Raw genomic sequence first — 56,479 nt, forward strand, 5'->3', positions numbered from 1 at the left:
AAGCGGGGGTGACCACCTTCGACGCCTCGCTCGGTGGCCTCGGCGGATGCCCTTACTCGCCGGGCGCGACCGGCAACATCGTCACCGAGGATCTTGTCTGGATGCTGGAAGCCATGGGGATCTCCACGGGCATCGACCTGGACCGCCTCATGGAGGCGCGCCGCATCATGGAAGACGGTCTCCCCGGGCAGGAAACCTACGGCTACCTCGCGGAGGTCGGGACCGAGAAGGGCTTCCGCTACGCTGGCGGCCCGATCGCACCGGAGGGCACCGGACGCAGACAGCAGCCCCAGCCGGGAGCAACAGCATGAACGCCCCCTCGCCGCTGCCGCTGGAGGGCATACGCGTTGTCGAGTTCTCCCACATGGTCATGGGTCCGACCTGCGGCCTCGTGCTCGCCGACCTCGGGGCGGAGGTCATCAAGGTCGAGCCGCACGGGAAGGGCGATCGGACGCGCTACCTGACCAACTCGGGGACCGGCTTCTTCGCGGCCTTCAACCGCAACAAGAAGAGCGTGCAACTCGACCCCGCTGATCCCGCGGATGCCGAGGCCCTGCACCGGCTGATCGACACCGCCGATGTCCTGATCGAGAACTTCCGCCCTGGCGGGCTGGCGGCGAAGGGCTTCGGCTACGAGGCGCTGCGCGCCCGCAACCCACGCCTGATCTACTGTTCGCTCAAAGGCTTCCTGAACGGTCCCTACGGAAACCGCACGGCCCTGGACGAGGTCGTACAGATGATGAGCGGCCTCGCCGTCATGACCGGGCCACCGGGGCGACCGCTTCGCGCCGGGGCGCCGGTGAACGACATGATGGGCGGCATGTTCGGCGCCATCGCGGTGATGGCGGCCCTGCGCCAACGCGACGTGACGGGGGAGGGGCAGGCGGTGCAGTCGGGCCTCTTCGAGAACGCCGCCTTCCTGGTTTCCACGCACATGCTGCAGGAGGCGATCACCGGCGTCGCGCCCCCGTCCATGGCCGCGGGCAAGCGCGCCTGGGGCGTCTACGACGTGTTCCACACCGGCGACGGGCAGGACCTGTTCATCGGCGTCGTCACTGATCGCCAGTGGGAGATCTTCGCCGAAGCCCTGGGCGATCCGGCGCTGCGCGACGAGAGATGGAGCACCAACACTCTGCGTGCCGGTGGCCGAGACGTGCTGATCCCACTGGTGCAGCGGATCGTCGGCGCCCGTCCCGCGGCGGAGCTGGAAGCGCTGTGCGAGAAGGCGGGGCTGCCTTTCGCCCGCATCAACCGACCCGGTGCCCTGTACGACGACCCGCACCTGGCGGCGGGCGGGATGCTGCCGCTCACGCTGCCAGACGGACGGGCCAGCGGCGTGCCTGCGCTGCCGATGCAGTTCGGCGCGCACCGGCTGGGCGTGCGGCACGACCTTCCCGCACCCGGCGAGCACACGGCGGAAATCCTCGGCAGCCTGCCCGATAACCGTTAGCGGTGCGGGCGCGCGTCTGCCGCGCGTCCGGCGGCAGGGAATGATCCCGTACGCCCGCAACGAAAAAGGGGCGGCTCCGAAGAGCCGCCCCCGTTCCGCAGTCTCCTGATCCGGTTGGATCAGAAGTCCATGTCACCCATGCCGCCCATGCCGCCGCCCGGGCCACCGGCCGGAGCCGAAGCCTTGGCGGGCTTCTCGGCGATCATCGCCTCGGTGGTGATCAGCAGCGCCGCGACCGAGGCCGCGTCCTGCAGCGCCGTGCGCACGACCTTGGTCGGGTCCACGATGCCGGCGGCGATCAGCGACTTGTACTCGCCGGTCTGCGCGTCGTAGCCGTAGTCGTAGGTGTCGTTGCGCAGCGTGTCGCCGGCAACCACCGCACCGTCCTGGCCGGCGTTCTCGGCGATCTGGCGCAGCGGCACCTGGATGGCGCGACGCACGATCTCCACGCCGACGCGCTGGTCGTCGTTGACCACCTGCACGTTGTTCAGCTTCAGCGAGGCGCGGGCCAGGGCAACACCGCCGCCCGGCACGATGCCTTCCTCGACCGCGGCGCGGGTCGCGTGCAACGCGTCGTCGACGCGGTCCTTGCGCTCCTTCACCTCGACCTCGGTGGAACCACCGACGCGGATCACGGCGACGCCACCGGCCAGCTTCGCGAGACGCTCCTGCAGCTTCTCACGGTCGTAGTCCGAGGTGGTCTCCTCGATCTGCGCCTTGATCTGCTCCACGCGGCCCTGGATGTCGGTCTTCTCACCGGCACCGTCGACGATCGTGGTGTTCTCCTTCTCGATCCGCACGGTCTTGGCGCGGCCGAGCATGTCGAGCGTCACGTTCTCGAGCTTGATGCCCAGGTCCTCGGACACGACCTGGCCACCGGTCAGGATCGCGATGTCCTCGAGCATCGCCTTGCGACGGTCACCGAAGCCCGGCGCCTTCACGGCGGCGATCTTCAGGCCACCACGCAGCTTGTTGACGACCAGGGTGGCCAGAGCCTCGCCCTCGACGTCCTCGGCCACGATGATCAGCGGACGGCCGGACTGCACGACGCTCTCGAGCAGCGGCAGCATCGGCTGAAGCTGCGACAGCTTCTTCTCGTGGATCAGGATGTAGGGGTTGTCGAGCTCGGCAACCATCTTCTCCGCGTTCGTGATGAAGTACGGGGAAACGTAGCCGCGGTCGAACTGCATGCCCTCGACGACGTCGAGCTCGGTCTGGACGCCCTTGGCTTCCTCGACCGTGATCACGCCCTCGTTGCCGACCTTCTCCATGGCCTGCGCGATCATCTCGCCGATCTCGGTCTCGCCGTTGGCGGACAGAGCACCGACCTGCGCGACCTCGGCGGAGGTGGAGATCTTCTTGGTGTTGGCCTTCAGGTCCTCGATGACCACGGCGACGGCCTTGTCGATGCCGCGCTTCAGGTCCATCGGGTTCAGGCCGGCGGCCACCGACTTCGCACCCTCGCGGATGATGGCCTGGGCCAGCACGGTCGCGGTGGTGGTGCCGTCACCGGCCAGGTCGTTGGTCTTCGAGGCCACTTCGCGCACCATCTGGGCGCCCATGTTCTCGAACTTGTCGGCCAGCTCGATTTCCTTGGCGACCGACACACCGTCCTTGGTGATGCGGGGCGCGCCGAAGGACTTGTCGATCACGACATTGCGGCCCTTGGGGCCCAGCGTGACCTTCACGGCGTCGGCGAGAATGTCCACGCCGCGCAGCATGCGCTCACGGGCGGAGGCGCCGAACTTGACGTCCTTAGCAGCCATGTTGCTCTACCTCTTGGTTTGATTTCGGGGAGGGAAGCGAAAAGCGCGGTGGCTGTTAGCCGACGACGCCCATGATGTCGGATTCCTTCATGATCAGAAGGTCCTCACCGTTCAGCTTCACCTCGGTGCCCGACCACTTGCCGAACAGGATGCGATCGCCGGCCTTGACGTCGAGCGGGGTGATCTCACCCTTCTCGCTGCGGGTGCCGGTGCCGACGGCCACGATCTCGCCCTCCTGGGGCTTCTCCTTGGCAGAGTCGGGGATGATGATGCCGCCCGCGGTCTTCTCATCGGCCGTCACGCGACGGACCAGAACGCGGTCATGCAGGGGGCGGAAGTTCATGGAACGCTCCTGAGCCTCACTCAACTTGAGATCCCAGGGCTCGAGGCCACACCCGGCGCAGCGGGTGTTAGCACTCGCGCCCAGAGAGTGCCAGCGATCTAGGAGAGGCCTCGGGCGGCGTCAAGCGGGGACTTCCCGACGATTGGACGTCAGCCGGGTGCGGACCGCAGGACGAGGAGGCTGACGATCAGGCTCAGCGTCACCAGGGACAGGCCCGACGCCAGAAGCACCGTGGCGCCGGAACGGTCCATCCCCGTGGCGTAGCGCCGGGCCAGGATAAAGGCGTTGGCACCCGTGGGCGTCGCTGCCGCCGTCACCGCCACCGCCGTGCCAAGGGGGGGTAGCTTCAGCATTATCGCCACGACCCAAACAATCGCCGGCAGAACCAGCAGCTTGATCACGGTGCCTATCACCGCGTTCGGCCAGTCACGGCGTATGTTGAAGCCGGTCAGGCTGGCGCCGAGGCAGAACAGCGCCACGGGCGATACGGCCGAGCCCAGCATGTGCAGCAGGTTGCGCAGCACATCGGGCAGCGGCGGCATGAGCAGCGACCACAATCCCCCCGCGGCAACCGCCAGAACCACCGGGTTGCTCAGCAGCGAGGTCGCGGTTGAGCGGAAAACCTGGAGGAGCGAGGCGTTTCGGTTGATGCCAAACTCGGCGATCACCGTGGCGATCGGCAGCAGCAGGATTGAGTGGAAGGCCAGGATGGCCAGGAGGTTGTGCAGCCCTTCCTGGCCGTAGGCCGCCAGAACCACGGGGATGCCCACCATCGACAGGTTGCCGTAGCTCGCATCCAGCCCGAAGAGGCCGGCCTCCTGCAGCCGCAGCCGCCGCAGCTTCCAACCGACCAACACCGCGAGCAGGTAGACGGGGATACAGGCGGCGAAATAGGCCACCGATACCGCGACCGTCGCCCCCAGGCCCCCCGAACTGGTGGCGCCCTCGAACAGCAGCGCGGGAAGCGCCAGCATGAAGACGAAATCGTTGAGCCCGCGCAGACCGTCGGCGCTGATCCGGTTGAAGCGGCGGGCGAGGTAGCCGATCAGGATCGTCAGGAAGACCGGTCCGACGATTCCGAAGATACCGCTCAAGGCTTGGGCCGGAAGGAAGAGGGCAGGAGGGGCATCACCGGCCCCCAGCCATCAGTTCCGCCACGAACTCCGGCAGCCACGGGTTGCGGGCGCGGCGCGTTCGCTCGGCGGCCAGGATGCCGGAGATGGTGCGCACGGTGGCCTCGAAATCCTCGTTCACCAGGACATGGTCGAAATCGCCCCAGTGCGACAGGTCCTCGCGCGCTGCGGCCATGCGGCGGGCGATCTCCGCCTCACTATCCTGCCCGCGGCTGCGCAGCCGCCGCTCCAACTCGGGCAGGCTGGGGGGCAGCAGGAAGACGCCGACCACGTCGCCGGGCAGTGCGGCGCGGATCAGCCGATGGCCCTGCCAGTCCACGTCGAACAGCACGTCACGGCCCGCGGCGAGGGAGGCCAGCACCGGCGCGCGAGGCGTGCCGTAGCGGCGGCCATAAACGGCAGCGCTTTCCAGCATCTCGCCGGCGCGCTCCATCGCCTCGAACTCCTCGGGACTGCGGAAATGGTAGTGAACGCCTTCCACCTCTCCCACGCGCGGAGCCCTGGTGGTGGCGCTGACCGACAGAGCCATCGAGTCCTCCTGCGCCAGCAACGCCCGCGACACGCTGGTCTTGCCGGCGCCCGAAGGCGCCACGAGCACGAGGCAGAGACCCCGCCGCGACGGCGATCGGATGGTGGCTTCACTCGACATTGGCAGACTGCTCCCGCAGGCGTTCCACGGCGCCCTTCAGCTCCAGCGAAAGGTGGGTCAGTTCCAGCGAGGACGACTTGGCGCCCAGTGTATTGGCCTCGCGGCCGAACTCCTGCGCCAGGAACTCCAGTCGGCGCCCGATCGGCTTCGCCTCATCCAGCAGCGTCAGCGCCGCCGAAACATGGGCGCGCAGCCGGTCGATTTCTTCCCGCACGTCGGCCCGCCCGGCCAGCAGCGCGACCTCGGCCGCCAGACGATCTTCCGGAATTCGCCGCTGATCCCCCAACAGACCGTTCAGGGTGGCCTCCATCCTCGCGCGCACGAGTTCCGGCTGCCGCGCGGCCTCGGAGGCGGCCCGCTCCGTGAGGGTGCCGATCTCGTCCAGCAGGGTGCGCAGGATTTGCTCGAGCTTCGTGCCCTCGGACCGCCGTGCGGCCAGGAGTTCCGCCAGCGCCTCGTCGAAGGCCAGAAGCACGACGTCGCGCCGGGCGGCCTCCTCCACGGGGTCCGCTTCCTGCACCTCGGCCTGAAGAACACCGGGAAGCGCCAGGATGGAGGCCGCTGTCGGCGGCGATGCGCCGGGGATGCGGGCTGAAAGGTCGAGGACCAGGCGCAGGGCCTGTTCCAGCGCCTCGGGATCGGGAACCAGGCGCGGCCGCCGGTCCTCGCGCTTGACGGTCAAGCCGGCGCCGATGTTTCCGCGAAAAAACTGTTGGCCGGCACGGTCCCGCAGCGCCGCGTCGAGGCTTTCGAGACCCGGTGGCAGCTTGAGTCGCAGATCCAATCCGCGACCGTTCACGCTGCGCAGTTCCCAGGTGAACCGGCTGCCGTCGGCGAAGACTCCGTCGACGCGCGAGAACCCGGTCATGGATGAGATCGGCATGCGCGGTGCATGGCGCGACGCAGCGCCGTGCGCAAGGGCTCTGCGCGCCCTCAACCCCGCCCGAGCCGCCTCAGCGGGGCTGGAGCCGCGCCCTCCAGCGTTGGACGTTGCGATTGTGCTCGTCCAGGGTGCGGGCGAAGCTGTGACCGCCCTCGCCATTGGCGACGAAGTACAGGTCGTCGGTCTGCGCCGGGTGCAGCACCGCCTGGATGGCATCGCGTCCCGGTGCTGCGATCGGGCCCGGTGGCAGGCCGCGATTGCGGTAGGTATTGAACGGATGGTCCCGCTCGAGGTCCGCTCGTGTCAGCGCGCGGTCGAGGGCTTTCCCGTTGTTCGAGGCATAGGCCACTGTCGGATCGGATTGCAGCGGCATGCCGAGGCGGAGCCTGCCGATAAACACGCCGGCCACGTGCGCCCGCTCGTCCGGGCGTCCGGTCTCACGCTCCACGATGCTGGCCAGCACCAGGGCATCGCGCGGCGTCGTGAAGGGAAGCCCGTCCTGGCGCTTGTCCCAGGCCTCGGCCAGGAACTGCCGCAGGGCGCGCGTGCCGCGCTGCACCACGGAGGCGCGCGTGTCTCCCCACTCGTAGGCGTAGGTGTCGGGGAGTATCTGTGCTTCCTCCAGCACCGGCGCATCACCGGTCAGACCTGGGGCAGCCTGCAGCAGGGCGGTGATCTGCTCAGCGCTCAACCCTTCCGGAATGGTCAGGAGGCGCTGGACCGGCTTCGCGGTGCGCAGGACATCAAGGGTGGCGGCGACAGAGGCATGGGCGGGGAACTGGTATTCCCCGGCCCGTAGGGGGCCTTGCCGGCGCGTCAGCCAGGCCGCGGCCGCGAAACCTGTGTCATTGACGGAGGTGACGCCCTGCTCACGCAGGCGCTCCGCAATGTCCTGGGTGGAAGAGCGGGGCGGTATCACCACGGCCTTCGACACATCGAGCGGACCAGCCGCCTGATAGGTCCGCCAAGCCCAGTAGGCCCCGCCGCCCGAGAGCAGGAGGAGGGCCAGAAGCGCCAGCAGGAAGAAGCGGAGGCGGCGCGTCATGGGGCGGTTCGGCAGGGTGCCGGTGGGCCGGCACCCCGTCGGTCAGGGGCCGCGGCCGAACAGGATCGAGGCGTTGGTGCCACCGAAGCCGAAGGAGTTCGACAGCACCACGTTCACCCGACGCTCCTGCGCCGTGAGGGGAACCCGGTCGATCCTGCTTTCGCGCGAGGGCTCCTCAAGGTTGAGGGTCGGCGGCACCACGCCGTCGCGAATGGCCAGCAGCGAGAAGATCGTCTCGACCGCACCCGCCGCGCCGAGCAGGTGGCCGATGGCCGACTTGGTGGAGGACATGGCCACGCCGGGCGCATCGTCGCCCCAGAGACGCTCGACCGCCTCGAGCTCTAGGTCGTCGCCCATCGGCGTCGAGGTGCCGTGGGCGTTGATGTACTGGATGTCGGAGGGGGCGAGGCCGGCGGAGCGCAGGCAGGCCTTCATGGCCCGGTAAGCGCCGTCGTGCCCTTCGGCCGGGGCGGTGATGTGGTGGGCATCGCCCGACATGCCGTAGCCCAGAACCTCGCCGTAGATCTTGGCGCCGCGGGCCTTGGCGTGCTCGAGCTCCTCCAGCACGACCACGCCGGCACCCTCGCCCATGACAAAGCCATCGCGGTCCTTGTCCCAAGGGCGGGAGCCCTTTTCGGGCGTGTCGTTGAAGCCGGTGGACAGGGCGCGGGCGGAACAGAAGCCGGCCACGCCGATGCCGCAGACCGCGGCCTCGGTGCCGCCGGCCACCATGACGTCGGCATCGCCCAGGGCAATGAGCCGCGCCGCATCGCCCACCGCGTGAACGCCGGTGGCGCAGGCGGTGACGGCGCTGTGGTTCGGGCCCTTGAAGCCGTAGCGGATCGACACGTGGCCGGAGCCGAGGTTGATCAGCGCCGAGGGAATAAAGAAGGGCGACAGGCGCTTGGCCCGGCCAGAGCCCACGAGCTGAGAGGCATCGTAGATCGCGGGAAGGCCGCCGATGCCCGAGCCGATCATCACGCCGGTCGCGCAGCGGTCTTCCTCGGTCGCCGGCACCCACCCGCTATCCTCGACGGCCTCGGCGGCCGCGACGAGCGCGAGATGGATGAAGCGATCCATCTTCTTCTGGTCCTTGACGGGGATCCACTCGTTCAGGTCGAGGCCGCCATCGGCCTTCGTGCCCGCCGGGACCTCGCCGGCGATCCGTGCCGGCAGGTCGGAGGCGTCGAAGGAGCGGATCGCGCGGATGCCGCTCTCTGCCGCCAGGAGGCGGCGCCAAACATGCTCCACGCCGAGGCCGAGAGGGCAGGCAATGCCCATCCCGGTGATAACCACGCGACGCGGCGCCGTGAACTGAGCGAACAAACCGTGCTTCCCCTGGGAACCGTCAGAAAGACCGCCTGATCAGGCGGTCTTGTGCTCCTCGATGTACTTCACGGCGTCGCCAACCGTGGTGATCTTCTCGGCCGCGTCGTCGGGGATCTCGACGCCGAAGGCTTCCTCGAAGGCCATCACCAGCTCAACGGTGTCGAGGCTGTCGGCGCCCAGGTCGTCAATGAAGGAAGCGCCCTCGTTCACCTTGGACTCCTCGACGCCCAGGTGCTCGACGACGATCTTCTTGACCTTGTCGGCGGTCTCGCTCATGCGCGGCTGCTCTCTCTGTCTGCGGCAGGGTCTGCACCCGCCTTGAATCCGGTGCCAGCCGAGGCGTCACGAAGGACATCCTGGGCGGGCGGCGGGCCTTATCACGTAAGTTTCGTCCGGCCTAGGGGAAGAGGCTCGGGGTGGGCATCATCGGGGACATACCGTGTCCGCCGCGCCCCAGCCCCTTACCATCTTACTTCCTTACCGACCGCTGCCTGGCCGGCTCAGATCATCGCCATGCCGCCGTTGACGTGCAGGGTGGCGCCGGTGACCCAGCCCGCCTCATCCGAGGCCAGAAAGGCGACGGCGGCAGCGATATCGGCGCTGGTGCCCATGCGGCCAAGGGGGATGCGCCCCATCAGAGCCGTCTTCTGCGCGTCGTTCAGGGCATCGGTCATGGCCGTCTTCACGAAGCCGGGGGCCACCACGTTCACCGTGATGCCGCGCGGGGCGACCTCCTGGGCCAGGGCCTTGCTCATGCCGATCATGCCGGCCTTGGCGGCGGCGTAGTTGGCCTGGCCGGCATTGCCGGTCACGCCCACGATCGAGGCGATGGAGATGATGCGGCCGGACCGGCGCTTCATCATGCCGCGCAGCGAGGCCCGGGCGAGGCGGAACGGCGCGGTGAGGTCGACCTCGAGCACGTCCGACCAGTCCTTGTCGCCCATGCGCAGGGCGAGGCCGTCGCGCGTCAGGCCGGCGTTGTTGACCAGGATGTCCAGCCCGCCGAGCTCGGTTTCCACGCGCTCCACCAGCTGGGCCGGCGCCTCAGGGTCGGACAGGTCTGCCGGCAGAACCGTGACGCGCTCGCCGAGCTCCTCAGCCAGCGCGGTCAGCTCGCTTTCCCGGCGCCCGCTCAGCGCCACCTCGGCCCCTTGCGCGTGCAGGGCGCGGGCAATGGCGGCGCCGATGCCGCCCGTGGCGCCCGTCACGAGCGCCGATTTGCCATCCAGTCGGAACATTGTGCTCTTCCTCGAATTCTTTGCGGGCTCCGTCGGCGCGCTTTCAGAGCGCCTTCAGGACGGCCTCGATCTCGGCCGGCGTGCCGCAGGCCATGGCGGTGGCGTCGGGTGCGTTGCGCTTCATCAGCCCAGTCAGGACCTTGCCGGCGCCGATCTCCACGAAGCGGTCGCAGCCCATCTCCACCATCGCGGCCACGCTTTCGCGCCAGCGCACCGAGGCCGTGACCTGCTGGACCAGCAGCGTCCGGATCTCCGCCGGGTCGGTGACCTTGGTCGCCGTCACGTTGGCGACCAGCGGCACGGCGGGGGTTGAGACGGTGGCACCTTCCAGCGCCTCGCCCATGGCCTCGGCCGCACTGCGCATCAGCGAGCAGTGGAAGGGGGCAGAAACCGGCAGCAGCAGGGCACGCTTCACGCCGGCAGCCCTGGCGGCCTCCATGGCACGGTTCACGGCACCGAGGTGGCCGGAGATCACGACCTGGCCGCCGCCATTGTCGTTAGCGACCTCGACCACCTCATCGGTCTCGGTCGCAGGGTCATGGGCCGCCGCGGCGCAGAAGCCGCGGGCCTGCTCGGCCTCGACACCCAGCAGCGCCGCCATGGCGCCGACCCCGGCGGGCACGGCGCGCTGCATGGCGTCGCCGCGCAGGCGCAGCAGGTGTGCCGCGGTGGGCAGATCGAAGCTGCCGGCGGCCGCCAGCGCGCTGTATTCGCCCAGGGAGTGACCGGCCACGAGGCTCACGCGGGAGCGCAGCTCGAAACCGCCCTCGGCCTCCAACACCCGCAGCACGGCCAGGGACACGGCCATCAGCGCCGGCTGCGCATTGGCGGTCAGCGTCAGCTCTTCCGCCGGTCCCTCGAACATCAGGCGGGAAAGGTGCTGGCGGAGGGTGTCATCCACCTGCTCGAACACTTCCCGGGCCACCGGAAAGGCGGCGGCCAGATCCTTGCCCATGCCGATGGCCTGACTTCCCTGGCCAGGAAAAACGAAGGCGAGGGCCATGGTGCGGATCTACCTGACTGCTGAAGTGCTGATGAGGCCGGCGGGTTAACGATGCCGGCCCGAGCCTGTCAACGCTGAAGGGCCGGCGCCTCCACCGAAGCGAGCGACGTCGCGCGGCCGGCCACGCTCGGGACCGTATGGGACAGGCGGTTCTCGAACACCACGAAGAACGGTGCCTCGCCGTAGGGTGCCTGGCTGAGCCTCCCCTGCGCATCGGCCGGCAGGCGGCGCATGGTCACCGCGTCCTTGACGTTGCCGCCGATGGCCTGGAGTTCGCCGGGCTTCAGCGCCACCACCACGTCGCAGTGCATGGGCCTGAACTGCCCGGCCTCGCTCAGCCGGTCCGTCCAACTGGTGATCGGGGAACGGGAGCGGTCGGCGCAGATCAGGTCGCCGGCGACCGGGGCATACTCGTCGATCGTGTGCGGAAGAAAGGGAGCTCCCTGAGGGTCAACCGAGTAGCGCGCGAGCAGGCTGTCCACGTAGGTCGCGTGCGAGGCCGAGGACGGAAATTCCGCCTCGCCCAGACCTGCCTGATCCATGACGTAGCTGATGAAGGCCGCCGACCAGAAAGGGTAGGCCCAAAGGGAAATCACGGGCGGTGCCGGCGGCATGCCGCTGTCGGCCAGCGACTCCATCAGGCTGTCATGCAGGGCACGGTGCTGTCGCACCACGGCGGCACCGCCGGGGACCACCTCCCAGTAGGACAGGACGCGCTCGTAGTTGTTGGGATCGGGGATACGCTCCCCATCGAGCGTCGGTGCCCAGCCGGTCACCGTCAGATCGCCCCAGGCATGCCATTCCGTTACGGCTGCGTTCACGATCCTGGCGCGGCCGGGATCCTGAACCGGGGGCGGCTCGGCCACCGGAACCGACGGGGGTGACCCGGCGCAGCCCAGCAGGAAAAGCGGAAGGAGCAGGAAGAATCGGTGCACTTCTTCCACTTACCCGCTGGATTTCCGGTGCGGCAGCGGCTCCCGATCGCGCCTGCCTTCACATGTCGCGGAGATAGTCGATCCCGTTCCTGCCGGGCTCGCAGGGCGATCGGGCGAGGCGGGGATGGAAGTACTGCGGGGCGGAACTTCCATCGCCGCGCGAGGTTCTGGCCTCGTGGGAGCATGGGTGCTCCGTCGGAAAGGGATTGCCGATGTCGCAGCGAAGAGTTCCACGGTGGCTTCTATGGCTCGGCGTTCCGGTCGCGCTGGTGGTGCTCGCAGTGCTGCTGTTTCGCTGGGATTGGCTTATCCCCATCGTGGAAAGCCGGGCCTCGGCGGCGCTGGGCCGGCCGGTCCAGATCGCCCATCTTCAGGTGCACCTGGGTCGGGTGACCGAGGTAACGGCCACGGATGTCCGGGTCGGCAATCCGGACGGCTTTCCTGAGGCGGCCCCACTGGCGCAGGCGCCGCGCGCCACCGTGCAGTTCGATGTCATGGAATACTGGCACAACAAGGCCGTGGTCCTGCCGCTGATCGAGCTGGAACACCCACAGGTTTCTGCCCAGGCTACCGCTGACGGGAAGAACAACTACACTTTCAGCACCGGCAAGCCGGCGGGGGAGGGCGCCCCGGCCGAAAGCAAGAGCGCCATGCCCCGGATCGATGTGTTCCGGATCCTGGACGGCGAAGCCAAGGTGTTGATCCCCCGGCTGAAGGCGGATTTCACCCTGGGCATCGCGACGCGCGACGAAACGACGCCGGAGCCCAGGATCGCGGTAAACGCCAAGGGGACCTATGCCGGGCAGCCGATCACCGGCGAGGCCCTGCTGGGCGGGCTGATCTATTTCCAGGCCCAGGATCGCCCCTGGCCGCTCGACGTGAAGCTCGCGAACGGGCCGACCAACGTGGCGGTAAAGGGAACCATCGCGCATCCGCTGGAACTCCAGGGGGCCGACGTGCAGCTTTTGCTGCGGGGCACGGACATGTCGCTGCTGCAGCCGCTGACAGGCGTTCCCTTTCCGCGGACGCCTAACTTCAGCCTCGGCGGCCGCCTCGATTACGCCGACGGCCGGGCTCGGTTCCGCGATTTCGACGGCAAGGTCGGCAGCAGCGATTTGACCGGCACCATCACGGTCTCCACGGGCGACGACGTTCCCGATGTCACGGCCGACCTGCGTTCGAAGAAGGTGGACCTCGCGGATCTCGGCGGCTTCATCGGTGAAACGCCGGGCAGGACGTCGACGCCCGGTCAGACGGCCCAGCAGCGGCGAGAGGTTGCGAAGGACGAGCAGCGTTCCCGCGTGCTTCCCGATACGCCGATCAGCCTGCCGAAGCTCACGGCCGCCAACGTGCACCTGAAGTACCAGGCGGACAGCATCCTGGGCCGGGACGTGCCCTTCGACGGGATGCGGACCACGATGGACCTCGAGAACGGCGCCATCCGCCTCCACCCGCTCAGCCTTCAGGTCGGCCGCGGGCAGATCAGCGGTGACATCGCGCTGACGCCGCAGGAGAACGACGCCGTGCAGGCGCGCGCGGACGTGCAGTTCCAGCGGGTGGACCTGAGCCGCCTGATGCGTGCCACCGGCTTCCAGGGATCGGGCCTGATCGGGGGGCGTGCGCAGATCAATAGCTCCGGCAAGTCGCTGGCGGACATCCTGGGTCGGGGCAATGGCGCGCTGAGCCTGTCCATGGCCGGCGGTGGGAACCTGAGCGCCCTGCTGGTGGACCTGTCGGGTCTGCGCCTGGGGAACGCGCTCCTGTCCTTCCTGAAGCTGCCGGACCGGACGCAGGTCGAATGCTTCGTAGGGGATTTCTCGCTGCGCAGCGGGCAGCTGGATACCCGCGCCCTTCTCCTGGACACCGAGGATGTCCTGATCACCGGCGACGGCAAGGTCGACCTTGCCCGCGAGCGGATCAACTATCGCATCCGCAGCCAGAGCAAGCATTTCACCATAGGTCAGCTGCCGGCCCCGATCACGATCGGCGGCACTTTCCGCGACCCCGATGTCGGGATCGACGCGACCGAGGCGGCGGCACGGGGTGGCGCGGCGGCGGCCCTGGGAATCCTGGCGGCCCCGCTGGCCATACTGCCGACGATCCAGTTCGGCGTGGGGGATGACAATCGCTGCCAGTCGCTGGTCAGCCGCGGGCAGGGTGGCGCGGGACGGCGCTGAAGCGGACAGTGGGATGTGCGGGCAGCCCGGTGATGAGCCCGGGCTGCCTGATCCGTTCAAGGAGCGTCCGCCGATGAAACCGGACGACCTGACGCAGGGCTGTCGGAGTGCCCTGGGGCGCCTCAGGTGGGGCGCCAACTCCGGTGGTAGGGATGGTTGGTGCGGATGCACTGCGAGCGGAAGAGAGCTTCGGCAAGCAGGGGGCGCACCAGCATGTGGGGCCAGGTCAGGCGCCCGAAGGACAGCCGGAACTGGGCTTCCCGCAGCAGCGCCGGATCGAGACCTTCCGCGCCACCGATCAGGAAGGTCACAGTGCGACCGCTCTCCTCCCAGCGGGCGGTGAGGGCGGCTAGGCCGTCACTGTCCGGTGTTTCCCCGCCCAGGTCCATGGCCACCGTGAGCGCGTCGGCTGGCAAGGCGGCACGTAGGGCCGCTGCTTCCCGCAGGCGCATCTCTCCGGGGCTGCCACTACCCTCCGCCACCTCCTTCAACAGGAGCGGCGGGCGGAGACGAGCGTTGTAGTGCTCAAAGAGGGCGGCCTCCGGACCCTTGCGGGCCCGGCCGACCGCGAGCAGGAGGGACGCGCGCGCGATGGCTCAGTCTTCCGCCTGACCTGCCACGTCGGGCGCCGCACTCTCGGCCAAGGGGCTGTGCGGCCCCCACATCCGCTCAATGGCGTAGGTCAGGCGGGCTTCCGGCTTGAAAAGGTGGATCACCAGATCCCCGGCATCGAGAAGCACCCAGTCCGGGGAGCTTTCCGTCCGGATGCGGCGGATTCCTTCCTTTTCCAGCGCTTCTTCGACATGCGTCGCCATGGCCTGGATCTGCCTGTCAGCAAGACCGGTCGCGATAATCATGCGATCAGCGAAGGAAGAGCGGGTCGAGATGTCCAGGACCACGACGGACTCGGCCTTGTCGTCTTCCAGCGACGCGACGCTGACGCTCACGAGGCGGTCGAGTACGGGCGCCGGAGCCTTGACGCGCTTGGGCGCCCTCGGCTTGGCGGCGGCCTTCGATGCCGCAGGTGCCTTCGCAGGCGCTTCGGTCGTCTCGGCGGGCGCCTTGGCGCGGCTTGCCCTGGGCTTGGCAGGGGCTGCCGCCTCCGCGTCGGCTGGCTTGCGGCGGGTCGACTTTGCTGCGGGCTTCGATGCGGTCACGGGGGCACGGGACATGGCCGGCTTCTCTTCACAGGGCTTGCGTGGCGGTCAACAGGGGAAGGGACGTCACCACGGACGAAGCCTGTTCCTGCCTGCGGTTCTCGGCGTCGCGTATGGCGGTCGAGCTCAGCGCAACTTCGCGCGCCGGGATCAGGGTCCAGCCAGCCTTGCCGCTCGTGGATGGAAGCAAGAGGCGGCGGGGTTTGCGACGGCGGTGCCGTAGCACGGATGCCGCCTTGCCGTGTAGGGATTTTCTGGTCCAGCCCGGTCGGGGAAGAACGGCGAGGGGCGTGTTTGCCGCCAGGCGTCGCCAAGCTCCCCAGCTCGGCAGCTGCCACAGATTGTCCGCTCCGATGATGAAAACGAAGCGCGTGGTTGGGAAGCGCCGCCGGAGCTTGGCCAGGGTTCGCTCGGTCCGACGGTACCCCAGCTTCAGCTCGATATCCGTGGCGATTACGTGGACGCCGTCCGCCATAAGTTGTGCCGAGGCCAAGCGCTCGGGAAAGGGCGCCATGCCGCTCCAAGATTTCAGGGGATTGCCAGGGGAGACGAGCAGCCAGACGGCATCCAGGCCCAGGGCCTTCCTTGCCGCTTCCGCCACCGCCTGGTGACCCGCATGGGCCGGATTGAAGGAGCCACCGAGCAGGCCGATGCGGCGCTGGCGCCGGTCCCCAAATGGACCGGGGGCTGCGATCGACCGTGTCAGATGCGTCCCTTTCCGTTCGTCCAGCCCCCGCCCATCGTCCCGGAGGCCTGTTGGGCAGCAGCTTTAAGGGATGTCCCGGCACTCTGCCAGGGGAGGGCAGTAGCCGCCCCTGGCAGAGCGGATCACGTCAGGTGGGGGTGACCACCAGGTTGTTGGCGGAGATGGTCACCGTCCCGGCGCTGCTCATCGCCACCGGCTGGGACAGAGCCATAAAGGTCAGGGGGTTACCGCCTGAGGCAGCATCGTAGAGCCCGATATGGGTCAGCGTTCCGGCCGAGGCACTGAAGACGAAACGCAGCGCTTCTGCGTTCTTCTGGGCGCCGCTGCCGTTGAAGACCACGCGCTGACGGGCATAACCAGTGCCTGCCGGTTCTCCCGTCACACCCTGCGCCGCCGTGCCACCGGTGCCGAGGGCTGCATAAACGTTGGCAGGCGGCGTCGGCACCCGGCCGCACAGGGTGCGGGCGAGGAGATCGCGGGCGAAGTCGGTGAGATCGCTCATTTCCTTGATCCTTTCCGGTGTTCAGCTGACGACGGAGAGAGATGCCAGATCGGCATCCGTCATACGCAGTGGATGGTGGCGCAGCAGTTGGACCTGCCCGTTCAGCACCTGGGTGCCGCTGGTCGAACCCTGCCCAAGCAGAAGCCGCCCCGGCGTGAAGGTGCCTGTCGAAACGGTCTTTGCCGCCGCACCGGACAGCGCGGCGGAGTAGCCGGTGCTGTCCCAGGAAAAGGCAGCACGGAACGCGGTGTTGGCCGCCACGGTCCCGAGCGACAGCGAGGTCGCCGACCCATTATCCAGCCCGGCGACCAGGGCGCCGCCGGAGCCGCTGCGAAGGGCAAAACGCGGGCTGTCCGTGCCGTTGTCCAGCTGCCACACACCCTGGCTGCCTGTTCCCGTGGCAAGCTGCGGCAGCACGGCCTGCACGACGATCGTGCCGGCCGTACCGAATCCCCCCGAACGGCTCCAGAACGCCTTGTCGAGGTTGCGGACCGACGCCTGAGGAGAGCTGGCGACTGGCAGGATCGGTGCCGTTGGCGTTGCGCCTTTCTCGACCTGCGGTGCGCCGTAGCGGAAGGTGACGTTGATCACGGCACCAGACGAGTAGTTGAGGTAGATCAGTGGTTTCGTCGACGTCATATCCGACTTGTTGAAGGTCGTCGTGTAGACATGCCGGCTGTCGCGCAGCTTGCCAGTGCCGGGCGTGATGCTGGTGGTGAGATAGGTGACGGTGCTCGCCGCGTGTTGGCCGATCTGGAGATTGACGGCGCTGATGCCGCTCAGCGATCCGGCGACGACGGAAAGGTAGCCAGAGGTTGTCCAGACCTCCCCGCTCGCGGCCGTGATGATCCCTGCGACCTCGGGTGCCCAGTTGACAGAGGAACCCGCCTGCGTCGCCGTACCTGAGACCTTCAGGTCTACAAAGGGAATGCCGTCCTCGTAGCCCGTCCCCACGATGGCGATGGCAAGGCCGTGAGCCGTGCCGAGTTTCCAGTTGGTCGGAGCAACCCCCGGCGTGCCTGCCGTGGCTCCCTCGCACCGGGGATTTCTGATGCCGTTGGTCCTGCTTTCCTCGATCAGCAGGCCGTTGAGCTGTCCGAAGCGGGGTAGACCCGCTCCGACGTCGATCAGAGCTCCAGTGGCATCGTAGCCCTCCCCCTGGGTGTCGCGCGTGAAGGAAAGAAGCGTGGACAGGGTTCTACTCGACACGAGTGTCGTCCAGGCAGGAACTGTTGCTGCCTGCCCGACCGCAAGGAAAGCCGGGAATGCACCCAGCATCAGGCGACTCCCGCACCGGACAGGTGGCAAACCTTGGTGGTGCCGTTGTCCGGTGAGTAGACCAGGAGACTGGCGACACCGTTCGCCTTGATCTTCGTGTAACCCTCGGAGTTCAGAGGCGTGCTGCTGCTGAAGTTCGCCAGGCTGATCGGCAGGTCACCTCCGGTGCGGTTCACCACCATGCAGGAGAACCCCGTACCCGTGGCGGCCCAGTCGATCGACAGCGTGGTGCCCGATCCCGCCAGGAGCATGCGGTTGTTGTGGGCGGCGAAGGTCAGGGCCGTCGCGCCGCCGAGCGTCAGTTGTGCGAGGCGGCGCTCGGTTACCTGGCCATCCACGTACTGGCGCGTGGCGGCGTGCATCGCGGCGGTGGGATCGGCGGCGAGAAGAAGAGGGCCGCTCAACGTCACAGTGCCATCCGCCGAGATGCGGAGGCGTTCCACGATGCTCGACCCGCGCCGAACGTCCAGCGTCAGTGCCCCGGCCTCGCTGCCGGAGGTGATGGTGTCGGAGAAAGCCGAGATCCGCGCGTAGATGTTTTCCGCGCTGGCGCTGTTCATGCCGGTGAAGTGGAGATTGGCCAGGCGGTCGCCGGCCGCGGGAGCAACGGAAAGGCGACGGAACTGTACCGACAGCGGCGCGGTGGCGTTGCCGGGAGAGCCCAGGTCAATGCCGCCGTTCGGGTTCGTGCCGGGGTCACCACCAATCGAAAGGTTGCCGCCCGCCCATCCATTGGACAGAAAGTATGCGGCCTGATCCGCCGAGTTCGCGATGTTGATGCGACCACCAGCAGTGGCCGAGCGCCGGCGCACCGTCACGATGCCATCGGCACCGATGTCCATGCGTCTGGTCTGCCCGAGAGCCGCACTCGGAAAGGTGTGGAACTCCAGACTGCCAGCGGAAAGGCGGCCAACGCCACCGCCTTCCCGGGTTCCCAGCATGATCACCCGCTGCATGGCCGCGTCAGATGCGGCAGTCAGGGTGGCAGAGCGCAGATCCGTCCCCAGCAGAGTCAGGTTCGATGCATTGGCACCGATGTAAACAATGTTGGTGGATCCATCCCCGTAAAGATTGCCGCCTACCGTGAGTTCGCAGGCATCCAGCGTGAGCGAACCATTTTGGAGATCGACGGTGCGATTGGAGCCGCCATTCACGCTCACCCCAACGAACTGGTTCGAGTCGTCACCCGTGGTGTCGACGAGGATGGTGGTGCCCTGCGACGACAGGAACCCGCCGACCCACTTCGTCCGGAAGGCGCTGTTGGTGATCTTCACACCGACGGTCAAGGGGTCGGCGACGCTCAGGTGATTGTCGACGGAACAGTTATGGCACTGGATCGCTGCCGCCGCCGTGCCGAAGCTGAACCCGGTATCGTAGCCGTAGGCGAAGCAGTTGATCAGCTCCGCCACGTCCGAGTTCTCGACCTGGAAAGCCGTGCCCGTACGGCGATTGTTCCAGACCCAGAGCGTACCACCGCTCGTGTAGCCAGCGGCGTAGGTAGAGCCCTGAAGGTCCACCACCTTGTCCGAGACGACCGTGGCGGTGAAGCGGCCGTTGGCGGCGCGCAAACCGAGACAGCCGCTCACGTTGATAAGGTCGCCGGTTACCAGGTTGTGGGCGGAACTGGTCGTGAGGCGGATGAGGCCTGAACCATTATTGGCAACGGCGGATACTGCGAAGCTCACCAGGGAGACGTTGCTAAGATTTCCGGTCAGGAACGGCCAGAAGTGAACATTGCGGATATGCGTGATGTCATACGAGTGGTTGATCCGGATCCCATTGCGGTTGTCACCAATCACCTCACGGATCTTCGCGCGCGCGGCGTAGTCGCTCAGGATCGCCAGATCGAAGCCGAGAACGAGGACGTTCTCGACCTTGGCATCCGTTCCCGGTGCGTCGCTTCCACTACCAATGGTAATGGCCGTGCCAGCAAAGGATTGAACGAAGTTGATGCCCTCACGCATCGTCTTGGGCGGCGTAAGACCGGAACGAAGAACGGCCACGTCCTGCAGGCCGGAGTTCCGCGCCAGGCGGATGGTGCTGGCAGGATCGACGATCAGCGCGAACACCACAACGCTGTAGTCGCCCGACACGCGTTGCGCACCGACGGACAGGTTGCCCTGAAGCGTGACGTTCGCCTTGATCTGAAGTTCCGCGCTTTTCACCAGGTACCGCTTGGGGCCCAGGAGAACCGTGCCGCCACCCTGCGCCGCTGCGGCATCGATCGCAGCCTGAATGGCCTTGACATCGTCGGTGGTGCCGTCACCGACGGCGCCGTAGTCCCTGACGTGCAATGGCCGCTCGGCCTGGACGGAGGCGCGGAACTGGCTCATGGTCGCGCGCCGGGTTTCCTGCGTTGCGCCAACCTGAACCAGTGGTGCGAAATCGGTGTCCGACAGCGCTGAAGCGGCCGGAAGATCGCTGATCCTGACATCTGCCATGGTGTTGTTCCTGCGCTTGAGCGTTTGACGAAGGAGTTGCGGTCAGAGCACGAGGCGATTACGGCTCTCGGTCAGAAGCGCGGCGCTGTTCTCGGTCATCACCCCAGGTCTTGAGGTCACCGAGAAGCTTGGCGAAACGTCGAAGAGACTGCTGTCAGCCACGTCCTCTACCCTGAGCGTGTAGCCAGTGCCGATCTTCGGGCTGAGAAGCTGAGCCGTGGCACGCCCGGCAACAACGGAACTGGTGACGGGGCCAGTCACCGTGGCCTGAGCTGAATCCAGGATCGTGAAGCGAACGGATTGGGAATCGCCCGCCACCGTTGCTGCCACCGACAGAGTCGTTCCGGGCAGAATATACAGCGGCAGGGCGTCAAGCCGGAGGCTGCGCACCGCGGTCACGACCGAAGTCGTCACGGCGAACGATGCCGATGCCGTGCACACGAAGTCCAGGCGCGCTGAGCTGCTGTCTAAGATCAGACCGCTGCCCACGGATCCTCCGGATCGCACCGGCAGGAACGCCATGCTGTCGGAGGCGCGGAGGATGATAATATCGCCGGACGACAGGATGTTCGCGGCCGCACTGAAGTAGCCGGGTAAAAGAACTGTGGCTCGGCTGTCGGACGTTTCGTAGTACCAGAGTTGGAAGCCGCCTCCCTCGATCAAAGCGAGCAGGCGTGTTGACTCGAAGGGCATGCAGACTCCTCTGCTGTTCGACTGCCTGCCCTCTCAGAGCGACAGCGTCTCGAGAGAAGGCCCTGTTGTCAGGTCGTCAGTTCCTGTGGCCCCACTGCCAGTCCCCTGGTTCAGGTGAGGGCCGCAGTCGTGGTCACGCCGAAGGAGGCCGCTGCTAGGCGCGAAAAACTCAGCGGAGCAACGGAGGTATCGAGCACGAGGCCGTTTCCGACAACAGCTGTGTCCCGTACAGGAAGAAAGGAAAGTCCATCGGAAGCATGAAGTATGATGACGTCGCCGGCTTTTACGCTGCCGCTGACGGAAGAGAAGTAGTTCAGCGCAAGAACAGCGGCGCGGCTGTCCGTGGTGTTGTAGTTCCACAAGGTGAACTGCCCTTGCCGAACCAGAGGCGTAAAGCTGGCTGAGGTGAAGGCCATCGGGTTCCTCTTCCATACGGATGCGGGTGCACCCGTCCAGGCCTGCCGGAACAGGGCAGGGGGATGGTGGGCGCAAGAAGGGCGTTGATGGGTATCATGTAGCGCAACACCTCCTCCAAAGTCAAGGAATTTATTCCTTTCAGCCAGCCGTAAGGGCTGGAGAAAGTCCCATTTGCCCGTTGCCTGACCGCGTGAACTTGCCCCGGCTGAACCAAGCAACTAGCCTGCCTGCTGCACCGCAAATCAGATTGAAGATGCCATGACGCTCACTGCTGCTCGCCTTGACAGAGTTGCTCCTTCCCAGACCATTGCGGTCACCGCAAAAGCGCGCCAGCTGAAGGCTGCGGGTCGGAACGTCATCAGCCTGAGCGTGGGAGAGCCGGACTTCGAGACGCCTCGCAACGTCAAGGACGCTGCCATCCGCGCCATTGAAGAGGGCGACACCAGGTACACGGATGTTGCCGGTACCCTGGCCTTGCGAAAGGCAGTCGCGGCGAAGTTCAAGCGTGACAACAACCTCGACTACTCTCCGGAGGAGATTGTTGTCTCCACGGGCGGCAAGCAGGTCATCTTCAATGCCCTGCTTGCCACCGTCGATGCGGGCGACGAGGTCATCATCCCGGCGCCATGCTGGGTTTCGTACCCGGACATCGTCGAGTTGGCGGAAGGCAAGCCCGTCATCGTGCCGGCTGGGCAGAACCAGGGCTTCAAGATCACCGCGGCGCAGCTCGAAGCCGCGATCACGCCGCGAACGAAGTGGGTCATCCTCAACAATCCCTGCAATCCGACCGGTGCCGCGTACAGCCGGGAGGAGTTGAAGTCCCTGACCGACGTCCTGATGCGGCACCCTGATGTCTGGGTCTTCACGGACGACATCTACGAGAAGCTGGTATACGGCGGCTTCGAGTTCGCGACGGTGGCCGAGGTCGAGCCCGGCTTGCGCGAGCGGACGCTGACCATGAACGGTTGCTCAAAGGCCTATGCGATGACGGGCTGGCGCATCGGCTTCGCTGGCGCTCCGGTTGGGCTGATCAAGGCCATGGACAAGCTGCAGGGACAGAGCACCTCCAACACCAGCAGCATCTCGCAGGCAGCTGCTGTCGAGGCGTTGATCGGGCCCCAGGACAGCGTCGAGGAAATGCGCCAAGCCTTCGAGCGCCGGCGCGATCTGGTGGTGCGGCTGCTGAACGAAGCTCCCGGTGTCCGGTGCGCCACTCCGGATGGAGCGTTCTACGTTTTTCCGGACATCCACGGCTGCATCGGCAAGGTCACGGCGTCGGGTAAGACGATCGACAGTGACGAGGCCTTCGTGACCGCCTTGCTCGAGGATGAGGGTGTCGCGGCCGTGCACGGAGGGGCCTTCATGTTCCCCGGTCACTTCCGGGTTTCCTACGCAACCTCCGACGACGTGTTGGTGGACGCCTGTAACCGCATCAAGCGCTTCTGCGAGGGACTGCGCTAAGCCTCAGGCCTGGCGACTGCCCCTGGCTGCAACGAGTTGGGATGTGGTATCACATTGCAACCACGTTGCAGCCAGGATCCTTGTTTCGTTATGCCTGCCCTCGCCGAACGTTTGAGAAATGTCCAGGTCGCCGCCTCGGTGGCCATGACGACCAAGGTGCGCGAATTGTCCGCGCAAGGTCACGCCGTGATCAGCCTCACGATCGGTGAGCCCGACTTTGCGACGCCGAGACATGCGGTGGACGCTGCCTACGAGGCAGCACTGGCTGGCCAGACGAAGTACCCGCCGATGGATGGCACGAAGGCCCTCAAGGAGGCCATCCAACGCAAGTTCCTGCGGGACAACAATCTTCGCTACGAACTCAACGAGATCATGGTTGCCAATGGAGGCAAGCAGATCATCACGGACGCCTTCTTCGCGACCTGCGACGTTGGCGACGAGGTGCTGATCCCTTCACCGTACTGGATCAGCTACGCCCAGCAAGCCAGGTTGGCAGGGGCGACGCCCCGCTTCATCGAGTGTTCCCAGAACAATGGCTTCAAGCTGCGTCCCGAGGACCTCGAGGCGGCGATTACACCGCGAACCAAGTGGCTCATCCTGAATTTTCCGAACAATCCGACCGGTGCAGCATGTTCGCGTGCGGAGATGCAGGCACTCGCGGAAGTGCTCCTGCGGCACCCGCACCTGTGGATCATGTCGGACGACATGTACGAGCACCTCGTGTACGATGACTTCGAGTTCTGCACGATCGCTGAAGTCGAGCCCAGGTTGCGAGATCGGGTTCTGACGTTGAACGGCGCGTCCAAGACCTACGCCATGACGGGGTGGCGCATCGGCTACGCAGGTGGGCCATCGGCGTTGATCCGCGCTATGACCAACATTCAAGGCCAACTCACCGGCGGTGTCAGCAGTGTCGGCCAGGCCGCCGCGGCTGCCGCCCTGGACGGCCCTCAGGACCTGATTCGGGAGCGTGCCAGGGCGTACCGGGAGCGACGTGACCTGGCTTTGTCCATCCTGGCGGAGGCTCCGGGACTGCACTGTCACAAGCCGGAAGGGGCGTTCTACCTTTATCCGAACGTCGCTGGCTGTCTTGGTCGCACGTCGCACGGAGGAAGGTTGATCCAGACGGATGCCGATCTCGCCATGGCGCTTCTCGAGGAGAAGCATGTCGGCACGGTGGCGGGGAGCGCCTATGGCGTTAGCCCTTACCTGCGGTTGTCCTACGCGACGGATACGGCAACCCTCACCGAGGCCTGTGGGCGGATCGTCGCCTTCTGCAAGGATCTTAGATGACTTGCCTGATCCGGCCAGGTCGAGACTCTGATGCCCAAAGCTTCATCCGCCTGATTGGCGACTCCTGGTCGGAATATCCCAATTGCATCCTCGACGTGGATGGCGAGAACCCGGAACTCAAAGCCCTCGCGACCTACTTCGCGCATGCCCAGGGAATGCTCTGGGCAGCTGAGGACGAGGGGCAGATCACGGGAATGATTGGCACGAAGCCCACTCAGCATGACGAAGCCTGGGAGATATCCCGTGTCTACGTGCGGCCTGAACGGCGTGGATCGGGCCTGGCCCACAAACTTCTGGATACGGCCGAACGGTTTGCCTCGGAAGCAGGTGCCGCGCGTCTGGTTCTATGGACGGACACCAGGTTTGATGCTGCCCATGCCTTCTATGAGAAGAGAGGCTATGTTCGCTCCGGCTCTATCCGCATCCTCGACGATGCGTCGAAATCTCTGGAATTCAGGTACGCGAAGCCGCTTCGTGACCTGACGGTGGAAATTCTCGACGCCGCCGCAGCAAGCAGTGCGGAACGCCGCCTCATGCAGATCTCCCAAGATGCTCACGACGCCGGGCGGGAGAACACAGGGCATTACGCGCCTGCCGAGCGGACAAAGGAATACTGGCGCAAAGTGTCCTCGGATGCTGCCGTGGGGAAGTGTCTCCTTTTGGCGGCCTGGCTCGATGGTCAGATGATGGGAACTATTCAGATCCGGCTTGCGCAGACCGCCCAGACTCGCCATCGAGCCGAGTTGACGGATCTGCTCATCCATCCGTCCGCTGGCGCACGAGGCTTGGACGTCGCGCTGATCCAGCGCGCAGAACAGGCAGCGCGCGGGATTGGGCGGCAGCTGATCAGCGCCAGGATTCTCGAAGACAGCAAGCTCCAGTCCTTGTTTCTCGGTGGAGATTGGACACTTGGAGGTAGGTTGCCCGACTACGTCCGGGACGGCCCGGGTGAAGGTCGGGCAATCTTGTTTTTCTGGAAGTCGCTTCAGGTAAGCACTGCTCAGTGACCTGTCGGCCAAACCCCGATTGAAGCTTTGTTGTACCTGAAGATGCGGCCAAACTCTGGAGAGCACTCGTGAATGACACGTCAGAACATGCTTTCTCAGAAGGCCGTATCCCGGCGTCCCGCCTTGAGGGGCGGGTCGCGTTCCAATGTGCCGGTACCGACAAGGCGAAGTCCGCCACGAGGAAGCTGATTGCTTCCTACGGGAATGCGGAGTTGGAGAACGCCAAGGTCGTAGTGGCATTGGGTGGGGATGGCTGCATGCTGGAAACACAGCACAGGATCCTCGGCCTTAACATTCCTGTCTACGGTATGAACTGCGGAAGCGTGGGCTTTCTCATGAACGAGTTTCGGGAGGACAATCTCCTAGATCGTTTATCCGTGGCACAGGCGACAACGGTTCACCCGCTGCGTATGCGTGCTCATTCGGCTGACGGCGTGATGCACGACGGGCTGGCTATCAACGAGGTCTCGTTGCTGCGTGAAGCCAGGCAAGCGGCCAAGATACAGATCAGAGTGGACGGGAAAATCAGACTGCCGGAACTGATCTGCGACGGCGTGCTGGTTAGTACGCCCGCCGGAAGTACTGCCTATAACCTTTCTGCCCACGGGCCGATTGTTCCACTCGACTCTCACCTGCTTCCATTAACACCCATCAGCGCTTTCCGGCCCCGGCGATGGCGCGGAGCCCTGCTGCCTGGGAAAGCCGAGGTCGTTTTCGACATTCTGGAAAGAGACAAACGTCCCGTTGCGGCTGTGGCCGACTATACCGAAGTGCGCGACGTGGTGCGTGTCGAAGTACGCGAGGATCGATCGGTTGCACTGACCATGTTGTTCGATCCAGACCATGGACTGAGCGAAAGAATCATCGCGGAACAGTTCACGGCCTGAGAGCGGATGTGGCCGGAGCATCAAAAGCTTAAAAGGAAGATTGTGGTGAAAAAGCTTCCGGGTAATCCTGCGAACAATACAGCCTTGTTCCTCGACTTCGACGGAACGCTGGTAAATATCGCGGAAAAGCCTGAACTCGTCGTCGTGCCGGACGATCTCCTGGCCACGCTCAGCAAATTATCTGCCAAATTGGATGGTGCGCTGGCTATTGTCACCGGACGTGGGTTGGACGTCATCAGATCATTCCTGCCCTTGCCGGGACTGGTGGTCGCGGCAGAGCATGGCGCTCTTCTTGATCCACCAAGTGCAAGTTCTGCAACCCTCCCGGTACCGCCGGCAGAGTGGCGTCGTGCATTTGAGCAGTTTGTGCAGTCTCATCCTGGCGCTCTGGCTGAGCACAAGGTTCACGGGCTTGTTCTTCATTTTCGCTTGGCACCGGATGCCGCGGATGCCGCCAGGTGCCTCGCTGAGGAACTAGTATCCCAGGATCGCGAGAAATTCCGCGTAGTGCCTGCTCACGCCGCCGTCGAGATCAGACCTGTTGGGGCAGATAAAGGGCGGGCGGTGCGTTCCCTGATGCAGCGCGACGTTTTTCGGCGTCGTGTGCCTATTTTCATCGGTGACGACGTTACTGATGAGGATGGAATTTCAGCGTGTCAGGAGTTGAGTGGTACTGGCTATCGCATACCGGAAGATTTCGATGGCAGTCCGGATGAACTTCGCGCTTGGTTGCAACGCTGGGCGGGTGAGGATGTTAGCAGTGCTGTCTAGCGAAGTACTTCTTACGTGCAGCTGCTGATAATTCTCTCTTGTTGCAAGTTGAAGGGGTTTGAACTGTGGGGCGTCTGGTCGTCGTATCCAACCGGGTCGCAATTCCAAGACGCGAGGATTCACCTTCCGCCGGCGGTCTGGCTGTCGCACTCAAGGAGGTGTTCAGCCAGCGCGGGGGGTTGTGGTTCGGCTGGAGCGGTCAGGTCGTAGCGGGCGAAGCCGGTGACGCCAAAACGGTTAAGCGTCACAACGTAGACTACACTGTTTTCGACCTCAACGAAGATGCTTATCGTGGCTACTATGTTGGTCATTCCAACGGCGTTTTGTGGCCTTTGTTTCACTTCCGCCTCGGCTTGCTGACCTACGATCGCAGCCAGGCTGAAGTTTATCGGCAGGTAAATCGTGATTTCGCGCGCAGGCTGATGCCACTTCTGAAGCCGGACGATACCATCTGGGTTCACGACTATCAGCTCATTCCGCTCGGTTCCGAACTGCGCGCGCTTGGGGCGAAGCAACGCATTGGGTATTTCCACCATATTCCATTCCCTCCTTATGCGCTGTTTTCTGCACTTCCTGATGCCGATCAGATCCTGCACGATCTCCTGTCGTACGACCTCGTCGGTGTTCAGTCTCGTCGAGATCTGCAGGGCTTGGTGGATTGCATGAACCAAGGAACCGGAATGCAGGTTCCGGTGGACGAGAAGATCCGCTTCAGGGGACGTGAAACATCGCTTGAGGCACATGCTATAGGCATCGCCACACAAGAGTTTGCCGAGACGGCGGCCAAGGCATCCCGCGGGTCGGAAACCAGGCGGTTGGTTGCAAGCCTGACGGGTCGGGAACTCGTCATTGGCGTAGAGCGCCTGGATTACACGAAGGGTCTTCCTGAACGGCTGAAGGCCTTTGCCGCGTTGCTGTCCGCTTACCCGGAGCATCGTGGGAATGTCACTTATCTGCAGGTGGCGGCAAAATCGCGCGACGACATCGAGAGCTACAGGGATCTGAGGCGGGAGATCGACCGTCTCGCTGGAACAATCAACGGGGATTACGCCGATCCGGATTGGACCCCCGTGCGCTACGTTGCCCGGGCTTTGTCGCGTGACTGCCTCGCGGGATTTTATCGTGTTGCGAGGGTCGGCTTGGTCACACCTCTGCGGGATGGTATGAATTTGGTGGCGAAAGAGTATGTCGCTGCCCAGGATCCGAAGAACCCTGGTGTTCTCGTATTGTCACGCTTCGCCGGTGCTGCGGAAGGCATGCCTGAGGCACTCCAGGTCAATCCACTTGATCCGGAAAGAATGGCAGCGGCCTTGCACACAGCTCTCAACATGCCTTTGGAGGAGCGGCGAGAGCGGCATGGAGCGATGATGCGTCGGCTCGAGGCTAACACCGTTTCGGACTGGGCAAAGAGCTTCCTGCATTCTCTTGAGGGCGAGAAAGCTGATCAATCGTCCGAGCCGCTGGAGCGTATTGCCGCTACTTCTTCGGAGAGTGCCGCTGATGTCAGGTCGGGTTCCCAGCGCGCCAGCGTACGCAAGGCTAAGCCAAGGCGGGCTTTGTAATCGGCCTGAGGTATTTCGATCGCACCAAACTGCCGAAGATGAGCTGTAAGAAACTGTGTGTCGAGCAGTGTAAAGCCACCTCGCCGTAAGCGGACGACGAGGTGAACCAAAGCGACCTTTGACGCTTCGCGTTCTCTCGAGAACATGCTTTCGCCGAAAAATGCGCTTCCTATCCGTACGCCGTACAGACCGCCGACAAGAAGGCCATCGCGATAAACTTCGATGGAATGCGCGTGTCCCAGATAATGGAGGCTGTTGAAGAGCCGCTCCACTTCCGGATTTATCCAGGAATCTTCCCGACCGGGTGCGGGCTCAGCACAGCCTTGTACAACACTGCTAAAGTCCTGGTCGGCTTTGACTTGGAAGCCGGCATTGTTGACCGTTCTGGCCAACCGTCGAGGAAGGTGAAAATGATCCAATGGCAGAATGCCGCGCTGTTCCGGATCGAGCCAGAACAGGCGGCTGGATCTGCGGCCCTCCGCCATTGGGAACAGGCCGGCGGCATAAGCGCGTAAGACGAGCTCGGGAGTGATCACTGCACTGGGCCTGCTCATGGCGCTGCCCTGAACTTGGCTTGCAGGTTGGCACTCACTGCCGTGCGTCGGCAGCGGGCGCTCTTCTCAAGCCTGTATGCCTGAGAAGAGCGCGTTCCGTAAAACAACTTAGTGGCTGTTGCTTTGCTGGGAGACAAACTTCTCCAGCCAGTGAATCGTGTAATCGCCTGACACGAAGTCTGGCGCGTCCATGATCTTCTGGTGCAGCGTGATCGTGGTGTTGATGCCATCCACCACCATCTCGTCCAAGGCCCGTTTTGCTCGAGCGATAGCCTCGGCACGGCTTGAGCCGTAAACGATCAGCTTCGCAACGAGGCTATCGTAGTAAGGCGGCACATTGTAGCCGGCGTAAAGCGCGCTATCCATGCGCACCCCCAGGCCACCAGGTGCATGGTAGGTCGTGACGCGGCCGGGACTGGGCGCGAAGGTGAGGGGGTCCTCCGCGGTAATCCGGCACTCAATGGCGTGCCCCTGAAGTCGGACGTCCTTCTGTTCGTAGCCGAGCGGTTCGCCAGCGGCGATCCGGATCTGCTCACGTACCAGGTCGATGTTGCACACCATCTCCGTCACCGGGTGCTCGACCTGCAGTCGGGTGTTCATCTCGATGAAAGCGAACTGGCCGTCCTGCCAAAGGAACTCCAGGGTTCCGGCATTGCGATAGCCCAGCTTTTTCAGGGCATCTGTGACGGTGTTCCCAAGAGCTGAACGATCCGCCTCCGTCAGCACGGGGCTGCCCGCCTCTTCCACCAGCTTCTGGTGACGGCGTTGCAGGGAGCAATCCCGCTCACCCAGGTGAACGACGTTCCCGTGGTTGTCGGCAATGATCTGCATCTCGATGTGCCGCGGACGGTCGAGATACTTTTCCATGTAAACGGCATCGTCGCCGAACGCGGCCTTGGCTTCCGCGCGTGCGATCCGCCAGGCCTCTTCGAGCTCCTCCGGCCCCCGCGCCACCTTCATGCCACGTCCGCCACCCCCCGCGGCCGCCTTGATGAGGACGGGGTACATGATGGCATTGGCCACCTCCTGGGCTTCCTCGAGGGAAGCCAGGGCGCCGGGCGAGCCCGGAACAAGCGGCACCCCAAGGCGCCGCATGGCGTCCTTGGCCGCGATCTTGTCGCCCATCATCCGGATGTGCTCGGCCGTCGGTCCGATAAAGGTCAGGCCATGCGCCTCCACCATCTCGGCGAAGCGCGCGTTCTCGCTCAGAAAGCCGTAGCCGGGGTGAATGGCCTCAGCACCGGTGATGGTCGCCGCTGCGAGTATGGCCGCGACGTTCAGGTAGCTTTCGCGGGGCGAGGGAGGGCCGATGCAAACGCTCTCATCCGCCAGCCGCACGTGCATGGCGGTCGCATCGGCGGTCGAGTGTACGGCCACCGTGCGGATGCCCATTTCTTGGCAGGCACGGTGAATACGCAGTGCAATCTCGCCGCGGTTGGCAATCAGTATTTTGCGGAACACGCTGTGAACCTTACTCGATAACCATGAGCGGTTCGCCGTATTCCACCGGCATTCCGTTCTCGACGAAGATGCGCGTTACCGTACCCGCCTTGGGCGCCTTGATCTGGTTGAAGGTCTTCATGGCTTCGATCAGCATGACCGTCTGTCCGGCCGAGACCTGCTGACCAAGGGTGACGAAGGCGGGAGCCCCGGGCTCCGGAAGCAGGTAGGCAACGCCCACCATGGGCGAGGTCACGGCACCGGCGTGCTGCTCCTCGGCCGAGTTCGCGGCCGCGGCCGGCTGGGAGAGGATGGTGGACGGGGACGTGGCCGCAGGCGCCGGGGCGGTCGGCGCCGCCACCTGCTGCACGGGCTGCGTCACCACGGTGACCTCGCGCGCGACGCGGATGCGGCTCTCGGCTTCGACGAGCTCGATCTCTGTCAGGTCGCTCTGGCGGAGGATCTCCGCGAGAGCTCGGATGGCTGTGGGGTCAAAGGAGAGGCCGCTCATACGTCATCGTCCATATCGTTCGAGGCAGTTCCGAGCAGCTCGGCCAGGGCCTGCAACCCAAGGGCATAGCCCTGGGAGCCGAGGCCGGAGATCACGCCTGTTGCTGCCCGTGAAATGTAGGAATGGTGCCGGAAGGCTTCCCGCCGGTGAACGTTGGTGAGGTGAACTTCCACCGTGGGCAAGCTGACCGCCAGCAACGCGTCCATGAGGGCAATGGAGGTGAACGAATAGCTCGCCGGATTGATCAGGATGCCTGAAGCGCGTCCCCGGCATTCCTGCACCCAGGAGATCAGCTCTCCCTCGATGTTGGACTGTCGGAAATCGATCGCCAGCCCCAGCCTCTCGGCGGTTTCGGCACACAGCATCTCAACGTCGTCGAGCGTGTCGACGCCGTAGAGATGAGGTTCGCGAAGCCCCAGGAGGTTGAGGTTGGGGCCGTTCAGAACGGCAATCAGCGGCGGGGGCAAGGACGTGCACCTCTTTAATCGGGCGGGGCTAGCAGGCAACGGGTGGAAGGGCAAGTTTTGCCGGATCAACCTGCCAGGCAGGGATTGAGACACTCTCGGTAAAGCAGGGTTGGACGCCGGGGAGGGCGCTTGCAGGGCACGGGACATCAAGCCACATGGCTATTTATGTCTGAAGCCAGCGAAGCCTTTCAGATCAGCGTAAACGGGGAAGGGCGCTCCGTCGAAGCAGGCCTCAGCCTCCAGCAACTGCTGGAGCAGCTGGGCTTGGATGTCCGCAAGGTCGCGGTGGAACGGAACGAGGAAATCGTGCCCCGCTCAACCTACGGTGCGGTCAAATTGCTCCAGGGAGACGCCCTGGAGATCGTTCATTTCATCGGAGGCGGGTGAGTGGCTCTGGGCAAAGACAGCTTGGCGGTGCCGGGTGACGAGTGGGAGGTGGCAGGGCGCCGCTTCCGCTCTCGCCTGATCGTGGGAACTGGACGCTACAAGTCCCTTGAGGAAACGGCTGCCGCGATCGAGGCGTCTGGCGCCGAGATCGTTACGGTGGCCGTGCGACGGGTTAATCTTTCCGATCCCGGAGCGCCGATGCTTCAGGATTTCGTGCCGCCGTCTCGTTATACTTACCTGCCGAACACCGCTGGCTGTCACACGGCGCGCGACGCCGTGCGGACATTGCGCCTCGCGCGGGAGGCCGGTGGCTGGAACCTGGTGAAGCTGGAGGTCCTCGGCCCACCGCCCTTCCTGTACCCCGATATGGCGGCGACCTTCGAGGCCGCGGAAGCACTGATCGCGGATGGCTTCGAGGTCATGGTGTACTGCGCCGATGACCCCGTGGCTGCCAAGAAGCTGGAGGAGATGGGCTGCGTCGCCATCATGCCGCTCGGCGCACCCATTGGCTCGGGGATGGGGATCACAAATCCCTACATGATCGGTGCCATCAAGCGGCAGGCGAAGGTGCCGGTGCTCGTGGACGCGGGCATCGGGACGGCATCGGAGGCCGCCGTGGCCATGGAGCTCGGCTGCGATGCTGTCCTGCTGAACAGCGCGATCGCCCATGCCGCGGACCCGGTCCGCATGGCCACCGCGATGCGTTTCGCGGTTCAGGCCGGGCGGGAAGCCTTCCTGGCGGGGCGGATGCAGCGCAACTACGCGGCTGATCCTTCGTCGCCGCTGTCGGGTACGATCCGCTAGTTTCCCTGCCATCACGGTTTCATGCGAAGGGCCGGAAGATTGCCGGTCCTTTCCAAACGCGACAGGAAAATCGGACCAGCTCTCCAAGCTTCTTAACTGCTGATTCCGGCGATAGGGCGGGCAGGGCGGAAAAATCTTGGTTTGCGCAAGGATCAGCCCTTGTGCCCCGATCGCAAGCATCATATCTGCCCGTCGCAACGCAGTACGCACGTGCCTCTGGCCCTCGGTGGTTACGCAACGACGTCAAGCGTCCTGGCAACCTCTGGTCGCTGGTTCGTTCGACCGTTCGTCAACACTGACAGGGCCCCACCGGATGGTGGCCCTGCCGCATTTTCGGAGGGTGGCGTCATGACCCCGAAGATTGACCAATTTCTGCGCTCCGAGGCGCCGGCGACTCCCTGCCTCGTGCTCGACGTCGACCGCGTCGAGGAAAACTTCCGGCGCCTGCAGGTCGCGATGCCGCTCGCTCGTATCTACTATGCCGTGAAGGCTAATCCGGCGGAGCCTGTTCTGAGCCGGCTGGTGGGCCTGGGCTCGTCGTTCGATGCCGCCTCCTTCGAGGAGGTCGAGGCCTGCCTCGCAGCTGGCGCCGCGCCGGAGCACATCTCGTACGGTAACACGATCAAGAAGGAGGCTGCCATCAAGGCCGCCTTTGATCGTGGCGTTCGGATGTTCGCCTTCGACTCCGAGGGCGAACTCCGGAAGCTCGCGCGGTCGGCGCCTGGCTCCCGCGTGTACTGCCGTATCCTCGTTGGCAATGATGGGGCGGAATGGCCGCTCAGCCGGAAGTTCGGCTGTGAGCTCGACATGGCGCGCGACCTGATGATCCTGGCGGCGGAACTCGGCCTCGACCCGTTCGGCTTGTCGTTTCACGTCGGATCGCAGCAGATCAAGACCACGGCTTACGAGGCGGCGATCGCCAAGGCGGCCATGCTGTTTACCGATCTGCGCGACGCCGGTGTTCAGGTTCGGATGATCAACCTGGGTGGTGGCTATCCGGTTCGCTACCGGTCCGAGGTTCCTGAGATCGATGCCTTCGGCGCGGCGATCATGGGCGCCATGACCGAGCACTTCGGCAATGCCTTGCCCGACATCGTCATCGAGCCCGGTCGCTTCATCGTGGGCGATGCGGGCGTCGTTTCGGCCGAGGTGGTCTTGGTGTCTCGCAAGGGCGAGGATGATCCCGTGCGTTGGGTCTACCTCGACATCGGCCGTTTCGGTGGGCTCGCGGAAACGGAAGGGGAAGCCATCAAGTACACCTTCCGCACGCCTCACGATGGGAGTGAGGAAGGACCCGTGACGATCGCCGGTCCGACCTGCGACAGCACCGACACGCTGTATGAGAAGTCGAACTACCGGCTGCCACTCCAGGTTGAGTCTGGCGATCGCATCGAGATCATGTCGACCGGTGCCTACGTGACGACCTATGCAAGCCAGCGCTTCAATGGCTTCGCTCCTTTGGCGGAGCACTACATCTAACCTCTGCGGGAGGTTGAGTACGGAACAGAGGCCCGGCACCTGTTGCCGGGCCTTTGGCTTTTCTGATCCCGGGAAAACGAGATAGGCTGGGATCATGGACGAGATAGATCGCAACATCCTCATTGCCGTTCAGAAGGATGGTGCGGCGGGCCTGGCAGAGCTGGCGAAGGTCGCTGGCCTGTCTGTTTCGGCAACGGCGGAACGCATCAAGCGTCTCGAGGAACGCAACACCATCCGCGGCTGGCGTGCCGATCTCGATCCGGAGGCGATCGGCTGCCCCCTGCTTGGCTTCGTTTTCGTGCGGACCTCGTCGGATGGGAGAGCCGCGTTCGAAGGGCTGATGCGAGGCCTGGAACCCGTTCTCGAGTGCCACAGCATCACTGGCTCATGGACTTTCCTTCTTAAGATCCGTGCCGAGAGCCTGCAGGCTCTCGAGACCTTCATTTCGGACGTTCTGGCGAGATTTGATGGCGTGGCGCGCGCCAAGCTCCTGATTGCCACCTCATCTGCGAAGGAAACATCCATACTGCCTATTTCTGAGGCAGACGAGGAATAAAACTCCTCCGATGGTCGATGACGGCAATATGGCAGGTGCATACCACCGCTGCTAAAACCGCCGGCCAGACCAGATGATCCGACTGTGGGAGTAGCGTTCCGATGTCTTTGCGTGTCGCAGCTTATGCCCTGGCTGCCGTGGTGTCCTTCGGCGCTACTGCTTCAGCCCAGAACCTCACCCTCGCAGTGGGGGCGCCTGTGACGTCGCTGGATCCCCACTACCATGCCCTGTCGCCGAACTATGCGGTGGCGGACATGCTTTTCGACAGCCTTACGACCTTCGATGCCAAGGGGAAGATCATTCCCCGGCTGGCGGACAGCTGGAAGCCGATCTCCTCCGACGTCTGGGAGTTCAAGCTTCATCCGGGCGTGAAGTTCCACAACGGGAATGATTTCACGGCCGATGATGTCAGCTTCACCATCGATCGTGTTCCGGCCGTGCCGAACAGCCCGTCTTCCTACGCGGTCTACACCCGTGGGATCACGCGGGTTGAAGTGATCGACCCCCTGACGGTGCACTTCCACACCAATGGCCCCTATCCTCTGCTGCCGTCGGACCTGGCGCAGATCGAGATGCTCGATCGGGAAACCCATCAGGGCGCGGCGACCGAGGACTTCAACAGCCTGAAGGTTGCGATCGGGACCGGTCCCTTCCGCGTGGTGTCCTATCGCAATGGGGACCGCATTGAGTACGAGCGGAACGACAATTACTTCGGCGAGAAGCCGGTGTGGCAGCGAGTAACCTATCGCATGATCACCAATGACGGGGCCCGCACAGCGGCGCTTCTCTCGGGTGACGTGGACTTCATTGATCAGGTGCCGACCAGCGATATTGCCAAGCTGCGCAATGACTCGCGCGTGCGGATGAGCGAGATCGCCGGGCTGCGGCTGATCTACCTGTACCTTGATCATCTGCACGACAGCTCCCCCCTGATCACCAGTGCCGACGGCGCGCCCTTGCCGAAGAACCCGCTGAAGGACGTGCGCGTACGGCGGGCCCTGACCCTGGCCATCGATCGTCAGGCGATCGTGGACCGGGTCATGGAAGGGGCCGCCGCACCCACTGGTCAGTTCCTCTCGATCGGTGCCTTCGGATCTCTCCCCGATCTGCAGGCTCCGCGCGTCAACGTCGAGGAGGCTAAGCGCCTCCTGGCCGAAGCGGGGTATCCCAACGGGTTCCGCATCGTCCTGAACGGTCCGAATGACCGCTACATGAACGATGCCCGGATCATTCAGGCCGTGGGGCAGATGTGGACACGGATCGGCGTCCGGACCCAGGTCGAGGCGCAGCCCTGGGCCGCCTTCGTGGCACGCGCCGCCCGGCACGAGCATGCGGCCGGATTGTCCGGCTGGGGCATTTCCTCGGGCGAAGCTACGTCGCCCCTGCGCTCTCTCCTCGCCACCATCAACCCTCAGCTCGGCTGGGGTGGTTCGAACCGTGGGGCCTACAGCAATCCGGCAATGGACGCGAAGCTGGCCGAGTCTCTCCAAACGCTGGACGATGCTAAGCGTGAGCAGCTCCTGCGCGAGGCGAGCCAGATCGCTATCGACGACGTCGGCATCATTCCGATCCATATCCAGAAGAACGTCTGGGCCATGCGGCCGGGCCTCGCGCATGCCGCGCGCGCCGACGAGCTGACGCGGGCCCAGGACATCACTCCAGTCGCCCAGTAACCAGGAATAGGCGTATGACGGTCTACCTCCTCCGCCGCCTGATCCAGGCGGCACTCGTGATGCTGGCGATGTCCGTAATCGTCTTCGTGGGCGTTTTCGCCATCGGCGATCCGGTGGAGATCCTGATCAGCCCCGATGCGGACCAGATGGAACGGGAACGCGCCATCCACGCGCTCGGCCTCGACCTTCCGCTCTGGCGTCAGTACCTGGCCTTCCTCGGCGCGGCGCTCCACGGTGACCTCGGCCGCTCCTTCGTGTTCAACGAGCCGGCGCTTCAGCTGATCCTGCAGCGCATGCCGGCCACGCTGGAGCTCGCGCTGGGCGCGACCTTCCTGGCACTCCTCATCGGTATCCCCCTGGGCCTCTACGCGGGGCTCAAGCCGAAGTCGCCGGTTTCCTCGACGATCATGGCGGGTTCGATCCTGGGCTTTTCCCTGCCCACCTTCTGGGTCGGCCTGATGCTGATCATGGTCTTCGCCGTGCAGCTGGGCTGGCTGCCCTCCACCGGGCGCGGCGAAACGGTCAGCGTGCTCGGGGTGCGGTGGTCATTCCTGACGCGCGACGGGCTGGCCCACATGGCCATGCCGGCGCTCAACCTGGCGCTGTTCAAGATCTCGCTCGTCGTGCGCCTGACCCGGGCGGGCGTGCGCGAAACCATGCTGATGGACTTCGTGAAGTTCGCCCGAGCGAAGGGCCTGACCAACGCGCGGATCATCTCCGTGCACGTCTTCAAGAACATTCTCATCCCGGTCGTCACCGTGGTCGGCCTGGAGCTCGGCTCCACGATCGCCTTCTCGGTGGTAACGGAAAGCGTCTTCGCCTGGCCAGGGATGGGCAAGCTCATCATCGACAGCATCAACGTGCTGGATCGGCCGGTGATCGTGGCCTACCTCATGATCATCGTCCTGATGTTCATCGTCATTAACCTGACCGTCGATCTTCTTTACTCGGCGCTTGATCCGCGGGTCAGGCTGGAGAGCAAATCATGAGCGTTACGACCGCAGGGTCGGCTGCGCCACCGACCAAACCCGCCAAGGTCGAAACCCCGTTCAGGCGCTTCGTGTCGGATTTTGCCGCCTCGAAGCTGGCCATGTTCGGGCTGGTCGTTTTCGTCATCATTGTACTGCTTGCGATCTTCGCGCCCCTGATCGCGCCGCAGAATCCTTACGACCTCGCGCAGCTCGATATCATGGACGGGCGCCTGGAACCCGGCTCGCAGAACGCCGATGGCACGATGACCTACTGGCTCGGGACCGATGACCAGGGGCGCGACATGCTGTCGGGCATTCTCTACGGCCTCCGGATCAGCCTCATCGTCGGCGCGGGATCAGCCATTGTCGCCGCCCTCGTCGGGGCGTCGCTGGGCATGCTTGCGGCCTATGCTGGTGGGCGGACCGATACGGTCATCATGCGCCTCGTTGACCTCCAGCTGTCCTTTCCCTCCATCCTCGCCGCGTTGATGATCCTCGCCTTCCTGGGGAAGGGCATCGCCAATGTCGTGCTGGCGTTGATCGTGGTCGAGTGGGCCTACTACGCCCGGACCGTCCGCGGGACTGCGCTGGTGGAGCGCCGGCGCGAATACATCGAGGCGGCGCAGTGCCTCGCCCTGCCGACGCACCGGATTATCTTCCGGCACCTGCTGCCGAATTGTTTGCCGCCACTGATCGTAGTGGGAACGATGCAGGTGGCCCGCGCCATCGCTCTCGAGGCGACCTTGTCGTTCCTGGGCCTCGGCGTTCCGATCACCGAGCCCTCGCTCGGCCTGCTGATCTCGAATGGCTACGAGTACATGCTGTCCGGCAAATACTGGATCTCCTTCTACCCGGGCATCGCCCTTCTGGTGACGATCGTCTCCATCAACTTGGTGGGTGACCACCTCCGCGATGTCCTGAACCCGAGGCTGCAGAAGTGAGCGCCGCCGTGAAAGTTGCTGCCACGAGCGCGGCTCCGACGCTGGAGGTGCGTGACCTCCAGACGCATTTCTTCACCCGCGCCGGTGTGGTGAAGGCTGTCGACGGCGTGTCCTTCACGGTCGGTCGCGGCAAGGTTCTCGGCTTGGTCGGAGAGTCCGGCTCCGGCAAGACGGTCACCGGCTTCTCCATCATGCGGCTAGTCGACTCGCCGGGCCGGCTGGTGGGTGGCCAGATCCTCTTCCAGGGTCGTGACCTGGCGACGGTGCCGGAAGAGGAGATGCGGCAGCTGCGCGGCAGCCGGATCGCCATGATCTTCCAGGATCCGATGATGACGCTGAATCCGGTTCTGCGCATCGACACCCAGATGATCGAGACCGTGCTGGCGCACGAGAAGGTTTCCCGCGAAGAAGCCCGACAGCGCGCGCGCGACACGCTGGGAATGGTGGGGATCCCCAGCCCGGATGAGCGCCTGAAGGCTTACCCGCACCAGTTTTCCGGCGGAATGCGGCAGCGCGTGGCCATCGCCATTGCCCTGCTGCACCGCCCTGACCTGATCGTGGCGGATGAGCCGACCACCGCGCTGGACGTGACGATCCAGGGACAGATCCTGGCAGAGGTTCAGAAGCTCGCCACGACGACCGGCACCTCGCTGATCTGGATCACCCACGATCTGTCCGTGGTGGCGGGCCTCGCCGACGACCTCGCCGTCATGTACGCGGGGCGCGTCGTGGAATACGGCGACGTCAGCGAGGCGCTCGACCATCCCCTGCATCCCTACACCGTGGGGCTGCTCGGGTCGGTTCCGAGCCGCAACAGGCGAGGGGAGCCGCTCCGCCAGATCCCGGGCATGTCGCCCAACGTCCTGCACCTGCCCCCTGGCTGCGCGTTCCGCGCCCGCTGCCCGCGTGCTCAGCCGAAGTGCCAGGAGTTCCCGCTCCTGGATGAGAAGCTGCCCGGCCGATGGGCGCGCTGCTTCTTTCCCCATACCGAAGCGACGGAGGCCGCGGCATGAGCATGACGCTCGACCGGCCGGAGACAATCGTGCCCGAACTCACCGGCATTCCCATCATCGAGGCGAAGGGCGTGTCCCGTCGCTTCAGCAAGAAGCTGGATTTTGCCGGCAAGATCGCGAAGCGTCTCGGCGCCCCGATGCGCGAGGAAGTCGTGCATGCCGTCGACGGCGTCGACCTCACCGTCCGGAAGGGGGAGGTGGTCGGGCTTGTCGGTGAGTCGGGCTGCGGCAAGTCGACGCTCGGGCGCATGGTGGCTGGCATCCTGCCCCCGAGCGACGGTGAGATCCTGTGGCACGGGCGCAGCAGATCGCAGCTGAGCGGCAAGGAAGCGCGTGAAGCCAAGCTTCGTGCTCAGATGATCTTCCAAGATCCCATGTCGTCGCTCAATCCGCGACTCAGGGTCAACGAGATCATCGGTGAGGCGCCGTTGGTTCACGGCCTCGCCAAGCGAGGCGACCTCGAGAACTACGTCGACGAGCAGATGCGGCGTGCCGGCCTCGATCCGACCTTCAAGCGCCGCTACCCGCACCAGTTCTCCGGCGGACAGCGCCAGCGCATCGGAATTGCCCGTGCCCTGGCCGTGCAGCCGGAGTTCCTCGTTTGCGACGAATCCGTCGCCGCGCTGGACGTTTCGATCCAGGCGCAGGTGCTGAACCTGTTCATGCGGCTGCGGCGCGAACTGGACCTGACCTACCTTTTCATCTCGCACGACCTCGGCGTCGTGGAGCACCTCAGCAACCGGGTGGTGATCATGTACCTCGGCCGCGTGGTCGAGGAGGCGCCGTCCGAGGAAGTCTTCGCGCGGCCCAATCATCCTTACACCCAGTCGCTTCTCGCCTCCGTCCCCCGGATCGAGGCGCGCAAGAAGAACTTCGTGACCGTCAAGGGTGAGATCCCGTCCCCGCTCAACCCGCCGCCCGGCTGCCACTTTCATCCCCGCTGCCCGCACGCCTTCGATCGCTGCCGGGTTGAGCGGCCGATGTTGAAGACGGTGGCCCCTGGGCATCGCAGCGCCTGTCACCTCAACGATCTGGCTGGGGCGTAAGATGAGGGGGAAGGTACTCGGTTGCCTGCTGCTGGTGGCCCTCGGGCTCACGGCCTGTCAGGCCGCCCGTGATGAGGCGTCGAGCGGCCTCTATCTCGGCGGTGCCGCCGGCACCACCTTCCGCAGCACGCGCTGACGCCATGACCAAACCCGCTCCGGTTGGGATGATGGCCCAGGAGAGTGCCTACCCGCGCAACTTCATCGGCTACGGTGCCAATCCTCCCGATCCGCGGTGGCCTAACGGAGCGAGGCTCGCGCTGTCGTTCGTCCTTAACTACGAGGAAGGCGGCGAGAACACCGTGTTGAACGGTGACAGCATCTCCGAAGCCTACCTGCATGAGATCCCCGGCGGTTCTGCCCGGCAGGGTCGGCGTGACGAGACGACGGAAAGCCAGTTCGACTACGGCGCCCGTGTGGGGGTCTGGCGTATCCTGCGCCTCTTCAAGGAGCGCGGCCTGCCCCTGACTGTTTACGGCGTCGGCCGGGCCCTGGAACTCAACCCTGACGTCGGCAAGGCCTTCGCCGATGCCGGGCATGAGGTGGCGTGCCACGGGCAACGCTGGATCAACTATGCTGAGGTGGATGAGACCACCGAACGCGAACACATCGCCCAGAATGTTGAGGCCGTGACCAAGACGGTCGGCGTGCCGCCGGTGGGCTGGTACACCGGGCGCATCAGCCCCAACACCCGGCGCCTCGTCGCGGAACATGGGGGGTTCCTCTACGACTCCGATGCGTACGACGATGACCTGCCGCACTACGTCGAGGTCGCCGGTAAACCCCACCTCATCCTGCCGTATACCTTCGACAACAATGACATGAAGTTCTCGGTTCCTCCCGGGTTCGGTGGGACTGATGCTTTCACGACCTATCTTCGCGACTCCCTCGACTTCCTCCGTGACGAAGGGCGCGCGACGCCGCGCATGATGACGGTGGGTCTGCATTGCAGGCTGGTGGGGCGGCCGGGCAGGGCGGCAGCCCTGGCTCGCTTCCTGGATCATGTTGTCAGTTGTTCGGACGTGTGGGTGTGCCGCAGGGCAGATATCGCGCGTCACTGGTGGCAGGAACATCCACCCGGCTGACGCCCCGCTCTCGATGAGGCTTGTTCCGGCGCACCTGCTCACGGGCTCAACCGCGTGCAGGTCGCGACAGTGCGGTCCGGGGAGGGCGGCGTACCGTTACCGTATCCGCTCCATGATGCGTTCCGCCAGGGCTTCATAATTTTCGTCGAAGTGGTGCCCGCCCGCCGTCTCGATGATCTGGGCACGTTTCGCGTCCAGAAGCGTGCAGCCGGTTTCGTCAGCCTCATCGCGCCCGTAGAAGCATTGGAAGATGTCTTGGTTGACGGAACTCAACTCAGGCTCGATGGCAATCTCGTCCGACCCGCCAAGTCCCACGAAGCCGGACGCCGTGATCTCGTAGTCGGCGTCGCGTGACATCGCGAGGCACGAAATCAGCCGCACTCGGGCGCGGGTGCTGGGCGGGAGGCGGTTGTAGGCTGACGGAAGAACGTCAGCGCCGAAGGAATAACCCACCAGGGCGACGCGTGGCGTCCGCCACCTGGCCGCGTAAGCCTCGATGGCCGCCGTGACGTCCTGCGCAACATCCTCGACGCTGCGATGGCGCCAGAAGTACTCAAGGCAGTCCCAGCCCAGTACCGGGATGCCACGGGCCTGCAGGATGTTGCCGATGGTGCGATCGAGATCCTGCCAGCCTCCATCCCCTGAAAGAATGATCACGAAGGTATCGTTCAGGGGCCGTGAGACCGGAAGTTCCACCAGGTAAGGCGCCGGACTGTTCGGTTCAGGCGTATGCGCACGCTGCGGAACGAGGGTGCACCCGAGACTGGCAAGAAGCAGGATGCGTCGGTTCACGAGCAAACCCGACGACGCGCGAACAAATCTTTCATCATTTCCCTACCACGCCGCGAAGACCGCCTGCCTGCAGGGCCGCAACGTCGGCCAGCACGACCCAGGGATCGAGGCCGCCGCTGGCGCAAAGGTAGCGGGGCTCCCAGACCGGATCGAACTTCTCCTTGAAGGCGCGCAGCCCTTTGAAGTTGTAGAAGCGACTGCCACGCCGGAACACCATGTCGCCGAGCTTGTGCCAGGCAGGCGCCAGCCGGTGCGCCGCCAGACCTGACAGGGGCGCCATCCCCAGGTCGAAATGCACGTAGCCTTGTTCCTTGGCTCTCAGCAGAAGGCGGATGAACAGGAAGTCCATGGTGCCGGCAGGCGCATCCGACACGTGCCTCATGAGGTCGACGGACGCTTCCGCCTTGCTCCCTGGTGTTTCCGACAGCGTCGCGAAGGCGAGGAGACGCCCGTCGCGATCCCGAACCACGGCGACGGGTTGGGCGGAAACGTAGCTCGCCTCGAAGGCTCCGATCGAGAACGCCTTTTCCCGTGCTGCCTGGGAGGTGAGCCAGGCGTCGGAGACTTGCCGAAGCTCCGGCAGGATGGAGGGAACGTCAGCCGCGGGAACAACGGTGAAAACCATCCCCTCGCGCTCAGCGCGATTGACCGCGTTGCGGAGGTTCGACCTGGAGCGACCCTTGAGATCGAACTGGGCCAGCGGCACCCGGGCGGCTTCCCCAAGCTTCACCGGACGGAATCCAGCATCGAGGTAGAATGGCAGGCTGTCGGCGCGAACTTGGTAGAAGGCAGCCCTGCCACCCTGCGCATCGGCGAGTTCCACGAAGCGCCAGACAAGGTCGCTCCACTGTGCCCGCGGGCCGATCGGGTCGAACAGGGCGATCCAGGACCGCCCACGCTGCCCGTACATGACAAAGGCATCCTGACGCGCGGAGAAGAGCAGGGCCTTGTCCCCCATCCGCACGAGCTGTGCGTCAGCCCTGTCGTGATGGTTGGCGATCTCGGCCGCGAGGCGCAACTCCTCGGAACTGGGCAGTCGCGGCTTGCTGCGGGCCGTCCGGGTCAGGCTCCACAGGCCGAATGCCCCTAGGCCGAGCGCCGCAGCCAGCGTGACGCGCAATCCGCGCGGCGCGTCCTCATCGAACTCGAAGCGCCACCAGAGTTCATTGCTGTAGGGCACGTCACGGTTGGCGAAGAACAGGAGCCAGACCGTAGCGGCCACGACGCACCCCACCGCCAGCAGCCATCCCGGCCGCAAGGGCTGAGCGAGCAGGGCGGCGCGGCGGTCGAAGCGATGGCGCGTCGCGAGCAGTGCGATCAGGAGCAGCGCCAAGGCCAGGATCGCCAGGAGGCTTCCTCCGCGAGCCACCGAGAGGATGATGCCTCCGACAGCGCATAGCAGGCTGGCCCACCAGGCCGCATCGAGCCGATGCACCAGTCGTTCCGCGACGAGCAGCAGCAGGAACCCGCCGACGCTGGACAGGAGGTGCGAAGCCTCGAAGAGGGGTGCCGGCAGAACAGGGGCGAGAAGTCCCGGTCCCTCGTCGCCGCTCGGCGCGACGCCGCCCAGCAACAGAACGGCGCCCGCCATAAAGGCCAGGGCACCCAGGAACCGCGGTGCCAGTCGCGAAGCCGCGCGGGCCGCCCGGGACTGTCCGGCGACGGTGGCGCCCCGCCGCGCCTCTGGCGCCACCAGCAGCAGCACGGCAAGCGCCAGGGGGGCTGCGTAGTAGATGGCACGGTACAGCAGCAGGCCGGCAGCGACCTGATCGAGCGGCACCGGGGCGTCCCGGAAGGCCAGCAGGATGATCGCCTCAAAAACACCGACGCCACCCGGCAGATGGCTCACCAGCGCCACGGCGACAGCGATGGCGTAGATCGGCAGAAAGGTGGAAAGCGGCGCCGCACCGTTGGGCAGCAGAAGCCACAGCACCGTCGCCGAGGCGCCAACATCGGCCAGCGAAATCAGGAACTGCGCGAGGGTGAGTCGCGCCGATGGCAGACGGAAGGTAAACTGACCCAGCGACACGTTGCGCCGGAGGCCGCAGAGCGCCAGGAAACCCAGAAGTGCGAGCACGGCAGCCCCCGCGCCCCAGCGTAAGACGAAGCCCGGGATCCCGAGCCAGGCTCCGACCCACCGTCCCCCTGCGAGGATGCCGATGATGCCGACGGCGACCACGCCGAGCCCGAAGGCGACCGTGATGAAGCCGATGATCCGGGCCACCTGCGACGGCTTGAGGCCGGCCGCCGTATAGATCCTCCAGCGGACGGCACCGCCGGTGAAAGCCCCGACTCCCACCGTGTTGCTGAGGGCGAAGCCAGTGAAGGAGGCGAGAGCAACGATCCGGAAGGGCACCGCTCCGCTGGCGCCGACGTAGCGCAAGGCCGTGTAGTCGTAACCGATCATTGCGCTGTAGCTGACCACAGTCGCCAGTACGGCGCCGGCCAGGACATGCCATCGCGTGGTGCTGACGGCAGTTTCCACCGCGTCGTAGTCGAGTTCCGAGGAAAGGCTGCGGAGCGACAGGAGAACAAGCACGACCAGGGCACCCGCGAGGCCACCCAGGAGCCACGGTCTCGCGGCCGCGAGGCGCAGGGACCAGCGGGACGGCAAGACCTCTCCCACCGCAGGCGCGGGGAGGAACGGGGCAGCTTCCTCGACCTGCACCGACGGCGCCGGAAGGACCGGTGCAGGAGTACCCGCATCCAGCGATGCGCCTGAGGTCGTGGCTTCCTCAGGCCGTGAATCCCGACGCTGCCTTTCCCCCTTCAACTGTTCCATGCGGCTCCCGACGTCCGGTCTACTTCTTCAGCCAAGCTAATGCTCTGGGCGTTCAGCAAGGTTGAACAGGAAAGGCCAGCTTCACGCCCACGGCCTCTCGGATGCGCCTTTAGCCATGCCTTGGCGTCAGCACTAGGGCAGTCTGGTGGGGCAGAAGGGTGACGGAGCATCGCTTGCCGTCCGCATTCCCTGGTGGTAACCATCCACCCGATGGCATTTCCGGGCGCCCTTTCTGCGAAGGCTGCGGCTGTTTTCAGCCTTGCCGACGCGCGCCTGCTTCTCCTCCGACTTACTGGCCCCTGGGCGTAATCCAGGCCGTCGAGGCCACGCTCAGGGGGACCGAGACCTTGCCCTTGTCCTCACCTTGCTGAGGCAGAAGGGCAAACGACCCTCCATCCAGTAAGAGCCACCACATCATGACGATTCAGCATCCTTCTTTCGGTACCCTGTCCGATGACCGGGTCATCATCTTCGACACCACCCTGCGGGATGGTGAGCAGTCGCCTGGCTTCTCCATGAACCTGGAGGAAAAGCTGCGGATGGCCGAAGCCCTTTCCGACCTGGGGGCCGACGTGCTGGAGGCCGGCTTCCCGATCGCGAGCCCGGGCGACTTCGAGAGCGTCCAGTCCATCGCGCGGCGCTTCAGCAAGTCAGGCCCGGTGGTCTGCGGCCTGTCGCGCTCCGCACCGAAGGACATCCTGCGGGCAGCCGAGGCCGTGAAGGAAGCGGCCCGGCCCCGCATCCATACCTTCATCTCGACCTCTCCGCTGCACATGAGCGTCAAGCTGCGCATGACGCCGGAGCAGGTTCTGGAAGCGGTGGCCAATTCGGTCACCCTGGCGCGCCAGCATACCGCCGATGTCGAATGGTCGGCCGAGGACGGAAGCCGGACGGAGCCGGATTTCCTGTGCCGCTGCGTGGAAACGGCGATCAAGGCCGGTGCGACCACCATCAACATCCCCGACACCGTGGGCTACGCCCTGCCGGAAGACATGACGCGGATCTTCGCCATGTTGCGGGAGCGTGTTCCCGGCGCGGATGGCGTCATCTTCTCGACGCACAACCACAACGATCTGGGTCTGGCTGTCGCGAACACCTTGTCGGCACTGAAGGCCGGTGCACGACAGGTCGAATGCACCATCAACGGCATCGGAGAGCGGGCTGGCAACGCGAGCCTGGAAGAGGTCGCCATGGCGCTGCGCACGCGCCAGGAAGCGTTGGGCTACAAGACCGAGATCGTCACCAAGAACATTCTTCGCACCTCGCGCCTGCTGGCGACGATCACCGGCTTCGACGTGCAGCCTAACAAGGCCATCGTCGGGCGCAACGCCTTCGCCCATGAGTCCGGCATCCACCAGGATGGCATGCTGAAGGATCGTGGCACCTACGAGATCATGACGCCGGAAAGCGTCGGCTGGACCACGTCCTCGCTGGTTATGGGCAAGCATTCGGGCCGCGCCGCCTTCCGCGACAAGCTGAAGGCGCTGGGCTACGAGGTGGGCGACAACCAGCTCAACGATGCCTTCGCGCGCTTCAAGGAAATTGCCGACCGCAAGAAGGTCGTCTACGACGAGGACATCGTTGCGCTGGTCGATGACCAGATCCTGCGCGGCAGTGACCGGCTCCGTCTGGTGGCGCTCACGGTCGCAACCGGCCTGCACACGCGTCCGATGGCCACCATGAAGGCCGAGATCGACGGCGAGGAGAGGGAGGGCATGGCCGTCGGCGACGGCGCCGTGGATGCGACCTTCAACGCCATCCGGCAGGTCTTCCCGCATGAGGCCGGACTGCGTCTGTACGCGGTGCAATCCGTGACCGGCGGAACCGACGCGCAGGCCCGCGTCACGGTCAGGCTGGAAGAAGCCGGCAAGCTCGTCGACGGTCAGGGCTTCGACACGGACACGATCGTCGCCTCGGCGAAGGCCTACGTGCATGCCCTGAACAAGCTCCTGATCAAGCGGGAGCGCACCGCGCCGGCGGACATGGCCGGGGCGGACTCCACCGCGGCCTGAGACCTGCGCAAACAAGAAGGGCACCTCCTTGCGGAGGTGCCCTTCTCATCAGGACTAGGTCCTAGTGATCAACGCCAGACGGGGCGACCCAAGTTCACGTCGCGGCCACTGGTCAGAGCGCCACCCGCGGCACCGGCAGCACCGCCGATCAGGGCGCCCGTACCAACATTGCCACCCGTCAGAGCACTCACGCCTGCACCCGCACCCGCACCCAGCAGACCACCCGACACCGCACGGTCACCGGTGCTGTAGCCACAAGCACCCAGGCTGAGACCAGCAATGGCCAGAAGGGCGAGACTGGACTTGCGCATTCGATCCTCTCCAAAATGACATGTTCACTCGGAAGCTCGATTTTTGGAGCCTCTGCCGTCGGGTAACGCAGAGTGGAACAACTTGGTTGCCGGCCGTTGATCGGGACTTGAGCCTGAGGCCACCAGGGGCTAGTCAGACCCGCCCTGTTCCTGGGCACACCTCCCTTTTCTCCCTTCACGAGGCGTAAGCGCATGTTTTCCCGCATGTTCGGCTTCCTTTCGGCCGACATGGCCATCGATCTCGGGACGGCAAACACCCTCGTCTACGTGAAGGGTCGCGGCATTGTTCTGAACGAGCCGTCCGTCGTGGCCATCGCCGACATTCGTGGCCGGAAGCAGGTCCTGGCCGTTGGCGAGGAAGCCAAGCAGATGCTTGGCCGCACCCCGGGCAACATCGCGGCGATCCGCCCGATGCGAGACGGCGTGATCGCGGATTTTGAAGTCGCGGAAGAGATGATCAAGCATTTCATCCGCAAGGTTCACAACCGGCGCTCCTTCGCCTCGCCGATGATCGTGATCTGCGTGCCGTCCGGTTCAACCGCGGTGGAGCGCCGCGCGATCCAGGAAAGCGCCGAGAGTGCCGGCGCGCGCAAGGTGCTGCTGATCGAGGAGCCCATGGCCGCCGCGATCGGTGCGGGCCTGCCGGTGACCGAGCCCTCGGGCTCCATGGTCGTGGATATCGGCGGCGGCACCACGGAAGTGGCCGTGATCTCGCTGGGCGGCATCGTTTACGCACGTTCGGTCAGGGTCGGCGGCGACAAGATGGACGAGGCGGTGATCAGCTACATCCGCCGTCAGTTCAACCTGCTGATCGGCGAAAGCAGCGCCGAGCGCATCAAGATGGAGATTGGTGCTGCCTCGCTGCCCGAGTACGGCGAGGAGGGGCCGGTGACCGAGGTCAAGGGGCGCGACCTGATGAACGGCGTTCCGCGCGAGGTCTGGGTCAGCCAGCGGCAGATCTCCGAGAGCCTGAGTGAGCCGGTCACGGCCATCGTGGAGGCGGTGAAGGTCGCCCTGGAAAACACCCCTCCCGAGCTCGCCGCCGACATCGTCGACAAGGGCATCGTGCTGACCGGCGGGGGTGCGCTGCTCAACCGCCTCGATCAGGTTCTGCGGGACGCTACGGGTCTGCCGGTCTCGGTGGCAGAGGAGCCCTTGTCCTGCGTGGCGCTCGGCACCGGGCGGGCTCTTGAGGAAATGAAGCGGCTTCGCCACGTGCTGTCATCGATGTATTAAGAGCTCTTGATCGCGGGGGCCGCGATGAGCCCCTGCTGGGACACGCGTGAATGATCCGACTGAGCATACCGCTTCGTCAGGCCCTGGCGCGGCTCACCTTGCCTGTGCTGATTGCCGCGGCGTTTGGCCTCATGCTCCTGGGCAAGGCGGATGCGGTCCTGGTGAACCGCGCGCGGATTTCGCTTTCGGATGCTCTCGCGCCCTTCTACGCCGCCATCGCCCAGCCGGTGAGCTTCGTGCGGGACACCGCCGGCGATCTGCGCAATCTGTGGTGGCTGCGTTCCGAGAATGCGCAGCTGCGTGAGGAGAACGAGAAGCTTCGGCATTGGGAGGCCACGGCGCTGTCCCTGGATGCCGAGAACACCCTCCTCCGGCGGCAGCTCTCCTATGTTTCGACCTCCACCTCGTCCTTCCACACCGTCAGGGTGGTGGCCGATGCCGGCGGCATCTACGCGCGCGCGGTTCTGCTCGCCACGGGGCCGAACCTCCAGCTGCGAAAGGGGCAGGTGGCCCTGGACGGCAGAGGGCTCGCCGGACGCGTCACCGAGGTCGGGGAGCGGTCGGCACGCGTTCTGCTGGTCACCGACATCAACAGCCGCATACCGGTGGTGCTGGAAGGCTCGCGCTCCCGCGCCATGATGGTGGGTAGCAACAACGATCGGCCTCGTCTGCAGCACTGGCCCGAGGGCATGCCGCCCAAGGAAGGTGAGCGGGTGGTGACCGGGGCGGAGGCCGCGAGCTTCCCGGCCGGTCTTCCGGTCGGCGTCGTTCACTGGTCCGAGGACACGGGGGTGCCCGAGGTGGAACTCTATGCCCACCTGGATCGTCTCGACATGCTTCGCATCTTTGACTTCGGGTTGGCGGGCATCCTGCCTCCGGAGGCTGTCACCCGCCCCGAAGGGCGCCGGTGAGATGCGACGCAGCTTCGAAGCGGCCCATCCATGCTCCTGAGGAAAGGTCAGGGTCAGCCGGATCCTGCGCCAGGTCTCCTCAAGCGGCTCGATGCACTGGCGCGGAGTGCTTTCCCGATTGCCAGCGCCGCGGTGGCTCTCCTGCTGCTGGCCGCTCCCACCAACCTGCCTCCCTTCGGGCCCAGCCTGATGCTGTGCTGTACCTTCTTCTGGTCGCTCTTCAGGCCGGCCGGCGTTCCGGCCCCAGCCGTGTTCCTTCTGGGCCTCCTGCAGGACCTCCTGAGCTTCTCGCCACTGGGGCAGGGTGTCCTGATCCTGCTGCTGGCCCACGGCACGGCGCTGCGCCTGCGCCACATCCTGGTGAAGCAATCCTTCCTGCTGGTATGGCTGGCTTTCTGCCTCATCGCTTTGTCGCTTTGCCTGCTCACCTACATCCTGGAGATGCTCCTCAACTGGCACGTGGTTCCCATCTCCTTCGCGCTGATCGAGGCCGGCCTGGCCTGTGGCCTCTACCCTCTGGTGGCGGCTCTGCTGACGCGGGTGCACGAGGCCATTCAGCACGCCGAGGCACTGGCATGAGGAGCTTCGCATGAGCCGACGAGGAGAAGAGGAGCGCCGTCGCTCCGTCTTCACGCGCAGGGCGCTCGTGCTCGCCGGCCTGCAGATCGGTGGGCTCAGCTTCCTCGCCTACCGCCTGCACCGGCTGCAGGTGGAGGAAGGCGATCGCTACGCCACGCTCGCCGAGGAGAACCGCATCTCGGCACGCCTGCTCGCCCCACCCCGTGGGCGCATCATGGATCGAACCGGGCGGATCGTTGCCGCCAACCGGCTGAACTGGCGCGCTCTGCTGGTGGCGGAATCCGCGGGTGACATCCCGGCCGTCCTGGACACCTTCTCCCATATCCTGCCCCTGCAGGACCACGAGCGCGCCCGCGTCGAGCGTGAGGTGCGCCGCCGGCGTCGCTTCATTCCCGTGGTGGTCCGTGAGTTCCTGACCTGGGACGAGATGTCACGGCTCGAACTCAATGCCCCTGATCTGCCGGGCATCAGCGTCGACGTCGGCACAACGCGCGATTACCCCGAGCATGAGCACCTCGCGCATGTCGTGGGCTACGTCGCTCCGCCCGCGGAACGCGACATCGGCAAGGATCCATTGCTGGAACTCCCCGGCGTGCGGATCGGCCGGGCCGGGGTGGAGCGCTTCCACGACCAGCTGCTGCGCGGAAAGGCCGGCTCGCAGCGCCTGGAGGTCAACGTCGTGGGCCGCATCATTCGTGAACTCGACCGGCGCGAAGGAACGCCAGGTCAGGACGTCCAGATCAGCATCGACGCCGAACTCCAGCGCACGGTCCGCGGCCGCTGCGACGAGAGCACCTGCGCGGTGGTGCTCGATGCCAAGACCGGAGAGGTGCTGGCCATGGCGAGCCAGCCTTCCTTTGACCCGCAGCTCTTCGACTCGGGCGTTTCGGCGGCACAGTGGAAGGAATGGACCAGCAAGCGTTCCACCCCGCTGATCAACAAGGTGACCAACGGCCTCTACGCTCCTGGTTCGACCTTCAAGATGGTGGTCGGTCTCGCCGCCCTCGACGCCAAGGTTGTCACGCCCGAGGATCGGGTGAATTGCCCGGGTCACCTCGACATCGGTGACACGCGCTTTCACTGCTGGTCCCGTGGCGGGCATGGCATGCTCAACATGCGCAACGCCCTGAAGTACTCCTGCGACGTCTACTTCTACGAGATGGCCCGTCGCATGGGCATCGACAGGATCGCCGCCATGGCAAAGCGGTTCGGGCTGGGTGTCGACCTGGACATCGAGCTTCCCGGCACACGCAGCGGCTTCGTTCCGACGCGGGAATGGCGTCTGAAGCAGGGCAAGCCATGGAACCTGGGCGACACCATCGTGCATGGCATCGGCCAGGGCTTCTACCAGCTTACCCCACTATCGCTCGCCACGATGGCCGCGCGCCTGGCGACGGGTAGGGCGGTGCAGCCGCATCTGACGCAGATGATCGGTGGGCGGAGCATTCGTGGAACCAAGGCGGAAGACTGGCCGTCGCTCAACATCCCTGACCGCGATCTCCGGCTGATGCGGGAAGGCATGTACGCGGTGGTCAACGAGGAGCGGGGAACTGGCCTGCCGGGTCGTATGCCGGCCAGCTACGGGGTCCTGGCCGGCAAGACCGGAAGCGTCCAGGTGCGCCGCGTCAGCCGCGAGCAGCGCGAACGCGGCTTCAGGGTCGAGAATGTTCCGAGGGAATGGCGTCCCCACGCCCTCTTCGTGGCCTTCGCGCCCTACGAGGATCCTCGCTACGCGGTCGCCGTCGTAGTGGAGCACGGCGCAGCCGGTGCGACCGCGGCGGCGCCACTGGCCAAAGACATCATGATGGACACGATTGATCGTTTCCGACGTGCTCCGGCAGCCCCGGGTGCCCGTGTTGCCGACGCGAATGCCCCGCAGGGAGCCCGCTGAGCGCGATGTCCGGTCTCTACGAAAGACGCCTCCTACGCGTCGAGAAGAGCTTCGGCGTCCTGGAAAAGCTCTGGTCGGTGCCATGGCTCTTTGTTCTGATGCTCTGCGCCATGGCCACCGTCGGCTACGTCGCCCTTTATTCGGCGGGTGGCGGCAATCCCGACGCCTACGCCACGAAACATGCCCTCCGGTTCGGCTTCGGGCTGGTGATGATGGTGGGGATCGCGCTGATCGACATCCGCCTCATCGCCCGGCTGTCCTGGTTGGGCTACGCGGTCGGCCTGGCCCTGCTGGTGCTGGTCATGGTGCACGGTCAGGTCGGCAAGGGGGCGCAGCGCTGGGTGGAACTGGGTCCGGTCCAGTTGCAGCCTTCCGAGCTGATGAAGATCCTCCTGGTGCTCGCACTGGCGTCGTGGTTCCAGAAGGCGACCTGGGAGAAGGTCGGGAACCTCTTCTTTCTTCTCCCGCCCGCCATCGCCGTCCTGGTACCCATGGGGCTCATCCTGAAGCAGCCCAACCTGGGCACCGCCCTGATCACCGGTGCCATCGGTGCTGCCATCTTCTGGTCCGTGGGTGTTCGGTGGTGGAAGTTCGGCCTCCTGTTCGGGGCGGTCGCGGTGGCGGCCCCCATCGCCTACGACCACCTCCATGATTATCAGCGGGCCCGGATCACCACCTTCCTTGATCCGGAAAGTGATCCGCTCGGTGCCGGCTACAACATCATCCAGAGCAAGATCGCCCTGGGCTCGGGCGGCATGTGGGGCAAGGGCTTCCTCCAGGGCACGCAGGGCCACCTCAACTTCCTGCCGGAAAAGCAGACCGACTTCATCTTCACCATGATCGCGGAGGAGTTTGGCTTCGTGGGTGCCATCGGCACCCTGGCGCTGCTCGCCCTCGTGGTGGCCTTCGCCTTCCTGGTGGCCATACGCTGCCGGCACCAGTACGGCCGACTGGTCGGTGTCGGCCTGGCCACCAACTTCTTCCTCTACGTCTTCGTCAACATCGCCATGGTCACAGGCTCGATCCCCGTCGGCGGCGTGCCGTTGCCCCTGATCAGCCACGGCGGGTCCGCCATGATCACCGCCATGCTCGGCTTCGGCCTGCTGGCCAGTGCCTGGGTCCACCGGGACGTGGAATTCACCTCCGCGAAGGAATAGGTCGGCAGGGGGGTTGACCCTGCGGCTGGAGGCGATAAATAGGCGCCACCGCACCGACGGTGTGGGCGCATAGCTCAGTTGGTAGAGCAGCTGACTCTTAATCAGCGGGTCCTAGGTTCGAGCCCTAGTGCGCCCACCATTACTTTCCCACCTCAAAATTGGATGGTGCCGGCAGACGCTGTTGTCGTCGTGACCATCGAAATGGCTGCACGCTGTTTCGCCTGGAAGGGTTCCGGCACGCGGGGCCGAAACGCAGCCGAAGAACACCGTCTTTTCTCGTTTGGCTCGCGTCACGTCGTGAGGCAAAGGTGCTAGCCTGCGGTATGGAAAGGGTCGCTGTTGCGCAGTTGGTTTGCTGATCGCGCGAACAGGCTGACCGTGACGAAAGACTTCCGATGATCCGTATTCTGCTCGTGGAAGACCACGAGGAAATCTGGGATTTCCTGTCGCGACGTCTCAGACGCCGCGGCTACGAGGTTGGACTGGCGACCCAGGGACAGGAAGCGGTGGACAAGTCACGCGCCGAGTCCTTCGACATTGTCCTGCTCGACATGAACCTTCCGGTGCTCGATGGCTGGACGGTTGCCGGGATGATGAAACAGCACCCATCGACATCCCAGGTGCCCATCATAGCGCTCACGGCGCATGCCATGGCCGGGGATAAGGAAAAGGTCCTCGCCGCGGGTTGCGACGGCTATCATCCGAAGCCGGTCGATTTCCCGCAGCTGGTCGAGCAGATCGAGCTCCTGGTAGCGAGACCGGCCACCGCGGTACAGGGCTGAGCCTGCCAGCTCAGCGCTTCAGGGCCTGTTCGGGCCCCATGAGCGAGTGACGCGAAGTACCGGCAAACCCTCAGCTGTCCTCTTCGCCGTTCAGAAGGGCGTCGTCGATCTGTTCTAGGAGTTGGGGAAAGTCGACCGGCTTCGGATGATAGTCGTTGCACCCCGCCGCCAAGACCTTCTCGCGGTCGCCGGACATGGCGTGAGCCGTAAGAGCGATGATGGGGATCCGCCGGGTGGGCTCCCCCTCGCCCTTCAGCGTGCGGGCAACGGTCCAGCCGTCCACGATCGGCAGATTCATGTCGAGGAGGATGACGTCCGGCTTTTCCGCGCGCGCACGCGCAATACCGTCCTGCCCGTCATGCGCCATGACCACGTGGAAGCCACGACGCACCAGCCGCCGTGACAAGGAATCCCAGAGTTCCTCGTGGTCCTCAACCAGCAGAATTTTGGTCACGGTGTCCTTGCTTGTCGCCGGTGGCGCTACGATCGGGGGCAGGGCAATGACCCGATACCCCTGCGTCTGCCCTACTCGGAAGGTGGAACAAAGTCTCTACACCTTCCTGAGGGATGAGACGAAGGTGAGATTTCATGCGAAAGCTTCAACCACCTCTTCGGGGCCGCGTTGCAGGAAAGCCATGCGACCGGACATCTCGCGGTGGGTGGTCTGAGGGGCAAGAGCATGTCGATGACCAGCCTGGATAAGCGTCGACCGGGCCTGGGCGGAACCGTGGCGACGTCCGGGCTCGTGACCTTGATGGCCAGCGCCCTGGTGATCACCGGCCTCTACTTTGGCCGGGACCTTCTGGTTCCCCTGGTCCTGGCCGTTCTGCTGGCCTTCGTTCTGGCTCCGGTGGTTCGCCTGCTGCGCAGCCTGCATATCGCCCGCGCGCCGGCCGTCCTGGTGGCCGTGGTCCTCGCCTTCGCGCTGTTGCTGGGGATCGGGCTGGCGGTCAGCCGGCAGGCCACCGTTCTCGCCGGCAACCTGCCCGAGTACCAGTTGGCGATCCGGGGCAAGGTCCGGATGCTGCGGCTGGACGAGGTGACCCAGCAGATCGGCATGCTTCTCCGTGGCGGGGCAGAACCCACGGTGGTTCCGGCGTCCTCGGCACGGGCGGATGCCTATGCCAGGGCCGTGCTCCAGCAGGAGCCCAGCCCGCTGCAACTCGCCCGCAGCCTGGCCGAACCGCTCCTGAAGCCCCTGGCGACCACGGGCATCGTGATCGTCTTCACCATCTTCGTACTCCTGTACCGCGAGGATCTGCGCGACAGGCTGATACGGCTCGCGGGCAGCCGGGACCTCCACCGTACCATGGCGGCGATGAATGACGCGGCCTACCGCCTGTCCCGCTACTTTCTGGCACAGGTCGCCCTGAACGCCAGCTACGGGCTCTTCATCGGCACGGGTCTCTGGCTCATCGGTCTGCCGACCCCCGTGCTCTGGGGCATCTTGGCGGGCGTCATGCGTTTCGTGCCCTTTGTCGGCACGCCGATCGCCGTGATACCGCCCATCCTGCTGGCGATGGCCGTGGATCCCGGCTGGTCCATGGCCCTCTACGTCCTGGCGCTGTTTCTGTTGAGCGCCCCGTTGATGGGACAGGCGCTGGAGCCCCTGCTTTACAGCCACAGCACCGGCCTTTCGCCGATCTCGGTCATCTTGGCTGCCACCTTCTGGGCCTTCATGTGGGGGCCGGTCGGATTGTTGCTGGCCACGCCGCTGACGGTCTGCCTCGTGGTGCTGGGGCGCCACGTCGAGAGGCTTGAGTTTCTCGATGTGATGCTGGGTGACCGACCCCCGCTGCGCCTGGAAGAAACCTTCTACCAGAGGGCGCTGGAAGGCGATGCCGACGGGCTGGTGGCCCAGGCGAAGCAGCAGATGCGCCTTGCGCCCCTGGCCACCTATTACGACGAGGTCGCGATGCGAGGCCTCGTGCTGGCGCAGAGCGACTGGGCACGGGAGGTTCTCGAACCCGAGCGGCTCGACAGCCTGCGTCACCAGATCGTTGCCCTGCTGGACGACCTCGATGAGATGCCGGAGCTCTTCCATCCTCCGGTCGTGCCAGGCGATCCTGAAGAGGATGTTCCAGTAGCGGGCAGCATGGCGCCGTCGTGGCAGGCGGATGGCGCCGTCCTCTTTATCGCGGGCCGGGGACAGTTCGATGATCTCACGGCCGAGATGGCGGCGCAGATCTTCCGCCGGCAGGGCTTCGGCGCCCGGGCGGAAAGCAACTCGATCCTGGAAACCTCCAGCCTCGAGCGCCTTGATCCTGATGTCGTGCGCCTCTGCTGCCTGTCGGTTCTCGAGGAAGGAAGCAGTGCCGCCAGCGTGCGCCATTTCGTCCGCCGGCTGCGGCGTCGCCTGCCTGAGGCGCGTGTCATCATCGGCCTGTGGCACGCCCCGGCCGACAGCACGATGCTGAGCACTCTACGCGCCGAGGGCCCGGGGGAAACCATCACGACCTCGCTTCGGGAGGCTGCGACGCTCAGCCAAGCCGTGTCAGCCTGGGCCGAGCGCACGACAGAGACCGTCCGCTGAGAAACAGACCCGGCACGCAGGGCCGCTCATCCAGTGCGTCAGGGCAGCCAGCGACGACGCCGTGCGGTTCGATCATGCCAGGGCGCTTTCTTTAGGCAGACTCCACCCTTGCGCCGTCCCGCGCATGCGGCGAAACAGCCCCGGTGCACGCAGTCATCCTCAGCGCCGGGCAGGGCAAGCGCCTCCTGCCTTTGACGGCCGACAAGCCCAAATGCCTTCTTCCCTTCGCGGGACGGACCATCTTGGAATGGCAGGTCCGTGCCTTGTCGGCGGCAGGCATCGAGCACATCCACGTCGTCACCGGCTTCCAGGCCGCACGTGTCGAGGAGGAGGCCAGGCGCCTGTCCGCTGAGCTGAAGGTGCCGGTTGAAACGCGCTTCAACCCCTTCTTCGGGGTGGCGGACAATCTCGGCAGCTGCTTCGTCGTGCGGGACCTTCTCCGC

At 65.2% G+C, this 56,479-nt stretch carries 55 protein-coding genes and 1 tRNA gene (2 of these 56 only partly in view); 29 read left to right on the plus strand and 27 right to left on the minus strand.

Annotation, left to right across the window (positions count from 1 at the left end; all coding sequences use genetic code 11):
* A protein-coding gene (locus tag ACFFGY_RS06890; RefSeq protein WP_377043706.1) for a hydroxymethylglutaryl-CoA lyase crosses the window boundary here: on the plus strand, positions 1-311 show its end. 670 nt of this gene lie to the left of the window's left edge; 311 of the gene's 981 nt are visible here — the last part of the coding sequence; the start codon falls outside the window, past its left edge; it ends in the stop codon at positions 309-311.
* Positions 308-1,450, plus strand: coding sequence for a CaiB/BaiF CoA transferase family protein (locus ACFFGY_RS06895; RefSeq protein ID WP_377043707.1), 1,143 nt, complete (start codon positions 308-310; stop codon positions 1,448-1,450). The genes ACFFGY_RS06890 and ACFFGY_RS06895 overlap by 4 nt, the downstream gene beginning before the upstream one ends.
* Positions 1,451-1,569: 119 nt before the next feature.
* Here the strand turns inward: ACFFGY_RS06895 and groL are convergent, their stop codons facing one another.
* The 11 genes from groL to ACFFGY_RS06950 all read right to left on the minus strand — a co-directional run bounded on the left by groL (position 1,570) and on the right by ACFFGY_RS06950 (position 11,660).
* Entirely contained in the window at positions 1,570-3,216 is a 1,647-nt protein-coding gene (gene groL, locus ACFFGY_RS06900; RefSeq protein ID WP_377043709.1) for a chaperonin GroEL, read from the minus strand.
* 55 nt (positions 3,217-3,271) lie between these two features.
* Positions 3,272-3,559, minus strand: coding sequence for a co-chaperone GroES (gene groES / locus ACFFGY_RS06905; protein ID WP_377043710.1), 288 nt, complete (start codon positions 3,557-3,559; stop codon positions 3,272-3,274).
* A 149-nt stretch (positions 3,560-3,708) separates the two neighbouring features.
* The gene (locus ACFFGY_RS06910) at positions 3,709-4,653 is read right to left on the minus strand and encodes an AEC family transporter (RefSeq protein ID WP_377043711.1); all 945 of its coding nucleotides are present in this window, start codon (positions 4,651-4,653) and stop codon (positions 3,709-3,711) included.
* A 34-nt stretch (positions 4,654-4,687) separates the two neighbouring features.
* The gene (gmk, locus tag ACFFGY_RS06915) at positions 4,688-5,341 is read right to left on the minus strand and encodes a guanylate kinase (RefSeq protein ID WP_377043712.1); all 654 of its coding nucleotides are present in this window, start codon (positions 5,339-5,341) and stop codon (positions 4,688-4,690) included.
* Positions 5,331-6,224, minus strand: a complete 894-nt coding sequence (locus tag ACFFGY_RS06920; RefSeq protein ID WP_377043713.1) for a YicC/YloC family endoribonuclease — start codon at positions 6,222-6,224, stop codon at positions 5,331-5,333. The genes gmk and ACFFGY_RS06920 overlap by 11 nt, the downstream gene beginning before the upstream one ends.
* A 70-nt stretch (positions 6,225-6,294) precedes the next feature.
* Positions 6,295-7,269: an endolytic transglycosylase MltG gene (gene mltG / locus ACFFGY_RS06925; protein ID WP_377043714.1), complete on the minus strand. Its 975-nt coding sequence runs from the start codon at positions 7,267-7,269 to the stop codon at positions 6,295-6,297.
* Between the two features lie 42 nt (positions 7,270-7,311).
* A complete protein-coding gene (gene fabF / locus ACFFGY_RS06930) occupies positions 7,312-8,595 on the minus strand; it encodes a beta-ketoacyl-ACP synthase II (RefSeq protein ID WP_377043715.1) in 1,284 nt (427 codons plus the stop codon).
* 39 nt (positions 8,596-8,634) lie between these two features.
* Positions 8,635-8,874, minus strand: coding sequence for an acyl carrier protein (locus tag ACFFGY_RS06935; RefSeq protein ID WP_377043717.1), 240 nt, complete (start codon positions 8,872-8,874; stop codon positions 8,635-8,637).
* Positions 8,875-9,098: 224 nt separating this feature from the next.
* Complete coding sequence (gene fabG, locus ACFFGY_RS06940; RefSeq protein ID WP_377043718.1) at positions 9,099-9,836, minus strand: 3-oxoacyl-[acyl-carrier-protein] reductase; 738 nt, start codon at positions 9,834-9,836, stop codon at positions 9,099-9,101.
* A 43-nt stretch (positions 9,837-9,879) separates the two neighbouring features.
* On the minus strand, positions 9,880-10,839 hold the full coding sequence (fabD, locus tag ACFFGY_RS06945) for an ACP S-malonyltransferase (RefSeq protein WP_377043719.1): 960 nt from the start codon (positions 10,837-10,839) through the stop codon (positions 9,880-9,882).
* A gap of 68 nt (positions 10,840-10,907) precedes the next feature.
* The gene (locus tag ACFFGY_RS06950; protein ID WP_377043720.1) at positions 10,908-11,660 is read right to left on the minus strand and encodes a DUF2272 domain-containing protein; all 753 of its coding nucleotides are present in this window, start codon (positions 11,658-11,660) and stop codon (positions 10,908-10,910) included.
* A gap of 326 nt (positions 11,661-11,986) precedes the next feature.
* Between ACFFGY_RS06950 and ACFFGY_RS06955 the strand changes: the two genes are divergently transcribed.
* Positions 11,987-13,951 carry an AsmA family protein gene (locus ACFFGY_RS06955; RefSeq protein WP_377043721.1) on the plus strand — a complete coding sequence of 655 codons (1,965 nt, stop codon included), beginning with the start codon at positions 11,987-11,989 and terminating at the stop codon, positions 13,949-13,951.
* A gap of 122 nt (positions 13,952-14,073) precedes the next feature.
* Here the strand turns inward: ACFFGY_RS06955 and ACFFGY_RS06960 are convergent, their stop codons facing one another.
* The 8 genes from ACFFGY_RS06960 to ACFFGY_RS06995 form a co-directional block, all read right to left on the minus strand.
* Positions 14,074-14,544 carry a 23S rRNA (pseudouridine(1915)-N(3))-methyltransferase RlmH gene (locus ACFFGY_RS06960; protein ID WP_377044030.1) on the minus strand — a complete coding sequence of 157 codons (471 nt, stop codon included), beginning with the start codon at positions 14,542-14,544 and terminating at the stop codon, positions 14,074-14,076.
* A gap of 3 nt (positions 14,545-14,547) precedes the next feature.
* Positions 14,548-15,123: a ribosome silencing factor gene (gene rsfS, locus ACFFGY_RS06965; protein ID WP_377043722.1), complete on the minus strand. Its 576-nt coding sequence runs from the start codon at positions 15,121-15,123 to the stop codon at positions 14,548-14,550.
* Between the two features lie 13 nt (positions 15,124-15,136).
* Positions 15,137-15,838 carry a nicotinate-nucleotide adenylyltransferase gene (locus ACFFGY_RS06970; RefSeq protein ID WP_377044031.1) on the minus strand — a complete coding sequence of 234 codons (702 nt, stop codon included), beginning with the start codon at positions 15,836-15,838 and terminating at the stop codon, positions 15,137-15,139.
* A gap of 103 nt (positions 15,839-15,941) precedes the next feature.
* A complete protein-coding gene (locus ACFFGY_RS06975; RefSeq protein ID WP_377043724.1) occupies positions 15,942-16,316 on the minus strand; it encodes a phage tail fiber protein in 375 nt (124 codons plus the stop codon).
* Between the two features lie 21 nt (positions 16,317-16,337).
* Entirely contained in the window at positions 16,338-17,594 is a 1,257-nt protein-coding gene (locus tag ACFFGY_RS06980; protein WP_377043725.1) for a hypothetical protein, read from the minus strand.
* Positions 17,594-20,035, minus strand: a complete 2,442-nt coding sequence (locus ACFFGY_RS06985) for a glycosyl hydrolase family 28-related protein (protein ID WP_377043726.1) — start codon at positions 20,033-20,035, stop codon at positions 17,594-17,596. The genes ACFFGY_RS06980 and ACFFGY_RS06985 overlap by 1 nt, the downstream gene beginning before the upstream one ends.
* Positions 20,036-20,077: 42 nt before the next feature.
* Positions 20,078-20,728 carry a hypothetical protein gene (locus ACFFGY_RS06990; RefSeq protein WP_377043727.1) on the minus strand — a complete coding sequence of 217 codons (651 nt, stop codon included), beginning with the start codon at positions 20,726-20,728 and terminating at the stop codon, positions 20,078-20,080.
* A 110-nt stretch (positions 20,729-20,838) separates the two neighbouring features.
* A complete protein-coding gene (locus ACFFGY_RS06995; protein ID WP_377043728.1) occupies positions 20,839-21,144 on the minus strand; it encodes a hypothetical protein in 306 nt (101 codons plus the stop codon).
* Positions 21,145-21,403: 259 nt separating this feature from the next.
* Between ACFFGY_RS06995 and ACFFGY_RS07000 the strand changes: the two genes are divergently transcribed.
* From ACFFGY_RS07000 to ACFFGY_RS07025, 6 genes are all read left to right on the plus strand, one after another.
* Positions 21,404-22,606 (plus strand): pyridoxal phosphate-dependent aminotransferase, encoded by a 1,203-nt coding sequence (locus tag ACFFGY_RS07000; protein ID WP_377043729.1) that lies wholly within the window; start codon positions 21,404-21,406, stop codon positions 22,604-22,606.
* A gap of 90 nt (positions 22,607-22,696) precedes the next feature.
* Complete coding sequence (locus tag ACFFGY_RS07005) at positions 22,697-23,899, plus strand: pyridoxal phosphate-dependent aminotransferase (RefSeq protein ID WP_377043730.1); 1,203 nt, start codon at positions 22,697-22,699, stop codon at positions 23,897-23,899.
* Positions 23,896-24,906, plus strand: coding sequence for a GNAT family N-acetyltransferase (locus tag ACFFGY_RS07010; protein ID WP_377043731.1), 1,011 nt, complete (start codon positions 23,896-23,898; stop codon positions 24,904-24,906). Before ACFFGY_RS07005 ends, ACFFGY_RS07010 begins: the two co-directional genes overlap by 4 nt.
* Positions 24,907-24,974: 68 nt before the next feature.
* The gene (locus ACFFGY_RS07015; protein WP_377043732.1) at positions 24,975-25,793 is read left to right on the plus strand and encodes an NAD kinase; all 819 of its coding nucleotides are present in this window, start codon (positions 24,975-24,977) and stop codon (positions 25,791-25,793) included.
* A gap of 45 nt (positions 25,794-25,838) precedes the next feature.
* A complete protein-coding gene (gene otsB, locus ACFFGY_RS07020) occupies positions 25,839-26,564 on the plus strand; it encodes a trehalose-phosphatase (RefSeq protein ID WP_377043734.1) in 726 nt (241 codons plus the stop codon).
* Between the two features lie 65 nt (positions 26,565-26,629).
* A complete protein-coding gene (locus ACFFGY_RS07025) occupies positions 26,630-28,126 on the plus strand; it encodes an alpha,alpha-trehalose-phosphate synthase (UDP-forming) (protein ID WP_377043736.1) in 1,497 nt (498 codons plus the stop codon).
* Here the strand turns inward: ACFFGY_RS07025 and aat are convergent.
* The 4 genes from aat to aroQ form a co-directional block, all read right to left on the minus strand.
* Entirely contained in the window at positions 28,009-28,680 is a 672-nt protein-coding gene (gene aat / locus ACFFGY_RS07030) for a leucyl/phenylalanyl-tRNA--protein transferase (protein WP_377043737.1), read from the minus strand. The two genes, ACFFGY_RS07025 and aat, sit on opposite strands and share 118 nt — an antisense overlap.
* Before the next feature lie 108 nt (positions 28,681-28,788).
* Entirely contained in the window at positions 28,789-30,141 is a 1,353-nt protein-coding gene (gene accC / locus ACFFGY_RS07035) for an acetyl-CoA carboxylase biotin carboxylase subunit (RefSeq protein ID WP_377043738.1), read from the minus strand.
* A 10-nt stretch (positions 30,142-30,151) separates the two neighbouring features.
* On the minus strand, positions 30,152-30,631 hold the full coding sequence (accB, locus tag ACFFGY_RS07040) for an acetyl-CoA carboxylase biotin carboxyl carrier protein (protein ID WP_377043739.1): 480 nt from the start codon (positions 30,629-30,631) through the stop codon (positions 30,152-30,154).
* A complete protein-coding gene (gene aroQ, locus ACFFGY_RS07045) occupies positions 30,628-31,098 on the minus strand; it encodes a type II 3-dehydroquinate dehydratase (protein WP_377043740.1) in 471 nt (156 codons plus the stop codon). The genes accB and aroQ overlap by 4 nt, the downstream gene beginning before the upstream one ends.
* A gap of 129 nt (positions 31,099-31,227) precedes the next feature.
* Between aroQ and thiS the strand changes: the two genes are divergently transcribed.
* The 10 genes from thiS (at position 31,228) to puuE (ending at position 41,050) form a co-directional block, all read left to right on the plus strand.
* Positions 31,228-31,485 (plus strand): sulfur carrier protein ThiS, encoded by a 258-nt coding sequence (gene thiS, locus ACFFGY_RS07050; RefSeq protein ID WP_377043741.1) that lies wholly within the window; start codon positions 31,228-31,230, stop codon positions 31,483-31,485.
* Positions 31,486-32,289 carry a thiazole synthase gene (locus ACFFGY_RS07055; protein ID WP_377043742.1) on the plus strand — a complete coding sequence of 268 codons (804 nt, stop codon included), beginning with the start codon at positions 31,486-31,488 and terminating at the stop codon, positions 32,287-32,289.
* A 348-nt stretch (positions 32,290-32,637) separates the two neighbouring features.
* A complete protein-coding gene (locus ACFFGY_RS07060) occupies positions 32,638-33,768 on the plus strand; it encodes a type III PLP-dependent enzyme (RefSeq protein ID WP_377043743.1) in 1,131 nt (376 codons plus the stop codon).
* A gap of 94 nt (positions 33,769-33,862) precedes the next feature.
* Positions 33,863-34,324, plus strand: coding sequence for an Lrp/AsnC family transcriptional regulator (locus tag ACFFGY_RS07065; protein ID WP_377043744.1), 462 nt, complete (start codon positions 33,863-33,865; stop codon positions 34,322-34,324).
* Between the two features lie 101 nt (positions 34,325-34,425).
* The gene (locus tag ACFFGY_RS07070) at positions 34,426-35,997 is read left to right on the plus strand and encodes an ABC transporter substrate-binding protein (protein ID WP_377043745.1); all 1,572 of its coding nucleotides are present in this window, start codon (positions 34,426-34,428) and stop codon (positions 35,995-35,997) included.
* Positions 35,998-36,011: 14 nt separating this feature from the next.
* Entirely contained in the window at positions 36,012-36,986 is a 975-nt protein-coding gene (locus ACFFGY_RS07075; RefSeq protein ID WP_377043746.1) for an ABC transporter permease, read from the plus strand.
* Positions 36,983-37,909 (plus strand): ABC transporter permease, encoded by a 927-nt coding sequence (locus ACFFGY_RS07080; protein WP_377043747.1) that lies wholly within the window; start codon positions 36,983-36,985, stop codon positions 37,907-37,909. The genes ACFFGY_RS07075 and ACFFGY_RS07080 overlap by 4 nt, the downstream gene beginning before the upstream one ends.
* 8 nt (positions 37,910-37,917) lie before the next feature.
* Entirely contained in the window at positions 37,918-38,922 is a 1,005-nt protein-coding gene (locus ACFFGY_RS07085; RefSeq protein ID WP_377043748.1) for an ABC transporter ATP-binding protein, read from the plus strand.
* On the plus strand, positions 38,919-39,968 hold the full coding sequence (locus tag ACFFGY_RS07090) for an ABC transporter ATP-binding protein (RefSeq protein WP_377044032.1): 1,050 nt from the start codon (positions 38,919-38,921) through the stop codon (positions 39,966-39,968). Before ACFFGY_RS07085 ends, ACFFGY_RS07090 begins: the two co-directional genes overlap by 4 nt.
* A 140-nt stretch (positions 39,969-40,108) precedes the next feature.
* Entirely contained in the window at positions 40,109-41,050 is a 942-nt protein-coding gene (gene puuE / locus ACFFGY_RS07095; protein WP_377043749.1) for an allantoinase PuuE, read from the plus strand.
* A gap of 96 nt (positions 41,051-41,146) precedes the next feature.
* Here puuE and ACFFGY_RS07100 read toward each other — a convergent pair whose 3' ends face one another.
* Positions 41,147-41,842 (minus strand): virulence factor family protein, encoded by a 696-nt coding sequence (locus tag ACFFGY_RS07100; protein ID WP_377043750.1) that lies wholly within the window; start codon positions 41,840-41,842, stop codon positions 41,147-41,149.
* 34 nt (positions 41,843-41,876) lie between these two features.
* Positions 41,877-44,624 carry a bifunctional lysylphosphatidylglycerol flippase/synthetase MprF gene (gene mprF, locus ACFFGY_RS07105; RefSeq protein ID WP_377043751.1) on the minus strand — a complete coding sequence of 916 codons (2,748 nt, stop codon included), beginning with the start codon at positions 44,622-44,624 and terminating at the stop codon, positions 41,877-41,879.
* A gap of 416 nt (positions 44,625-45,040) precedes the next feature.
* On the opposite strand from mprF, the gene ACFFGY_RS07110 reads away from it, so the two are divergent.
* Positions 45,041-46,636 (plus strand): 2-isopropylmalate synthase, encoded by a 1,596-nt coding sequence (locus tag ACFFGY_RS07110; RefSeq protein ID WP_377043752.1) that lies wholly within the window; start codon positions 45,041-45,043, stop codon positions 46,634-46,636.
* A gap of 68 nt (positions 46,637-46,704) precedes the next feature.
* On the opposite strand, the gene ACFFGY_RS07115 is transcribed toward ACFFGY_RS07110, so the two are convergent.
* Positions 46,705-46,947, minus strand: coding sequence for a hypothetical protein (locus tag ACFFGY_RS07115; protein ID WP_377043753.1), 243 nt, complete (start codon positions 46,945-46,947; stop codon positions 46,705-46,707).
* Between the two features lie 192 nt (positions 46,948-47,139).
* Between ACFFGY_RS07115 and ACFFGY_RS07120 the strand changes: the two genes are divergently transcribed.
* From ACFFGY_RS07120 to ACFFGY_RS07150, 7 genes are all read left to right on the plus strand, one after another.
* A complete protein-coding gene (locus tag ACFFGY_RS07120; protein ID WP_377043754.1) occupies positions 47,140-48,183 on the plus strand; it encodes a rod shape-determining protein in 1,044 nt (347 codons plus the stop codon).
* 50 nt (positions 48,184-48,233) lie between these two features.
* Complete coding sequence (gene mreC, locus ACFFGY_RS07125; RefSeq protein ID WP_377043755.1) at positions 48,234-49,094, plus strand: rod shape-determining protein MreC; 861 nt, start codon at positions 48,234-48,236, stop codon at positions 49,092-49,094.
* A 30-nt stretch (positions 49,095-49,124) separates the two neighbouring features.
* Positions 49,125-49,673 (plus strand): rod shape-determining protein MreD, encoded by a 549-nt coding sequence (gene mreD, locus ACFFGY_RS07130; protein ID WP_377043756.1) that lies wholly within the window; start codon positions 49,125-49,127, stop codon positions 49,671-49,673.
* A 10-nt stretch (positions 49,674-49,683) separates the two neighbouring features.
* Positions 49,684-51,564 (plus strand): penicillin-binding protein 2, encoded by a 1,881-nt coding sequence (gene mrdA / locus ACFFGY_RS07135; RefSeq protein ID WP_377043757.1) that lies wholly within the window; start codon positions 49,684-49,686, stop codon positions 51,562-51,564.
* Positions 51,565-51,569: 5 nt separating this feature from the next.
* Complete coding sequence (gene rodA / locus ACFFGY_RS07140) at positions 51,570-52,721, plus strand: rod shape-determining protein RodA (protein WP_377043758.1); 1,152 nt, start codon at positions 51,570-51,572, stop codon at positions 52,719-52,721.
* A 63-nt stretch (positions 52,722-52,784) separates the two neighbouring features.
* Positions 52,785-52,860: transfer RNA gene (locus ACFFGY_RS07145), tRNA-Lys, on the plus strand.
* A 256-nt stretch (positions 52,861-53,116) separates the two neighbouring features.
* Positions 53,117-53,503, plus strand: a complete 387-nt coding sequence (locus ACFFGY_RS07150; protein WP_377043759.1) for a response regulator — start codon at positions 53,117-53,119, stop codon at positions 53,501-53,503.
* A 70-nt stretch (positions 53,504-53,573) separates the two neighbouring features.
* Here ACFFGY_RS07150 and ACFFGY_RS07155 read toward each other — a convergent pair whose 3' ends face one another.
* On the minus strand, positions 53,574-53,957 hold the full coding sequence (locus ACFFGY_RS07155; protein WP_377043760.1) for a response regulator: 384 nt from the start codon (positions 53,955-53,957) through the stop codon (positions 53,574-53,576).
* 231 nt (positions 53,958-54,188) lie between these two features.
* Between ACFFGY_RS07155 and ACFFGY_RS07160 the strand changes: the two genes are divergently transcribed.
* Together ACFFGY_RS07160 and ACFFGY_RS07165 are read left to right on the plus strand one after the other, a co-directional pair.
* On the plus strand, positions 54,189-56,036 hold the full coding sequence (locus tag ACFFGY_RS07160; protein WP_377043761.1) for an AI-2E family transporter: 1,848 nt from the start codon (positions 54,189-54,191) through the stop codon (positions 56,034-56,036).
* Positions 56,037-56,179: 143 nt separating this feature from the next.
* Positions 56,180-56,479 carry the 5' end (the start) of a phosphocholine cytidylyltransferase family protein gene (locus ACFFGY_RS07165; RefSeq protein WP_377043762.1) on the plus strand. It continues 432 nt past the right edge of the window, so 300 of the gene's 732 nt are visible here — the first part of the coding sequence; the start codon lies at positions 56,180-56,182; the stop codon falls past the right edge of the window.

The sequence above is a fragment of the Roseomonas elaeocarpi genome (assembly GCF_042433915.1).
GTDB classification, from domain to species: Bacteria; Pseudomonadota; Alphaproteobacteria; order Acetobacterales; family Acetobacteraceae; genus Roseomonas; species Roseomonas elaeocarpi.

What these genes read in the sequence shown, in the direction of transcription:
- ACFFGY_RS06895 (WP_377043707.1), top strand. Translation starts at nt 308, where the DNA reads ATGAACGCCCCCTCGCCGCTGCCGCTGGAGGGCATACGCGTTGTCGAG.
- groL (WP_377043709.1), bottom strand. Translation starts at nt 3,216, where the DNA reads ATGGCTGCTAAGGACGTCAAGTTCGGCGCCTCCGCCCGTGAGCGCATG.
- groES (WP_377043710.1), bottom strand. Translation starts at nt 3,559, where the DNA reads ATGAACTTCCGCCCCCTGCATGACCGCGTTCTGGTCCGTCGCGTGACG.
- gmk (WP_377043712.1), bottom strand. Translation starts at nt 5,341, where the DNA reads ATGTCGAGTGAAGCCACCATCCGATCGCCGTCGCGGCGGGGTCTCTGC.
- ACFFGY_RS06920 (WP_377043713.1), bottom strand. Translation starts at nt 6,224, where the DNA reads ATGCCGATCTCATCCATGACCGGGTTCTCGCGCGTCGACGGAGTCTTC.
- mltG (WP_377043714.1), bottom strand. Translation starts at nt 7,269, where the DNA reads ATGACGCGCCGCCTCCGCTTCTTCCTGCTGGCGCTTCTGGCCCTCCTC.
- ACFFGY_RS06935 (WP_377043717.1), bottom strand. Translation starts at nt 8,874, where the DNA reads ATGAGCGAGACCGCCGACAAGGTCAAGAAGATCGTCGTCGAGCACCTG.
- fabG (WP_377043718.1), bottom strand. Translation starts at nt 9,836, where the DNA reads ATGTTCCGACTGGATGGCAAATCGGCGCTCGTGACGGGCGCCACGGGC.
- fabD (WP_377043719.1), bottom strand. Translation starts at nt 10,839, where the DNA reads ATGGCCCTCGCCTTCGTTTTTCCTGGCCAGGGAAGTCAGGCCATCGGC.
- ACFFGY_RS06955 (WP_377043721.1), top strand. Translation starts at nt 11,987, where the DNA reads ATGTCGCAGCGAAGAGTTCCACGGTGGCTTCTATGGCTCGGCGTTCCG.
- rsfS (WP_377043722.1), bottom strand. Translation starts at nt 15,123, where the DNA reads ATGTCCCGTGCCCCCGTGACCGCATCGAAGCCCGCAGCAAAGTCGACC.
- ACFFGY_RS06975 (WP_377043724.1), bottom strand. Translation starts at nt 16,316, where the DNA reads ATGAGCGATCTCACCGACTTCGCCCGCGATCTCCTCGCCCGCACCCTG.
- ACFFGY_RS06980 (WP_377043725.1), bottom strand. Translation starts at nt 17,594, where the DNA reads ATGCTGGGTGCATTCCCGGCTTTCCTTGCGGTCGGGCAGGCAGCAACA.
- ACFFGY_RS06985 (WP_377043726.1), bottom strand. Translation starts at nt 20,035, where the DNA reads ATGGCAGATGTCAGGATCAGCGATCTTCCGGCCGCTTCAGCGCTGTCG.
- ACFFGY_RS06990 (WP_377043727.1), bottom strand. Translation starts at nt 20,728, where the DNA reads ATGCCCTTCGAGTCAACACGCCTGCTCGCTTTGATCGAGGGAGGCGGC.
- ACFFGY_RS06995 (WP_377043728.1), bottom strand. Translation starts at nt 21,144, where the DNA reads ATGGCCTTCACCTCAGCCAGCTTTACGCCTCTGGTTCGGCAAGGGCAG.
- ACFFGY_RS07000 (WP_377043729.1), top strand. Translation starts at nt 21,404, where the DNA reads ATGACGCTCACTGCTGCTCGCCTTGACAGAGTTGCTCCTTCCCAGACC.
- ACFFGY_RS07005 (WP_377043730.1), top strand. Translation starts at nt 22,697, where the DNA reads ATGCCTGCCCTCGCCGAACGTTTGAGAAATGTCCAGGTCGCCGCCTCG.
- ACFFGY_RS07010 (WP_377043731.1), top strand. Translation starts at nt 23,896, where the DNA reads ATGACTTGCCTGATCCGGCCAGGTCGAGACTCTGATGCCCAAAGCTTC.
- aat (WP_377043737.1), bottom strand. Translation starts at nt 28,680, where the DNA reads ATGAGCAGGCCCAGTGCAGTGATCACTCCCGAGCTCGTCTTACGCGCT.
- accB (WP_377043739.1), bottom strand. Translation starts at nt 30,631, where the DNA reads ATGAGCGGCCTCTCCTTTGACCCCACAGCCATCCGAGCTCTCGCGGAG.
- ACFFGY_RS07060 (WP_377043743.1), top strand. Translation starts at nt 32,638, where the DNA reads ATGACCCCGAAGATTGACCAATTTCTGCGCTCCGAGGCGCCGGCGACT.
- ACFFGY_RS07065 (WP_377043744.1), top strand. Translation starts at nt 33,863, where the DNA reads ATGGACGAGATAGATCGCAACATCCTCATTGCCGTTCAGAAGGATGGT.
- ACFFGY_RS07070 (WP_377043745.1), top strand. Translation starts at nt 34,426, where the DNA reads ATGTCTTTGCGTGTCGCAGCTTATGCCCTGGCTGCCGTGGTGTCCTTC.
- ACFFGY_RS07075 (WP_377043746.1), top strand. Translation starts at nt 36,012, where the DNA reads ATGACGGTCTACCTCCTCCGCCGCCTGATCCAGGCGGCACTCGTGATG.
- ACFFGY_RS07080 (WP_377043747.1), top strand. Translation starts at nt 36,983, where the DNA reads ATGAGCGTTACGACCGCAGGGTCGGCTGCGCCACCGACCAAACCCGCC.
- ACFFGY_RS07090 (WP_377044032.1), top strand. Translation starts at nt 38,919, where the DNA reads ATGAGCATGACGCTCGACCGGCCGGAGACAATCGTGCCCGAACTCACC.
- puuE (WP_377043749.1), top strand. Translation starts at nt 40,109, where the DNA reads ATGACCAAACCCGCTCCGGTTGGGATGATGGCCCAGGAGAGTGCCTAC.
- mprF (WP_377043751.1), bottom strand. Translation starts at nt 44,624, where the DNA reads ATGGAACAGTTGAAGGGGGAAAGGCAGCGTCGGGATTCACGGCCTGAG.
- ACFFGY_RS07110 (WP_377043752.1), top strand. Translation starts at nt 45,041, where the DNA reads ATGACGATTCAGCATCCTTCTTTCGGTACCCTGTCCGATGACCGGGTC.
- ACFFGY_RS07115 (WP_377043753.1), bottom strand. Translation starts at nt 46,947, where the DNA reads ATGCGCAAGTCCAGTCTCGCCCTTCTGGCCATTGCTGGTCTCAGCCTG.
- ACFFGY_RS07120 (WP_377043754.1), top strand. Translation starts at nt 47,140, where the DNA reads ATGTTTTCCCGCATGTTCGGCTTCCTTTCGGCCGACATGGCCATCGAT.
- mreC (WP_377043755.1), top strand. Translation starts at nt 48,234, where the DNA reads ATGATCCGACTGAGCATACCGCTTCGTCAGGCCCTGGCGCGGCTCACC.
- mreD (WP_377043756.1), top strand. Translation starts at nt 49,125, where the DNA reads ATGCTCCTGAGGAAAGGTCAGGGTCAGCCGGATCCTGCGCCAGGTCTC.
- mrdA (WP_377043757.1), top strand. Translation starts at nt 49,684, where the DNA reads ATGAGCCGACGAGGAGAAGAGGAGCGCCGTCGCTCCGTCTTCACGCGC.
- rodA (WP_377043758.1), top strand. Translation starts at nt 51,570, where the DNA reads ATGTCCGGTCTCTACGAAAGACGCCTCCTACGCGTCGAGAAGAGCTTC.
- ACFFGY_RS07150 (WP_377043759.1), top strand. Translation starts at nt 53,117, where the DNA reads ATGATCCGTATTCTGCTCGTGGAAGACCACGAGGAAATCTGGGATTTC.
- ACFFGY_RS07160 (WP_377043761.1), top strand. Translation starts at nt 54,189, where the DNA reads ATGACCAGCCTGGATAAGCGTCGACCGGGCCTGGGCGGAACCGTGGCG.